The sequence below is a fragment of the Dielma fastidiosa genome, from assembly GCF_000313565.1.
Taxonomy (GTDB): Bacteria; Bacillota_I; Bacilli_A; order Erysipelotrichales; family Erysipelotrichaceae; genus Dielma; species Dielma fastidiosa.
Window position 1 is genome coordinate 1 of the sequence record NZ_HE578928.1, and the last position, 57,671, is coordinate 57,671.

At 39.6% G+C, this 57,671-nt stretch carries 56 protein-coding genes and 2 other annotated features (1 of these 58 running past the window's edge); of the genes, 3 read left to right on the top strand and 53 right to left on the bottom strand.

All coding sequences use genetic code 11. From position 1 onward, the window contains the following. Positions 1–253: 253 nt before the first annotated feature. The 32 genes from DAHG_RS11895 to gap all read right to left on the bottom strand — a co-directional run bounded on the left by DAHG_RS11895 (position 254) and on the right by gap (position 31,998). Complete coding sequence (locus tag DAHG_RS11895; RefSeq protein WP_022938581.1) at positions 254–478, bottom strand: catalase-related domain-containing protein; 225 nt, start codon at positions 476–478, stop codon at positions 254–256. Between the two features lie 45 nt (positions 479–523). After that, complete coding sequence (locus DAHG_RS11900) at positions 524–1,636, bottom strand: hypothetical protein (RefSeq protein WP_022938582.1); 1,113 nt, start codon at positions 1,634–1,636, stop codon at positions 524–526. A 126-nt stretch (positions 1,637–1,762) separates the two neighbouring features. Beyond that, positions 1,763–2,542, bottom strand: coding sequence for a hypothetical protein (locus DAHG_RS11905; RefSeq protein ID WP_022938583.1), 780 nt, complete (start codon positions 2,540–2,542; stop codon positions 1,763–1,765). Positions 2,543–2,557: 15 nt separating this feature from the next. Continuing rightward, positions 2,558–2,995: a hypothetical protein gene (locus DAHG_RS11910; protein WP_022938584.1), complete on the bottom strand. Its 438-nt coding sequence runs from the start codon at positions 2,993–2,995 to the stop codon at positions 2,558–2,560. Between the two features lie 24 nt (positions 2,996–3,019). Next, a complete protein-coding gene (locus tag DAHG_RS11915) occupies positions 3,020–4,252 on the bottom strand; it encodes a hypothetical protein (protein WP_022938585.1) in 1,233 nt (410 codons plus the stop codon). A gap of 23 nt (positions 4,253–4,275) precedes the next feature. After that, positions 4,276–4,722 carry a hypothetical protein gene (locus DAHG_RS11920; RefSeq protein ID WP_022938586.1) on the bottom strand — a complete coding sequence of 149 codons (447 nt, stop codon included), beginning with the start codon at positions 4,720–4,722 and terminating at the stop codon, positions 4,276–4,278. A 320-nt stretch (positions 4,723–5,042) separates the two neighbouring features. Next, positions 5,043–5,678 (bottom strand): ABC transporter ATP-binding protein, encoded by a 636-nt coding sequence (locus tag DAHG_RS11930; RefSeq protein WP_022938588.1) that lies wholly within the window; start codon positions 5,676–5,678, stop codon positions 5,043–5,045. After that, positions 5,671–6,354 (bottom strand): hypothetical protein, encoded by a 684-nt coding sequence (locus tag DAHG_RS11935; protein ID WP_022938589.1) that lies wholly within the window; start codon positions 6,352–6,354, stop codon positions 5,671–5,673. The genes DAHG_RS11930 and DAHG_RS11935 overlap by 8 nt, the downstream gene beginning before the upstream one ends. Before the next feature lie 617 nt (positions 6,355–6,971). Continuing rightward, positions 6,972–7,811: a hypothetical protein gene (locus DAHG_RS11945; protein ID WP_022938591.1), complete on the bottom strand. Its 840-nt coding sequence runs from the start codon at positions 7,809–7,811 to the stop codon at positions 6,972–6,974. 107 nt (positions 7,812–7,918) lie between these two features. Further along, positions 7,919–9,169: a helix-turn-helix domain-containing protein gene (locus tag DAHG_RS11950; protein ID WP_084744554.1), complete on the bottom strand. Its 1,251-nt coding sequence runs from the start codon at positions 9,167–9,169 to the stop codon at positions 7,919–7,921. 418 nt (positions 9,170–9,587) lie between these two features. After that, entirely contained in the window at positions 9,588–10,514 is a 927-nt protein-coding gene (locus tag DAHG_RS11955) for an aldo/keto reductase (RefSeq protein ID WP_022938593.1), read from the bottom strand. A gap of 630 nt (positions 10,515–11,144) precedes the next feature. Next, positions 11,145–11,879, bottom strand: coding sequence for a hypothetical protein (locus tag DAHG_RS11960; RefSeq protein WP_022938594.1), 735 nt, complete (start codon positions 11,877–11,879; stop codon positions 11,145–11,147). A 25-nt stretch (positions 11,880–11,904) separates the two neighbouring features. Beyond that, a complete protein-coding gene (locus DAHG_RS11965; RefSeq protein ID WP_022938595.1) occupies positions 11,905–12,339 on the bottom strand; it encodes a hypothetical protein in 435 nt (144 codons plus the stop codon). Between the two features lie 127 nt (positions 12,340–12,466). Beyond that, complete coding sequence (locus DAHG_RS11970; protein WP_084744555.1) at positions 12,467–13,699, bottom strand: helix-turn-helix domain-containing protein; 1,233 nt, start codon at positions 13,697–13,699, stop codon at positions 12,467–12,469. Positions 13,700–13,738: 39 nt separating this feature from the next. Next, the gene (locus DAHG_RS21155) at positions 13,739–13,903 is read right to left on the bottom strand and encodes a hypothetical protein (protein WP_022938597.1); all 165 of its coding nucleotides are present in this window, start codon (positions 13,901–13,903) and stop codon (positions 13,739–13,741) included. 154 nt (positions 13,904–14,057) lie between these two features. Then, entirely contained in the window at positions 14,058–17,903 is a 3,846-nt protein-coding gene (rpoC, locus tag DAHG_RS11980) for a DNA-directed RNA polymerase subunit beta' (protein ID WP_022938598.1), read from the bottom strand. Between the two features lie 16 nt (positions 17,904–17,919). After that, entirely contained in the window at positions 17,920–22,092 is a 4,173-nt protein-coding gene (gene rpoB / locus DAHG_RS11985; protein WP_022938599.1) for a DNA-directed RNA polymerase subunit beta, read from the bottom strand. Between the two features lie 111 nt (positions 22,093–22,203). Continuing rightward, the gene (locus DAHG_RS11990) at positions 22,204–22,797 is read right to left on the bottom strand and encodes a class I SAM-dependent methyltransferase (RefSeq protein WP_022938600.1); all 594 of its coding nucleotides are present in this window, start codon (positions 22,795–22,797) and stop codon (positions 22,204–22,206) included. 72 nt (positions 22,798–22,869) lie between these two features. Further along, complete coding sequence (gene rplL / locus DAHG_RS11995; RefSeq protein ID WP_022938601.1) at positions 22,870–23,241, bottom strand: 50S ribosomal protein L7/L12; 372 nt, start codon at positions 23,239–23,241, stop codon at positions 22,870–22,872. Between the two features lie 26 nt (positions 23,242–23,267). Further along, on the bottom strand, positions 23,268–23,777 hold the full coding sequence (gene rplJ / locus DAHG_RS12000) for a 50S ribosomal protein L10 (RefSeq protein WP_022938602.1): 510 nt from the start codon (positions 23,775–23,777) through the stop codon (positions 23,268–23,270). A 35-nt stretch (positions 23,778–23,812) separates the two neighbouring features. Continuing rightward, positions 23,813–23,936 (bottom strand) — a sequence feature (ribosomal protein L10 leader region). Positions 23,937–23,973: 37 nt separating this feature from the next. Beyond that, positions 23,974–24,651, bottom strand: coding sequence for a 50S ribosomal protein L1 (gene rplA / locus DAHG_RS12005; protein WP_022938603.1), 678 nt, complete (start codon positions 24,649–24,651; stop codon positions 23,974–23,976). A 20-nt stretch (positions 24,652–24,671) separates the two neighbouring features. Next, positions 24,672–25,088, bottom strand: a complete 417-nt coding sequence (rplK, locus tag DAHG_RS12010) for a 50S ribosomal protein L11 (RefSeq protein ID WP_022938604.1) — start codon at positions 25,086–25,088, stop codon at positions 24,672–24,674. Between the two features lie 146 nt (positions 25,089–25,234). After that, positions 25,235–26,038, bottom strand: a complete 804-nt coding sequence (proC, locus tag DAHG_RS12015) for a pyrroline-5-carboxylate reductase (RefSeq protein ID WP_022938605.1) — start codon at positions 26,036–26,038, stop codon at positions 25,235–25,237. Between the two features lie 65 nt (positions 26,039–26,103). After that, positions 26,104–26,652, bottom strand: a complete 549-nt coding sequence (gene nusG, locus DAHG_RS12020; RefSeq protein ID WP_022938606.1) for a transcription termination/antitermination protein NusG — start codon at positions 26,650–26,652, stop codon at positions 26,104–26,106. 7 nt (positions 26,653–26,659) lie between these two features. After that, complete coding sequence (secE, locus tag DAHG_RS12025) at positions 26,660–26,836, bottom strand: preprotein translocase subunit SecE (RefSeq protein WP_022938607.1); 177 nt, start codon at positions 26,834–26,836, stop codon at positions 26,660–26,662. An 11-nt stretch (positions 26,837–26,847) separates the two neighbouring features. Next, a complete protein-coding gene (gene rpmG / locus DAHG_RS12030) occupies positions 26,848–26,997 on the bottom strand; it encodes a 50S ribosomal protein L33 (RefSeq protein WP_022938608.1) in 150 nt (49 codons plus the stop codon). A 40-nt stretch (positions 26,998–27,037) separates the two neighbouring features. Next, the gene (locus DAHG_RS12035) at positions 27,038–27,661 is read right to left on the bottom strand and encodes a sigma-70 family RNA polymerase sigma factor (protein WP_022938609.1); all 624 of its coding nucleotides are present in this window, start codon (positions 27,659–27,661) and stop codon (positions 27,038–27,040) included. 25 nt (positions 27,662–27,686) lie between these two features. Continuing rightward, entirely contained in the window at positions 27,687–28,412 is a 726-nt protein-coding gene (gene rlmB / locus DAHG_RS12040; protein WP_022938610.1) for a 23S rRNA (guanosine(2251)-2'-O)-methyltransferase RlmB, read from the bottom strand. Between the two features lies 1 nt (position 28,413). Then, positions 28,414–28,797: a Mini-ribonuclease 3 gene (locus DAHG_RS12045; protein WP_022938611.1), complete on the bottom strand. Its 384-nt coding sequence runs from the start codon at positions 28,795–28,797 to the stop codon at positions 28,414–28,416. After that, the gene (gene cysS / locus DAHG_RS12050; protein ID WP_022938612.1) at positions 28,797–30,131 is read right to left on the bottom strand and encodes a cysteine--tRNA ligase; all 1,335 of its coding nucleotides are present in this window, start codon (positions 30,129–30,131) and stop codon (positions 28,797–28,799) included. The genes DAHG_RS12045 and cysS overlap by 1 nt, the downstream gene beginning before the upstream one ends. A 37-nt stretch (positions 30,132–30,168) precedes the next feature. Continuing rightward, positions 30,169–30,368 (bottom strand) — a binding site (T-box leader). 31 nt (positions 30,369–30,399) lie between these two features. Continuing rightward, positions 30,400–30,627, bottom strand: a complete 228-nt coding sequence (locus tag DAHG_RS12055; protein WP_022938613.1) for a heavy-metal-associated domain-containing protein — start codon at positions 30,625–30,627, stop codon at positions 30,400–30,402. A gap of 357 nt (positions 30,628–30,984) precedes the next feature. Next, on the bottom strand, positions 30,985–31,998 hold the full coding sequence (gap, locus tag DAHG_RS12060) for a type I glyceraldehyde-3-phosphate dehydrogenase (protein ID WP_022938614.1): 1,014 nt from the start codon (positions 31,996–31,998) through the stop codon (positions 30,985–30,987). A 135-nt stretch (positions 31,999–32,133) separates the two neighbouring features. Here gap and DAHG_RS12065 point away from each other — a divergent pair, with 135 nt between their 5' ends. Beyond that, on the top strand, positions 32,134–32,703 hold the full coding sequence (locus DAHG_RS12065; RefSeq protein WP_022938615.1) for an ATP-dependent Clp protease proteolytic subunit: 570 nt from the start codon (positions 32,134–32,136) through the stop codon (positions 32,701–32,703). A 92-nt stretch (positions 32,704–32,795) separates the two neighbouring features. Here the strand turns inward: DAHG_RS12065 and DAHG_RS12070 are convergent, their stop codons facing one another. Genes DAHG_RS12070 through agaB form a run of 3 tightly spaced genes read right to left on the bottom strand, consistent with a single transcriptional unit; the run spans position 32,796 to position 34,962 of the window. Beyond that, positions 32,796–33,662 (bottom strand): PTS system mannose/fructose/sorbose family transporter subunit IID, encoded by an 867-nt coding sequence (locus tag DAHG_RS12070; RefSeq protein ID WP_022938616.1) that lies wholly within the window; start codon positions 33,660–33,662, stop codon positions 32,796–32,798. Further along, complete coding sequence (locus DAHG_RS12075; RefSeq protein ID WP_022938617.1) at positions 33,652–34,455, bottom strand: PTS mannose/fructose/sorbose/N-acetylgalactosamine transporter subunit IIC; 804 nt, start codon at positions 34,453–34,455, stop codon at positions 33,652–33,654. Before DAHG_RS12075 ends, DAHG_RS12070 begins: the two co-directional genes overlap by 11 nt. A 30-nt stretch (positions 34,456–34,485) precedes the next feature. Further along, complete coding sequence (gene agaB / locus DAHG_RS12080; RefSeq protein ID WP_022938618.1) at positions 34,486–34,962, bottom strand: PTS galactosamine transporter subunit IIB; 477 nt, start codon at positions 34,960–34,962, stop codon at positions 34,486–34,488. Between the two features lie 541 nt (positions 34,963–35,503). On the opposite strand from agaB, the gene DAHG_RS12085 reads away from it, so the two are divergent. Beyond that, positions 35,504–36,679, top strand: a complete 1,176-nt coding sequence (locus DAHG_RS12085) for a helix-turn-helix transcriptional regulator (RefSeq protein ID WP_022938619.1) — start codon at positions 35,504–35,506, stop codon at positions 36,677–36,679. 55 nt (positions 36,680–36,734) lie between these two features. On the opposite strand, the gene DAHG_RS12090 is transcribed toward DAHG_RS12085, so the two are convergent. The 3 genes from DAHG_RS12090 to DAHG_RS12100 are packed head-to-tail and all read right to left on the bottom strand — an operon-like array spanning position 36,735 to position 38,631. Next, the gene (locus DAHG_RS12090) at positions 36,735–37,007 is read right to left on the bottom strand and encodes a preprotein translocase subunit YajC (RefSeq protein WP_022938620.1); all 273 of its coding nucleotides are present in this window, start codon (positions 37,005–37,007) and stop codon (positions 36,735–36,737) included. A 5-nt stretch (positions 37,008–37,012) separates the two neighbouring features. Further along, positions 37,013–37,441 carry a PTS galactosamine/N-acetylgalactosamine transporter subunit IIA gene (agaF, locus tag DAHG_RS12095; protein WP_022938621.1) on the bottom strand — a complete coding sequence of 143 codons (429 nt, stop codon included), beginning with the start codon at positions 37,439–37,441 and terminating at the stop codon, positions 37,013–37,015. Positions 37,442–37,455: 14 nt separating this feature from the next. Then, positions 37,456–38,631: an SIS domain-containing protein gene (locus DAHG_RS12100; RefSeq protein ID WP_022938622.1), complete on the bottom strand. Its 1,176-nt coding sequence runs from the start codon at positions 38,629–38,631 to the stop codon at positions 37,456–37,458. A gap of 180 nt (positions 38,632–38,811) precedes the next feature. Here DAHG_RS12100 and DAHG_RS12105 point away from each other — a divergent pair, with 180 nt between their 5' ends. After that, the gene (locus DAHG_RS12105) at positions 38,812–39,375 is read left to right on the top strand and encodes a hypothetical protein (protein ID WP_022938623.1); all 564 of its coding nucleotides are present in this window, start codon (positions 38,812–38,814) and stop codon (positions 39,373–39,375) included. Between the two features lie 54 nt (positions 39,376–39,429). Here DAHG_RS12105 and DAHG_RS12110 read toward each other — a convergent pair whose 3' ends face one another. The 15 genes from DAHG_RS12110 to DAHG_RS12180 form a co-directional block, all read right to left on the bottom strand. Then, positions 39,430–40,344, bottom strand: coding sequence for a GNAT family N-acetyltransferase (locus DAHG_RS12110; protein WP_022938624.1), 915 nt, complete (start codon positions 40,342–40,344; stop codon positions 39,430–39,432). An 11-nt stretch (positions 40,345–40,355) separates the two neighbouring features. Beyond that, positions 40,356–40,640, bottom strand: coding sequence for a hypothetical protein (locus tag DAHG_RS12115; protein WP_022938625.1), 285 nt, complete (start codon positions 40,638–40,640; stop codon positions 40,356–40,358). 91 nt (positions 40,641–40,731) lie between these two features. Then, positions 40,732–41,205, bottom strand: a complete 474-nt coding sequence (locus tag DAHG_RS12120) for a hypothetical protein (protein WP_022938626.1) — start codon at positions 41,203–41,205, stop codon at positions 40,732–40,734. A gap of 39 nt (positions 41,206–41,244) precedes the next feature. Next, the gene (whiA, locus tag DAHG_RS12125; protein ID WP_022938627.1) at positions 41,245–42,186 is read right to left on the bottom strand and encodes a DNA-binding protein WhiA; all 942 of its coding nucleotides are present in this window, start codon (positions 42,184–42,186) and stop codon (positions 41,245–41,247) included. Positions 42,187–42,192: 6 nt separating this feature from the next. After that, on the bottom strand, positions 42,193–43,134 hold the full coding sequence (locus DAHG_RS12130) for a gluconeogenesis factor YvcK family protein (RefSeq protein WP_022938628.1): 942 nt from the start codon (positions 43,132–43,134) through the stop codon (positions 42,193–42,195). Then, positions 43,131–43,994 (bottom strand): RNase adapter RapZ, encoded by an 864-nt coding sequence (gene rapZ, locus DAHG_RS12135; RefSeq protein WP_022938629.1) that lies wholly within the window; start codon positions 43,992–43,994, stop codon positions 43,131–43,133. Before rapZ ends, DAHG_RS12130 begins: the two co-directional genes overlap by 4 nt. A gap of 137 nt (positions 43,995–44,131) precedes the next feature. After that, complete coding sequence (locus DAHG_RS12140; RefSeq protein ID WP_022938630.1) at positions 44,132–45,046, bottom strand: NAD(P)/FAD-dependent oxidoreductase; 915 nt, start codon at positions 45,044–45,046, stop codon at positions 44,132–44,134. Further along, positions 45,022–46,494 (bottom strand): prolipoprotein diacylglyceryl transferase, encoded by a 1,473-nt coding sequence (gene lgt / locus DAHG_RS12145; protein ID WP_022938631.1) that lies wholly within the window; start codon positions 46,492–46,494, stop codon positions 45,022–45,024. Before lgt ends, DAHG_RS12140 begins: the two co-directional genes overlap by 25 nt. 15 nt (positions 46,495–46,509) lie before the next feature. Beyond that, positions 46,510–47,448 carry an HPr(Ser) kinase/phosphatase gene (gene hprK, locus DAHG_RS12150; RefSeq protein WP_022938632.1) on the bottom strand — a complete coding sequence of 313 codons (939 nt, stop codon included), beginning with the start codon at positions 47,446–47,448 and terminating at the stop codon, positions 46,510–46,512. Further along, positions 47,449–50,274 (bottom strand): excinuclease ABC subunit UvrA, encoded by a 2,826-nt coding sequence (gene uvrA / locus DAHG_RS12155; protein ID WP_022938633.1) that lies wholly within the window; start codon positions 50,272–50,274, stop codon positions 47,449–47,451. 253 nt (positions 50,275–50,527) lie between these two features. Next, positions 50,528–51,682 (bottom strand): AI-2E family transporter, encoded by a 1,155-nt coding sequence (locus DAHG_RS12160; protein ID WP_022938634.1) that lies wholly within the window; start codon positions 51,680–51,682, stop codon positions 50,528–50,530. A 1-nt stretch (position 51,683) separates the two neighbouring features. Further along, positions 51,684–53,663, bottom strand: a complete 1,980-nt coding sequence (uvrB, locus tag DAHG_RS12165; protein WP_022938635.1) for an excinuclease ABC subunit UvrB — start codon at positions 53,661–53,663, stop codon at positions 51,684–51,686. Next, entirely contained in the window at positions 53,653–55,155 is a 1,503-nt protein-coding gene (locus DAHG_RS12170) for a S41 family peptidase (RefSeq protein WP_022938636.1), read from the bottom strand. Before DAHG_RS12170 ends, uvrB begins: the two co-directional genes overlap by 11 nt. A gap of 73 nt (positions 55,156–55,228) precedes the next feature. Further along, entirely contained in the window at positions 55,229–56,485 is a 1,257-nt protein-coding gene (locus tag DAHG_RS12175; protein ID WP_022938637.1) for an aminoacyltransferase, read from the bottom strand. A gap of 178 nt (positions 56,486–56,663) precedes the next feature. After that, positions 56,664–57,671, bottom strand: the 3' portion of a protein-coding gene (locus DAHG_RS12180) for a murein hydrolase activator EnvC family protein (protein ID WP_022938638.1). It continues 378 nt past the right edge of the window; only the last 1,008 of its 1,386 coding nucleotides appear in the window; its start codon lies off the right edge, out of view; its stop codon occupies positions 56,664–56,666.

Below are 57,671 nucleotides of genomic sequence, written 5' to 3' on the forward strand. Positions count from 1 at the left end.
CCGTCCCCCCATGTCAACATTATTTTTTACTTTTTTTAAAACTTTTTTGCTTATTATTCATGCCTTTTTCATGTGAATATTTAATCATAAAATTGTAAGCGGTTCATGTCCTGATTTCATCATCTTATGCTTAAATGCTCCTTTGATTTGCATGATCTGTGCCCTTTCAAGTATCGCTTACACAATCATTTGCTTGGCAAAAGCAACTGATAAGAAAAGGCAGTCCTCAATATTGAAGCACTGCCCTTAATTATTACATATCAGGATTCATAGTTGCCTGATTCAATTCATTATTGGTTAATTGCGCTAATGTCTTCACTTTCTCAAAATCCAAATTTGCGGCCTCACTAAACCTCATGCCGTATTCTTGATCCGCTAAGTAGCAATGTACCGCATGACGATACTTAATATTCTTAGTAACCGGTTCAATATTACGGGCCGTATTATCAAGCAGTATCCGGCGCTTTTCTTCACTCATTAACCGATATAATTAAAAAAGATGAAACAGCATGATTTCATCTTTTTAGTAATAGATACAATTGTAATGCAGCGGCAGATGCAGTTCCGTATAAATTCTTGGTGCTTCATAAACCAATTCAGAATCAACTAGGATTGCCGGCACATCAGCTTTAACTCCCTGACCATGCATATCATACCCATATATATGATAGATTGGTATCGCATCATACTGATAATCCTGATAAGCATAGGTTAATTCAACGGCTCTGATATCCATTGGCAAATTTAATTCAGGATCTATAACCTGAAGCTGCACAACAGCTTCATATGGATCAAGCAGCAAACCATTGCCGACATATTCACCATTCAGACAACTGATCGTAAAGCCTGTCAATCCTTTCTCATCAAATTCAACATCGATACGCTGGAAAGCCTGCGCAAGTAACTGATCAGTCATAGAAGACATTCTTTCATTATATATATAGCCATGATATACATTTTGAAGCTTGCCATCAACAAGCTGGGTTTTCGTATCAACCTGGATGATTTGTTTTTCAAAATTCACAAGAACGTTTAGATATTGATTATAGAAAAACTCAGCTGCCGCCTTGATCCCCTGCTCACTATACTCATACACAAAGCCTTCATCATAAGGTACATTTAATTCCACCGCAATGCTGCCGTTTTGTTTAATCAAAAGATTTCCCTCTTTGAAAACAGCCAGCAATTCACTTTGGGTACTCATTAATTCAGTTTCATGAGCAATTATAAAATCTTCAGCATGATAATCAAGCGGTTCATAATAGTCATAACTGATTATTTCCACATTTAAAGCGGCTGCCATTAAATCTGCTTTTATCCGCATCTGATCTTCATTCAGCGCAGTCTTATGATATACTGGCAAACTTGTCAGTGAATTGAAGTTATTAAGATTAAATTTGCTGTTTAAGGCTCTTTCAATATCAGCTTGACTCAGCAGGCGATCATCACTCATGCCAGGCTCATCATACAACGTGTACCCTGCAGAAAAATAACTGTATTCTAAATTATCTTCAACACCCGGAATCGGGTTTACCAATGCATTCTTAGGTGCTTCCACTTCTAATTTCCATTCCGGCTCAGCCGCAGTACAAGCACTAAGCAGAAATGCCAGCAATACTACACAAATTCCTCTCATAAGAACTCCTTCTTTAATCATTATCTTATATTTTACCACAGATTTAAGAAGTTGAAACGGAAAGTTAGCATCATCATTTCATGTGTCACTCTGATTCATGTTTCAGTTGTATATAGAAAGCCTAGATTACTGATATTGATAAAATATATAAGGATACATATGCGGATAACCAAATCCGACATTTTCAAAAATTTTCTCGCTATAAAAACAAAGATTCTTATTTTCATCAATATAATAGACTAAATCAGCCGCTGACAGATCCTCTGCATAACAGTTTTCCTGCTTATCATCGCAGACACCTAACCCTTTAGCTTGCAGCTGATCAAACAGGCTCGTCTCGATACTCTTTTCATCAAGCATATATAAATCCAGCACTTCTTGATCATCAAGCAGCTTACCGCTGTACAGATCAATATTAAAGGTATTGAACTTTTTTTCAATTTCCCCATTCTCTTTATAATATGCGGAAAGCACAATTACAGAAAGGAAATCGCTGTTTTCTCGATATAGTGAGCGCGACACAAATATTGCCGGTTCACGATCACCAGCAAGATCATTGAGTGTACTTAATTGAATTTCAATACTCAATTCCGCTTCCATCCTCTGGTTTAAGTCACTTATTTCCTGAGTATCTATATTAATATAAGGTATGTCCACAAACGCGCAACCATTTTGACATAATTGATTAAATGTTTCGTTTTCCAACTCTGTTCCGCACATTTCCGATTGTAACGTAGTATCGGTGAAGGCATACGGCCGGCTTTCATAAACCTTAGCGATTTTCTCAGCTGGTTCATTTTCCTTTAGCGTATCATTTTCCTTAATATCCGGTTTTGCTTCCTTAGGCTGACTCGAACAGCCAGCAAAAAGCAGCAGTGCCGATAAACATAATAATAATTTTTGCATATTTTCTCCCCCCTCTTACTTATGCTTAATTAGCTCGCACATTGCGTAATATTTTTGCACAACATAAGCAGCGGCACATGCGAAACCAAAGACTGCCATCTGAAAAATGACAAGATCTAAAATCGATGTCCATTGATTCAAAGCCATGCCAACCATCACACACAAAAGCAATTCTCCCAAAATAATTTTCATGTGTTTAACGATAAAGTCACGCCATGTTATCTGCTTCGTATACAGCTTCTTGCACCAGATAGATTCATATAACAGATAGGCAATGGAGAAGCCATTGATATAAACCTGAAGCTGGCTTATACCCGCCTGCGCCTTAGCAACAACGTCATAGCTTTGAGCAGTCATAAAATCATTGACCGCAGCACTCCTGAAGAATGTTAAAACAGCACCAATTAAAATGATTATAAAAACATCGGCTTCCTTTCTTATGATCGTTTTCATTCCCTATCTCCCCCTGCAATTCACTTACTTTATGATCCAGAAACAATCAGCGGTATTAACCAGTATTTCATCATCATTCACTTTGATAATCCTGCTTCTAGTTTCAGGTAATTCATCAAATTCTATCTTTGCGCTCATAAGCAGCCCATCATTGACAGCCAGCATTGCATATGAAGCAGGAGTGCTTTTCGTAACATCAGACTGATCTGAATGGGCAAGCATTTTACCCTCAGCCCATGAATCAACAGTATCATATCCATAAAAATAATCATCGTTTTTTACTTGTTTAAATTCACCGGTTTCGGTATCAAACAGCATATTATCAACTATTTTGATGCTTGTATCGATGGCATAAAGCGTATTTTCATCAACAAAACAGCTGAATTCCACTTCCTTATCACTTTGAAATTGTTTTAACTCAGACGTAGTATCGTCATAAATATAAATAGCCTGACGATCGTCAGAGTATATATATTTTTCAGATTTCTTGTTGTCATCCTCATAAGTAACCAGCTGCATATCCGGGGTCTGCTTGATGATTACCGCCAGCTTACTGCCATAGCTAAAGATTTTTTCATAAGCATTATATACGCCCATGAAATCCTCTGTATCCGCATTTTCAGAGATCAAATCTACTCTTTTATCGCCATCAAGCATAACGAAACGGGCATTATATGCACTATCATTTTCATAATCTTTCGTATAATCCTCAGTAGCATAGAATACTTTCTCACCTGCTTTAATCAGCTGCGGAGAATGCATCTTTGCATTATATGAAATATAATCAGTCGTCAAGCCATGATCAATTTCACGGCTGCCTTCTTCTGTTTCCATCATAACAGTGAAACGATTGTAATTATCAATTTCCGAAACTGGCTCAATTTTACTGTAAATAAGCGCATCCTCTGTATAAACAAATGAATTGATAACATAATTTCCTTCCAATTGCTTTAATACTTCAACTGTATGATCAGTCAAATCATATCTGCATAAGAAATTAACAACATTCTCATTGTCTAAATGAACAGCACTGTAATACAATTCATTATTTTCAACATACTGTGCCATCAAATAATCATGCTCGCCCATATTCAGTATTTCAGTATCCAACAGTTTTTTGGCTGTATACACAGGCAGTTCAGTTTTAACTGATATCGGCTCTGCCTTAGCTGGCGGACTGTTTTCAAGCTTTTCTTTTGCACATGAGGTAAGCATTAGAAAACATAGGAAACATAATAACGATTTACCTATTTTCATCTTGATGCCCCCTTTCAATTTTATTAACCTTGATATCTTTTTAAATTTATACCGAGCAGCGTTATTCCCATGTTTGTCATTTCAATGCAAATAAACAACGCGATACTATTTCCAGTCTGAATAAATTGAAACTGATAAATAAGGAAAGCAGTAACAATCAGCATAACCACGGCTATTAAACTGATAATATATATCACAGCTTTGGGCAGCAGCAAACTCATTTCACTATATTTCTTCATCGGTTTAAACATAACCAGATAGAAGATACAGCAAAGCACATATATTATAATGATTGAATATCTGGAGATAAGTTTCCTATATTCAGGAAATAACGAGCTTAAAGCACTAAATTCCATGTCAAAAACTGGATAGCCATAGATACCCAATTGACCTAAAACTATATTTATTAAAGTAAGAACACCAAAAAGTATAAACGCATCATTCAATGCACCGACTAGTTTTATTTTCATGATTCTCCTCTTTAAAAATGAGTCTGATCAGACTTCTATTTTGACTTTTTTCTCAAAAATCGAATGATTTCATAAGCTGCTCTAAGCGCAACTACGCAGATAAGTAATAGTATTAATTCTCCCGTGCCAATACGTCCGTTAAACATAATTATTCCTCCCTTTGAGTTAGTACCCACATTTCTTTAGATAATTTTATTATACAGTAATAAAGTAAAATATTCTACTAAAAGGGCTGTACGAATGTATTACAGGTCTGTGGAGGAATTATCTCCTATATAAACCCTGTAAGACTAATTTTTAACTTTAATCCCATGTTATTCCTATTCACAAATATAGAGCTTCTGATCTTTAATTAACAAGATTACATCTGCCAGATCTTCCACATCATCAATATGATGACTAGTAAATATTAAAATTTTATTTGGCTGTCTGATGAATTTATTTAATATATCCTTAACAACTTTTACCGAATTTTCATCTAATGCATTAAATGGCTCATCCAAAATAAGGATATCCGGATTTTCCATTAAAGCCTGCGCAAGTCTAAGTTTCTGCTTCATGCCTAAAGAATAGGTTTTATATTTCTTATTCAAAGCTTGATCAATCCCAAGCTGTCGGCATAAATTATGTATATCTTCATCGGTACATATATTCTTTATTTCGGCCAATGCTTTTAAATTTTCATAACCTGTCATTGTTTTGACAAATTCAGGAGCATTGATCGATACACCCGCATTGGGTATAAAATCATATTTTACCCCCAGCTTTTCACCATTAATATGCACAGTCCCCTGATCAGGTAAACTAAACCCGCAGATTATCTTCAACAGCACACTTTTACCACAGCCATTGATACCGGTTATCGCATAACTGGTGTTTTCCTTGAAGTCAAAATTGATATTGTCAAATATGAGATTATCCTTATACTTCTTTTCAATATTACGAAGATTAATCATTTTGTTCACCTCTGAATTTTAATGTAATGATGCTGCTTATCACCAAAACAACGATTAAGATACCAATTTGAATACCGTTTCCAATCATCGACTGTGGAAAATGTATGATTAAATTAAAATCACCCATACACTCAATCAGCGCAATCGTTGATAGACCTATTAACAAATAATAAGAAATAAAATTAACTTTACATTTATATTGTATGATGACGATCAATTCCACAAACACCAATAAGAAATATACGAGACGGACTACGATCAGCAGCAGCATGACAGCATCACTAGCTGAAGGAAAGCTGCCAATAAAACACCAAGTCCAAAATAAGATGCTGACACATAAATCAATGGCAATTTGAATGCTGCTTCTTATTATTGATTTTTGTATATGAAGCATAAAGCTTTTCATTGATCCATAACGAATCATATGAAGCGATCCCAGCTCATTAAATACTAAGCTGAATTGTTCTAGGAACAAAATCACTGAAAGAATAATTACCAACAACAAACATGCGATCAAAACAACATTGATTGTACTGTAATGATACTCCTGCAACACCTTGGGAAAGAGGAAGAATAGTTTTAAGCTGTCCACATAAGGAAGATTTTTAAACTGCATACCAATATAACCAAAGGAAATCGCGGGCAGCATGAATAATAATAGATATTTTTTCCACATATCAATCGCCCATTTCCTTGAATCTAAGGGAAGAACACCAATAAACCAATAAATATACTAAAATAAGCACCGATGTCATTTGGAAGTCATTAAGTTCTCTCATATATAAGGGATAAGCCATAAAAAGATACGGCCGTAAAGTATCTGAATACATAGCAAACAACATTTGAAGAATGAATAGAATAATCAGCGTTATTTCATAAACCGTTCGCTTACCGATATAGGTGCTGTAAATATAGAAACAATTAAACAAAACAAACAACATACCACACCACCATAAATAATACAGCAGCAAATCAAAGTCTAATTTTACTGACAAGATTTCATGTAAGAAGTACATTGTAATAAACAAATATGCTAAGTAAATCACCGTCAGACCCAATTGTTCAATAAATCGTTTTTTGAAGTACTGCGTGAAATTTTTATATCTCACAATCTCTGTTTTATTAAATTCATATGTAGAAAACAATAAGGCAAAATAGAATGGCTGTATCACAAAATTCATCCACAAAGTCAGAAATAAATTCTCTGTATAATACAATGAATAGTAATAACAAAGGGCAAAATTTAAAACTAATGAGCCGCCTATAATCAGGCCCCATTTTGTGAGTGGAATCCTAAGTAAGACTTTTTTCTTTCCCATAACACAGTCTCGCTAGTATTAATATCATTGAAATAATAAATGGTATGATTAAAGCCAGAGGAAGCATTAACGTATTCAAATCATTAAATGATGACGCCGCCATAATAAAGCTTGGTGCAAAGTAATACCTTAAATCATAATCAGGCAGCAGCATCATAAGAGCGCTAAAACCTAAATAATAAAGTGTTGGTATAAAAATCACCATGAATTTTTTATTGGTCCATAATGAAATTCCTAAACTGAACAGTCCATATACAAAAGGTACTAGTATATATTTAGGTATACCTTCCATAAAATAAAACAAATACCGATGGTCTCGATACAGCCCATTCCCCAAAATATCTCTAAACATTTCTCGATAACCATTAACCTCAACGTTGAGTTCACTTGAAATTCTAAAAAACACAACACCCACAACGTAATAAATCATATACCCTGCAAAACAAGTAGCTGCCGCAATTAAAGCATATTTAAGTATAGTTTTAATATAGAATTTAAAAGATGATTTATATCTTATAGCAAGTTGATCGAAAAAGCCGCGTTTCTCATCTATAAAACGTAATACCGGAAGTGATGAGAAAATCGGTAATAAGAACTGCATCGGCAATGCTCCCCAAATCATCATATAATCATAGTTAAACTCAGAATTCATGTATTCCCATTTATCCGGCCATCCTTCAGTAGGAACAAAGAAAAATAAATTTTGGAAGTATCCGAATGTAGTGCCGTAGTAAAGAAACATTACCAAAAACATACTGACGGCAGTTATAACTGTAATTTTATTAAAAGCTCTTTTCTTAGTCAATAACTTCATTTTCAATCCCCCTTTTTTATTTCATAATAAAATTAATTACATATCAGCCTCATGATTTGCTTAGATAATAGTATGAATGAACACATTTATGTTTTGTTACGTCACAACTAGCTGTTTTGAAGTAAATTTACTTTCATTTTAAGATATTTTATAGCGCTGATTTCATCATTGTTACGATCTAATAAATCTAAAACAATATCAATATAAAAAATACAACGTTCATATTGATCTGAATCATATAATTGATCTACCACTTTCATCGCCAAATTTAAACAAGCTTTAGTAGGCTTTCCCTCACCAATTTTCAAAAGCATAACAAACAATCTAAAATAAATACCATATTTACTATTTTCTTTTAATTGTTGATTTTGATTTATTATTTCTTGAGCCGAATTATAATTATTAAGCTTAAGATTACACCATATGCCATATAAGACAGCAAGAGGATGTTTAGGCTCCTTCATTTTTGCTTCATCTAAATATTCTAAAGCTTCTTTATATCTTTTCGCAAGCATCATTGTCCAGCACATATTCCGATAATCCATAGCTATAATATCATTACCAAAGCCTAATTGTTCGCTGCCGCACAAACTTTTTTTAAACATTTCGATTGCTTCATCATATTGTCTAGTAGCTTTCAAAACTAATGCAAACTCAGAAAGGCAAAAACTAGCCCTTCGATAAGATGCATGCTTCGAAAAAAGAACATTCGCTTTTTCCAAGCTTGCCGCTGACTGTAATAGTTTTCTAACACTTGTATAAGAACTAGTTAAATGATAGTAAATCATGGCAATTATTTTTTCATCTGATGTCAAATTCAAAGCCTTTTCCTGCCAAACTATTGCCTTTTTATATTCTTTTTTTATTCTAAATTTCAAACCGATATAGTCATAAAGCATAGCATTACATTCAGAATCATTTTTAAAATATTCCAATAGACATTCTTCTAGTTTTTCGGCATTATCTAAATCGTTATTTATAATTTTTAATATATACTCCATTAATAAAATCTTAGCATTATTAAAGTCTAATTCAGAACCTATGACACCATTGACCTGCTTATATTTACTAATTTTTAACTCAAAGTAATCAAGATTTTGAGTATGGTAAAATAAAGAATCAGAAAAATCAGCAAATAATTCATTTATTTCCTCAAATACTTTTCCTAAATCATTAAAATTGATATTTAATGATTTTTCTATAATATTTACTGCATTTTCAGTTGGTATTTCTTCACCGCGCTCATACTTACCCAAACGCATATAACTGATACCAGTCATTTTTGATAAATCCCTTAGAGTTAAGTGATTGAACTTACGTATTAAACGTATTTCTTTTCCAATATTCTCTTTCCTCATTTACTTTAACAATGATAACTAACATATAATAATTTATACTCTGTAATACTTGCAGATGTAGTTCTCCCCAATCTCATACTGAATTACCAGTTTATCTATCTTAACCATACATCTGCAAAACAGAATATAAATTATTATATACCACTGTTATCCTCCCTCTTTGTTTGATATTATAACGATTATCAGAACATATGTCTACAATTCTGTTACGTCACAAAAGCTTATTTTATAAGAATAGTATGAATTAATTGTATCAATTAAATGTCCGTATTGTATAAAGTAATCCTATTATTAAATCTATAATAGCTTTCAGGTAATTGATCAATAATCTGAAAAGTTTCAACAAAAACAGCTTATGAAAGCCACTCACATGTTTGCTATCATAAGCTGTAATTTATCTAAAATATCCTTAATCTAACTATGGCAGCATTCTTCCGATAGCTTTAGTATAAATGTGATACCAATCTTCTCGGCTTAATTCGATTGAACAGCCAGCTGCCATTTCTTTAAGGTGCCTTGTTTTAGTTGTGCCAAATATGGGCTGCATATTGGCCGGATGACGTAAGATCCAAGCAATTACGATTGCTGATTTGCTGACGTTGAATTGATCAGCATATTCCTGAAGGCAATCATTAAATGCGGCATAATTAGGGTTATCCAAGAATGTTCCTTCTGCCCAAGATGCCTGCATGATCGACCATGCCTGAATCGTAATATCTTCCATCCGGCAATACTCAAGGATACTGCCATCATGATCAAGAGACTGCTCCTCTCTCATGTTCGCAAATATACCGTTGGTAACCATTCCACAATGAATAGGACTGAATTGCAGCTGATTAAATATCAGTTTTTGATCTAAATGCTTCTGCAGCATCTGAATCTGCATACTATTCATATTAGAAACACCAAAGTATTTTACTTTACCACTTTGCTGAAGCTCGTTGAAAGCCTCTGCCACTTCATCAAATTCCATCAAAGTATCAGGACGATGCAGCAGCAGCACATCCAGATATCCGCATTGCAATCTTTCAATGCTTTGATTTACTGAATAAATAATATGTTCCTTACTGAAATCATAATAACCAACTTTACCTTTACGAATCGCGCATTTACTTTGAATAATCATTTTTTCTCTGTATTCTGGGTGCAGCTTTAATACTTCACCAAACAGCGCTTCAGACTTGCCGCCGCCGTAAATATCTGCATGATCAAAGAAATTTATGCCTTCTTCTAATGCACATTGTATTAATTCATCAAGTTCACTCACACTCATTTCAGAGATACGCATACATCCGAAAACTAGTTGTGATACTTCTAAATCATTATTAAGTTTTAAATATTTCATAAGTTATTTACCTCGCTGAATTTATTGTATCACGAATTAATTGAGAAAGATGATTTATTACTTAACAATGATCAAAACATTTTGTTATTTCCTTAATCAATCATTTCAGACATAACTTCCTGTCTAAGCTGTGCATATTTCTCATTTAGCTTATCACCAATTCCCAGTTCTTCATCTTGTGAGTATATATCTATGTGATATTTGCAATTGTACTTTGTATGTGCTAATGTATCTTTGTTTATTTTGAACCCTCCTTTTGTTTTCCTTGTTCGGTCAGCAAACCTTTACAAGTATATCATTAGGAGGTCTTTTTTGTTCCTCCTCCCCTTGCTGAAGCTCTTTGGTACTACCGGCTAAGCCAGTAGTTTTCTATGATAGAAAAAAGGCCATCCATACTTCATGGACGACCTATTCCGAACCTTAAACTTATTCGAGGTGCAACACCCTCATAGTAACTTAAAACTTTTTTCATCGCACCCTGTTCAATTTTGAGTTCCCTTATTGTTAAATACATTTTAAGGTAATTCTACCTCACTTTGTAATCATGCATCTACTATTTCATAACATCACACTATTGGAGATATTTTTACAATATATTTTAAACTTCAAATTTATATGACTCAACTAACGCTAATACTTATACTCAGTACTTTTATAGAAATTATTTCCATTATCGGTACTGCTCAATATTTCAATTAAACGATTATTTTCATCATATACATATTGTAGCCTAATTAATTCTGACCCGTCACTCTTAAAAGTTATTTGTGTATTTAGGAGTTCATCTTTGTATGTTGAAATAATATTACTATCCACTATACCATTTAGATATGAAGTTTCTTGAATACATTTTTCGGAACTATCATACTCATAAGTTGTTTTATAATTATCAACCATAACTGTGACTAATTTACCAGTTTTGTCAAAAGTATAAAGTGAAACTATAGGTTCTTCACCAATCACTTCATAAGCACTTCTCACGACATTTCCATTGTCATCATATTCATGAGTACGTGTTTCAATTAATTCATTGTCTAGATTATAGGTATCTATCCTAGTCAATTGTTTCATATCATCGTATGTGTAATTACTATACCCAGTTGACCTTATCGACTTCACAACAACATCATCCTCATAGACATATGTTATTTCATCATTTTCACTTGTTTTCTTTATCAGTTGATTATTGTTGTTATACTCGAATTTATCTATAGAAATTATTTTTCCATCGTTACTATATTGGACTTCCTCAATTGGGTTTAGCGATAATTCATTACTAACAACATCATTGCTACTATTAGTATTGGAGCATCCAACACACATACTCAACAATACAACCAAAATACTTTTATCGATTTTCTTCAATAGTATCATCTCCTAATTTACAATTTTAAACAGTTACAGTTTGCATTGTGTAACTATACCCACCACCTATAGGACAATCAAAGTAAGGTTGTAAAAATTTATAAGAAATTTTTACCGTAACGCTATCCTTGTTTAATACATAAGTTACATCTGTTATCTCTAAATCCCATTCAGCAGTTAAAGAATCAATGGTTACATCTAAGCTTGCATCAGTTACAGTGTAACTTGATCCGTTATGAGTAATATCATAAGAGCCTTTAACTCTAAAAGTTACACTACCATTGCATCCAGCCTTTTGCAGATTATATTTAAATGTTTTGTTGACGTTAACTGTATTAACAGTAGCATATGGAATAATTTCATCATCAGATGCTTTAATCTCTACTGAATTAACTGCAAAAATAGAAAAGAATAGAGAAAATACTGTGAATAATGATAATAAGATTTTTTTCATTTTCATGTTAACCTCCTAATTTGCTTTATAAGTTAAAAATTTAAAATAATCAACAAAACAACTCTTGCAAGATTTGTTACCTAGATTAAATCACACAATTAAAATTTATTCAAATATCTTGTATCGATACAAATTAGAAATTTCTAGTTAAATTTACCTTCATTTCAAGATATTTTATTTTTTCTAGCTCATTCCCACTTCTATTTAATAAATCTAAAGCGATGTCAATATAAAAATTAACTCGTTCATATTCCTCGCCTTGCTTAAAATTTTCGATAATTTTAGTTACTAAATTTACTGATTTTGCAGAAGGCACTCCCTCTCTGCACTTCACTAACAGATCAAACAATTCATAAAAACTACCATATTCTACATTATTATGCAAATCAATATTAGCCTCAATCCATCGTTCTGCTTCTTGATAGTTCTGCAATTTATAGTTACACCAGATTGCATAAAGAACTGTAAAACCATGCTTCGGCTCAATCTCTATTGCTTCTTCAAGATATTCCAGTCCTCTTTTATAATCCCCCGCTAAAATCATTGTCCAACACATGTTACGATAAACCTTCGCATAGAGTGATTCTGAACAGTCAATCATTTCTAAGGCTTTTATTGCAATGTTAAAATAAGAAATCGATTCTTTATATTGAAAATTAGATTTTAGTAAAAGAGCCTGTTCTATAAAACAATATGCTACCCTTTTTAGAGAACCATACTCAGAAAAAATTCTGTGCGCTTCTTCAATACAAAACATCGCTTTTGCTATATTTCCAATATCTTTATAGGCAATACTTGAATGCAAACATAACATTGCTTTATTTTTTCTATTTATTGTCATTGACATAGCTTTTTCAAAATAGTATATCGCTTTATCATAATGCTTTTCTATTCTATGAGATAGCCCTATATATTGATAAATAATGGCTTTACATTCAAAATCACTGTTAAAATATTCTAAAAGACTAGATTCCATCAATCTAGCTTTTTCAAAATTCTCATCTAAAACTAATATTATATATTCAATTAATTGAGCTTTTCCAAATGAAAAATTTATAATTGAATTTATTTTACCATTTGTTATCCTTGTCTTAAATAAATCATTACTATCATCATGATAGAATAAAGAATCTAAAAATTCATTAAACATAATATCTATTTTTTTTGCCATTTCAAAATATTCATGAAAGTTCATATTCAAAACTTTCTCTATTTTTGAAATAGCTTCATCAGTTGGCATTTCTTTCCCACCTTCGAATTTTCCTAGGCGACTATATGGTATTCCCGTTTTTTGTCCTAATTCTCTAAGTGTGAAACCACGATATTTTCTAATTAATCTTAATACCTTCCCAATATTTTGATCCATATATTCTTTAAACAATGAAGTAGCCAATAAAACTATTGGCTAGTTAGGTGCATGTTCATCATTCAATAATGTTACATGATAACACTCATGTTTACAATTGATGCCATTCTCTCCACATTCTTCAGTATGCACATGAGTGCAGCTAAAGGTGCATAGACCAAACATCAATAGTGCAGACATTGCCATTGATATTATTTTTTTCATTGCTTTTCCTCCCCTCTATTCGCATTATAACTGATATTAAAAAATACGTCTACTACTGTTGTTTCGATACATATAAGTCAAAATATGCAATATTATCCCGAAACGTGAAAAAGAGCAGATTTCTCCACTCTTTTCATTATACCGTTAATTGTTTTTATTCCTCAGCATCAACGACGCTCAAGCTTTCATCAGCAAGCATTTCCTGAATGACATCTTCATTCACTTTTTCTGCTGCTGAGAAGTTCATAACTTCGCTTTCATCTTCGTTGCTGCTTCTTGAAATACGTTCAGCTCTTAATTCTGCCGCTAATTCTTCAATCTGGCGTGATGTTTCACGATCAGCGTTGCAGCCTGTTCCGGCAGGAATCAGCTTACCGATAATTACGTTTTCTTTCAGACCCATCAAGTAGTCTTTCTTACCCTTGATTGCAGCTTCCGTCAGAACCTTTGTAGTTTCCTGGAATGATGCTGCTGACAAGAATGAGTCAGTTTCTACTGATGCTTTTGAAATACCCAGCAATACTGGTGAGAATACTGCCGGCTGTTTGCCAGACAATAATGCGTTGCGGTTGATCTTTGTCATTTCCGGTAATGAGATTTGAACACCTGGGTTCAGGTTTGTACCATTGCCTTCTACAACAACAACTTTTCTCAGCATCTGACGAATCATAACCTCGATATGCTTATCAGAAATATCAATACCCTGACTTGCGTATACCTTTTTAACTTCCTTCAGGATGTATTTTTCTACTTCCTGAACACCGGCAATACGCAGCAGTTCTTTAGGATCAATTGGGCCTTCAGTGATCTTATCACCGGCTTCAATCATACTGCCCTCTTTCAGCCAAGAACGAATTGCCTGAGTTGGAGCCAGTTTGTGTTCCTTACTTTCCTTATCATTGGTAATAATTACTTCAACGCCATTGCTGTTTTCCAACTGATGGATTGATGTAATTTCACCGCTGATCTGAGCTAATACGGCTGCACCCTTTGGACAACGTGCTTCGAATAATTCCTCTACACGCGGCAAACCTTGAGTGATATCACCGCCGCCGGCAGATGCTACACCACCGGTATGGAAGGTTCTCATTGTCAGCTGTGTACCTGGTTCACCAATTGACTGCGCTGCCATGATACCGATTGACTCACCAACTTCAACAACCTTACCAGTTGCCATGTTGCGTCCATAGCACTTCTTGCAGACACCGTAAATTGATTTACATGTAAATGCGGAACGAATATACATACCTTCAACACCCGCATCAACGATACGCTGTGCAATAATTTCATCCATGTATTCATCAGAATCAATAATTACTTCGTTAGTTTTAGGATCGACAACCTGCTGTTTTGAATAACGGCCGATCAAACGATCACGCAGATCCAGAACCACAGTTCCTGTCTTACGGTCAATAATAGTTTCTACCCAGAATCCCTTATCCGTACCACAGTCTTCCTGTTTAACGACAACATCCTGAGCAACATCAACCAGACGACGGGTCAGATAACCAGATTCAGCTGTCTTCAAGGCTGTATCGGTAAGACCTTTACGCACACCGTGGGTTGAAATAAAGAATTCAGATACATTCAGACCTTCACGGAAGCAGCTATAAATAGGAACCTCGATGATTGAAGGCTGATAGCCTTTTGCTGATTTAGACTGAGAAGGTTTACTCATCAATCCACGCATACCGGCCAGCTGTGTAAAGTTTGATTTATTACCACGGGCACCAGAAGTCGCCATCATGTTGATTGTATTCTTACGATCCAGGTTATCCATCAGCTCATCACCGATTTGATTTTTAATGCTGTCCCACAATTTATTTAAGTGAGCTTCCCATTCCTGCATCGTCAGCTTACCTTTACGGCGCAGACGCATTAATTCTTCCGCTTTCTGCTTACCGTATTCAATCTTATCATCCTTGTTTTCTACAACCTGAATGTCAGATAAGGCTACGGTAATACCGGCAACGGTTGAATATTTGAATCCCATGTTCTTGATTTCATCAAGAATTTCAGAAGTTTTCTCAGTGCTGTAACGAGCAAATACCTGAGCGATAACTAATCCTAACTGTTTCTTCTTTACTTCCGGAATAATTGGCTGTGAAGCGATAATCGCTTTAATATCTGAACCTGGTTCGATAAAGAAACGATCTGGTGTAGCGATGAAGTTTTCATCTGATACTTCATTCAGATATGGGAAGTCAGCTGGGAACATGTTATTGAAAATAACTTTACCCACGGTTGTCATCAGATATTTTTTATTCTGTGCTTCTGTAAATGAAGATTTCTTTAGTGATTTAGCAGCAATCGCAATACGTGTATGCAGATGCACGATTTTGTTGTCATAAGCCATTAAGACTTCATTAACATCTTTAAATACATGTCCTTCATTTTCCGCATAACGATCCCACAGTTCAGCTTCCTTCGGGCAGCCGACGCTTCTGTAACGTTCAGCTTCCTGACGGAATTCCTCAGCAGTTTCTTCCATTGTTAAGTAGAAGTTACCGAGAACCATGTCCTGTGACGGCGTAACGATTGGCTTACCATCTTTAGGACCCAGGATATTGTTTGAACCCAGCATTAAGACTAATGCTTCAGCTCTTGCTTCTTCACTCAAAGGTACATGGACAGCCATTTGGTCACCGTCAAAGTCGGCGTTGAATGCTGTTGTAACCAATGGATGCAGACGGATTGCGCGTCCTTCAACAAGTTTTGGTTTAAATGATTGGATACCCAAACGGTGCAGTGTAGGCGCACGGTTTAATAATACCGGATAGCCGTCGATAACATCTTCTACGATATCCCAAACACGCGGATCAAGACGATCGATCAGCTTTTCAGCGGTCTTTGGATTGCTTGCGATTTCACGGTTTACGATTTCGTTGATTACGAATGGTTTAAATAATTGAATTGCCATTTCACGTGGAATACCGCACTGATACATTTTCAGATCCGGTCCTACCGCGATAACTGAACGGCCTGAGAAGTCAACACGTTTACCTAACAGGTTCTGACGGAAACGGCCTTGTTTACCTTTCAGCGAGTGGCTCAGTGATTTCAGCGCACGGCCGCCGGCACCGCTGATTGGCTTAGAACGGCGTCCATTATCGATCAGCGCGTCGACAGCTTCCTGAAGCATACGCTTTTCGTTTTGTACGATGATTGCCGGTGTGCCAAGTTCAAGCAGTTTCTTTAAACGATTATTTCTTGTGATAACACGGCGATATAAATCGTTCAAGTCGCTGGTTGCGAAACGGCCGCCATCCAATTGCAGCATTGGACGCAGATCAGGCGGAATAACTGGCAGCATTGTCAGTACCATCCACTCCGGCTTATTGTCTGAATTACGGAATGCTTCAATAGTATCCAAGCGCTTGATCAGTTTCTTACGTTTTTCACCTTGCGCATTCTTTAATTCAGCTTCTACATTATTGAATTCTTTTTCAAGATCAACTTCTTTTAATAATGTCTCAACAGCTTCAGCACCAGTCTGAGCAGTAAATGAACCTGGGCCGTAAATTGCCACATTTTCACGATATTCCTTCTCAGAAAGCACTTGCTTATACATCAGCTTTGTATCCTTAGGGTCAGTAACGATCCAAGATACGAAATAAACTACTTCTTCCAATTGCTTTGGCGTCACATCAAGTAATAAAGCCATACGAGATGGAATACCGCGCAAGTACCAGATATGAGCAACCGGCGCCGCCAGTTCAATGTGTCCCATACGTTCACGGCGTACTGATGATTTAGTGATTTCAACACCGCATCGATCGCAGACAACACCCTTATATCTTACCTTCTTGTACTTTCCGCAATAACATTCCCAGTCCTTGCTCGGACCGAAAATACGTTCGCAGAATAAGCCATCTCTTTCCGGTTTTTGTGAACGATAGTTAATCGTTTCCGGTTTCTTTACTTCACCATGAGACCATTCCAAAATTCGCTGCGGCGAGGCAAGCTGAATCTGGATTGAGGCAAAATTGTTTACACTCATCGTTTACGCCTCCTTCTTATTCCATGTCACTGTCGTCATCCAACAGTGCATCCACTTCATCTTCAATTTCTTCATCAGATTCTAATTCTTCATCTAACTCATCATCAACGATTTCATCAACAAGTTCTTCTTCCGGTTTAACTTCCTCAAACGGTGTAATCGGCGGAATTACCGCTGTTGCTTCCTCACCGTCAGTCTTAGAAATATCAACCTCATTGCCGAACTCATCAAGCATCTTCACATCAAGCGCTAATGCCTGCAGCTCATGTTTCAATACACGGAAGGATTCAGGAATACCCGGTTCAGGAATATCCTTGCCCTTAATGATTGCTTCATAAGTCTTTGTACGGCCGACGATATCATCAGATTTAACCGTTAAGATTTCTTGTAATGTGTGAGCGGCACCATAAGCTTCCAGTGCCCAAACTTCCATCTCACCAAAACGCTGACCACCATTTTGAGCTTTACCTCCCAATGGCTGCTGAGTAACTAAACTATATGGACCAGTAGCACGCGCATGCAGCTTATCGTCAACCATGTGCGCCAGCTTGATCATGTACATTACACCCACTGAGATACGTTCATCGAAGGCATCACCGGTACGTCCATCATAAAGTACCTGCTTACCATCCTTTGTCATTTCAGCCTCAGCCATGATGGAAGCTAATTCATCGTTATTGATACCATCGAATACCGGTGTCGCAAACTTAACGCCCAGCTTCTTAGCAGCGTAACCCAAGTGAATCTCCAATACTTGTCCGATGTTCATACGAGATGGTACACCGAATGGATTCAACATGATATCAACTGGTGTTCCATCAGGCATATACGGCATATCCTCCACTGGCAGGATCTTAGAAATAACACCCTTGTTACCGTGACGGCCAGCCATCTTATCACCTTCAGAAATCTTACGTTTCTGAACGATGTAAACTTTAATTGTTTCATTTACGCCAGGCGGCAGTTCATGACCTTCACTGCGCTTGAATACACGCACTGAATGAACGATACCGGCACCGCCATGCGGAACCTTTAATGAATTATCACGAACTTCACGTGATTTTTCACCGAAGATCGCCAGCAGCAGTTTTTCTTCAGGAGAGATTTCACTCTGTCCTTTAGGTGTAACCTTACCAACTAAGATATCGCCTTCCATAACTTCAGCACCGACCATGATGATACCTCTTGAGTCCAAGTTACGGCATGCGTTTTCGCTGACGTTTGGAATATCACGGGTAATTTCTTCAGGTCCCAGCTTTGTTTCACGGCAGTCAATATCATATTCCTCGATATGAATTGAAGTATAGACATCATCACGAACAAGACGTTCTGACATGATGATGGCATCCTCATAGTTATAACCATTCCATGACATGTAGGCAATTGTTACGTTTTGACCTAATGCCAATTCACCTTTTTCCATCGAAGGACCGTCAACAAGGATATCACCCTTTTCAACGCGTTCTCCCTTCTTCACGATAGGAATTTGGTTGATACTTGTTCCGGCATTGGAACGAGCAAATTTACGCAGCTTATATTCGCGGCGGTCACCATTGTCCTGAGCAACCACAACACGGGTAGAATCTACATATTCAACGATACCGTCACCTTTGCAGACAACGCCGCTGCCTGAATCCTTGGCTACACGGTATTCAATACCAGTACCAACAAATGGCGCGTGCGGAGAAATCAAAGGTACAGCCTGACGCTGCATGTTGGCACCCATCAGGGCACGGGAAGCATCGTCGTTTTCTAAGAATGGGATACAAGCGGTAGCTACTGAAATAATCTGTTTCGGAGAAACGTCGGCAAGCTCAACGCGTTCACGTTTAGCCAGAATTGTTTCACCGCGGTAACGGGCTACGACCTGTTCATTAATTAAGTGACCGCCGACAACCTCATTGGCCTGAGCGATAACATAATCGGCTTCTTCATCCGCTGATAAATAAACCGCATCCTCAAGAACTGAACCATCCGGCATAACTCTGCGGTATGGTGTCTGGATGAAGCCATATTCATTAATACGAGCATAAGAAGTTAAGTTCGTAATCAAACCGATGTTTGGTCCTTCTGGTGTCTCGATTGGACAGATACGGCCATAGTGTGAGGAGTGAACGTCACGAACCTCAAAGCCGGCACGGTCTCTTGTCAAACCGCCAGGACCTAACGCAGAAATACGGCGTTTATTGGTCAATTCAGCAAGCGGATTCTGCTGATCCATGAATTGTGACAGCTGAGAAGAAGAGAAGAACTCTTTAATAGCTGCCGTCAATGGACGGATATTAGTTAATTTTTTCGGTGTTAAGGTTTCAATTTCCGCAATAGACATACGTTCCTTAACCACTCTTTCCATACGGCTTAAACCAATACGGAACTGATTTTGAATCAATTCACCGACAGAACGGATACGGCGGTTACCCAGCATATCGATATCATCAGTTTCACCGACACCTTCCATAACATTCAACATATAGTCATAGAAAGCATACATATCGGAAATAGTAATTGTGTGTTTATTGGCAAATGGGTCATTACCGATGATCTTAATCACTGCATCATCTTCATCACGCACTAAGATTTCCTGTACGGCAGCACCAACCAGCCATACTGCAACCTGTTCGCCATTTCTTACACGGCCTTTTAATTCATCATTCTTATCGGCTGACATTGTCGTTGATTCCATGCGCGGCAGATAACCGTCAGCAAAGCTCAGACCATCTTCAGCAAATAATTCATTGCCGTTTTCATCAGTAACTCTTGCAAGCACATATAAACGCTGGCCATAGTTCAATACAGCATTCATATTTTCCTGTGTCAGCATTACTTTCTTCGCAATGACACCGCCCTGAATATTTACTTTTTCACAGCTTGCCATTAAGTCCTTTAATACGCATTCAGTAATGACATCACCTGTGTAATATGTAACATCATCAAGTTCAACATCCTTCGCAAGCACACGGCCTAACAAGCCTGTACCAACAGATGTCTCAATCGCAACCACATCATCATGAGAGAATAATGGGTTGAATGGGAAGGCGTTAACATAATAACCCTTTTTCAATTCAGCCTTTAATGCTTCACGCTCATCACGGTTAATCATCGTACCGCTTGGCATAAATACTGTACCGTCAGCACCAACGATATCCTGAGCCAGACGGTGATGCTCAATGCGGTTGATCGCATTCAGCTTTTTACCTAATTTATAACGGCCGGCTTTCGTTAAGTCATAACGGCGGCGGTCAAAGAATTTCGCATTCATTAAAGTGATTGATCCATCTAATGTAGGAATTTCGTCTGAACGCTGGTTTTCATAGATTGAAAGCAATGCTTCCTGAGTAGTTTTAACCTTATCAGCCAGCAATGTATTTTCAATATCTTCATATTTACCGAAGAATGCAGAATATAACGTTAAGTATAAATTCATGAATTCACGGTTTTCAGTATCCTGCGGAAGATCATCGACCAAAGTTCTGCCGATAGCTTTCAGGAAAGTTTCCATCTGTTTTGTATCATAAGGATCATCACTGCGGTCCATATCCAAAGCCATACCAATCGCTTTAAACAGAATCGTAGAAGTCATCTTACGCTTACGGTCAATACTAACCGTTAATGAACGGCCATTCACCGGTTTCTTCATTTCAGTGAAGAACTCCAGCCAAGTACCGCGGCTTGGAATTAATTCACTGCTGAATGTTTCCTTACCTGTCTTATCTTCAAATCCACTGGCAAAATACGCTCCAGGAGAACGCACAATTTGCGAAACGATAACACGTTCCGCGCCATTAATAATAAATGTTCCTGTTTCTGTCATTAATGGGAAATCACCAAGGAACACATCCTCCCATTTATTCAAGACTTCACCTGTTGAGTTATCAGTAATTTCCAGTTCCATCTTCGCCTTTAAAGGCGCGGCAAAATTGCATTCGCGGAACTGTGATTCCTCTGCGTTGTATTTCGGCGTTCCGAATTCGTAATCAATGAAGTTAAGCTTTATGTTTCCTCCATAGTTGGTTATCGGGTAAATCTCATTAAATACTTCAGCAATGCCCTCTTTTATAAACCAATTAAAAGAGTCAGTCTGGATTTCTACCAGATTTGGTAGTTCAAGATTTCCGCTAACCTTAGAATAGTTTCTGCGTTCAGCTTTTTTCCCTGAAGGTACGATTCGATAAGTCTTCTGTTCTTCCATGTACGCCATCCTTTCTCCGAGCAAAGTGTCAAAACAGGGCACTTTGACCCATTTTAAATTTTTAGTATTATGCAATTTAGTATAATATCAAATTATTGTCAAATTGTCAATCTATTTCGTTGATTTGAGGACAAAATATCCTCGTTCCTTATGAATGATGTCACAGTTACCAAATACGGATGCGATCTCTTTCTGAGCGCTTAAGGCGCCATGCTGCTTGCGGATCACCACATACAGATGCCCGCCGGCTGCCAGATGTTCGTATGCTTCATCAAATATTTTATAAATTACTGCCTTACCGGCACGTATCGGCGGATTTGTGATAATATCCGTAAAATTATCTTCCGATACTTTCTCATAGATATCACTCTGACGGATATCCACCTCGGTTTCATTCTTCTCGGCATTGATGGCAGCTAATTCAAGGGCCCGGGGATTAACATCAATCATCGTCACCTTTGATGCCGGATTCATTTTCTTCAGCACAACTCCCAAAGTCCCATAGCCGCAGCCAACGTCAAGCAGATTATTCCCTAATTTTTCCTTTTCAAGCGCTTCTAAGAAAATCATTGAGCCATAATCGACATATTCCTTAGAAAACACACCATTATCAGTTATAAATGAAAACTTAAAGCACGAAAACCGGAAAGTTATTTCCTTCCGGTTTTGAGCTAATTGACGATTATCTGTAAAATAATGATTCATAGTATCGCCGTCCTTTTTAGGTGACAAAAAGCCTTTACGGCTTTTTGTATTAAAAATTCTGAATGAAGACTACTATTTAATTTCTACAGTTGCGCCAGCTTCTACTAATTTAGCCTTGATAGCTTCAGCTTCTTCTGGTTTGATGTTTTCTTTGATTGCAGATGGAGTCTTATCAACTAAGCCCTTAGCTTCTACTAAGCCTAAGCCAGTGATTTCACGTACTGCTTTGATAACAGCAACTTTAGTAGCACCAACATCAGTTAATGTAACAGTAACTTCAGTAGGTCCTGTAGGAGCAGCAGTGTCAGCAGCAGCAGCAACAGCAACTGGAGCAGCAGCAGTAACACCGAATTCTTCTTCGATTGCTTTGATTAAGTCGTTTAATTCAAGAATTGTCATCTCTTTAAGAGAAGCAATAACATCTTCTGTATTTAATTTTGCCATGATTTATTTCCTCCTGTAATTTGAATTTATTCAGCTGATTCAGCTGTTTCACCTTTTTGATCTGCAACTGCTTTAACAGCGCATGCGAAGCTGCGTACTGGAGACTGTAAGCATCCAAGTAACATAGAGATCATACCTTCGCGGTTTGGCAGTTTTGATAATGCAGTGATCGTTTCCTGATCAACCACTTTACCTTCAACAGCACCAGCTTTAATCACTAACTTGTCGTGTTTTTTAGCAAATTTTGCAAGTACACGTGCCGGAGCAACAGCATCTTTACCAAATGCAATTGCGTTAGGTCCGGTCAGGGTTTCAGTTAATTCTGCATAACCAACTTCTTCAGCGGCGCGCTGTGCAAGTGAATTCTTGTAAACTTTGAATTCTACTTCTTCTGCACGCAGTTCGCGGCGAAGTTCAGTAACTTCTTTAACTGTCAACCCACGATATTCGACAACGACTGCAGATTGCGATTCGCGCATTTTCTCGGCGATCTCAGCAACGACTGCCTTCTTGCCATCGATAATCGTTTGGTTCATAGTTTTGCACCTCCTAATTTATCTATCACAATATATCCGCATAATAAAATGCTCACACCGAAAGACAGCATGAGCATGAAAGAGTAATGTTTCTTTCTACCTCGGCAACGTGATTAAGCCATAGGCCGTTGCTGTCTGTGGTATATATTGATAACAGTCTTATTCTAATCTATAACTTTTTGTTTGTCAACAAAAACTAGGCAACTTTGATGCCAGGACCCATTGTTGATGAAAGTGTAGCGCCTTTTAAGTAGATGCCTTTAACAGCAGCAGGACGGGCACGCATGATTACATCATTGATAGCCTGGAAGTTTTCAGCAAGCTTAGCTTCATCAAATGAAACTTTACCGATCAGAACATTGATATTTCCTTCTTTGTCTACACGGTATTCAATCTTACCTTTTTTAACATCTTCAACTGCTTTCGCAATATCCATTGTTACAGTGCCAGTTTTAGGATTTGGCATTAAGCCCTTAGGACCTAACACACGGCCTAATTTACCTAATTCACCCATCATTGCAGGGATAGCGATTAATACGTCAAATTCGAACCAGCCTTTGCCGATCTTTTCGATCAGTTCTTTGCCGCCTACAAAATCTGCGCCAGCATCGATAGCTTCCTGTTCCTTAGGTCCGTTAGCGATAACACAAACTTTTTGTGTACGGCCTGTACCATGAGGAAGTACCATTGCGCCACGAATCTGCTGATCAGCATGACGAGGGTCTACATTCAATCTGAATGATGCCTCTACTGATGCATCGAATTTTTCATAGCTAGTTTTCTTAACTAAAGCTACGGCTTCTTCGATTGTGTATACTTTGCTGCGGTCAACTAATTTAGCAGCTTCTGAATATTTCTTTCCTACTTTTGCCATTTTATGTTACCTCAGCCTTTCTATTCCATACCTTCAACTTTAATACCCATGTTACGAGCTGTACCAGCGATGATTTTCATAGCTGATTCTACGTCATTGGCATTAAGGTCTGGCATTTTGTATTCTGCGATTTCACGAACCTGATCAGCAGTAATCGTACCAACGATTTGTTTCTGATTAGTTCCGGCTTTTTTAACGCCAGCAGCTTTTTTGATCATGATAGCAGCTGGTGTAGTCTTTAATACGAAGTCAAAGCTCTTATCTTCGTATGCAGTGATTACGACTGGTACTAAGTCACCAGCACGTTCTCTTGTAGCATCATTGAATGCTGAACAGAACTGCGGCATGTTGATACCTGCTGATGCAAGCGCCGGTCCTGGTTTAGCTCCCCCTGCAGGGAATTGTAATTTGCAGATTTTTGCAACTTTCTTACTCACAAGACACACCTCCTATATTTTGTTTGTCTTATGCTGTGGTTTTATGAACGGTTGCTCGCTCTCCCACGCATGAATAAAAACGCACATTGCGTGCATTTAATAGTTTATCGTATAAAGCCGATAAAATCAATACTTTTTTGAAACTTTTAGGAATTCATTTCCTTTAAACGGTCAGTGCATGCCTTCATACCTGCCAAAACCGCATCCCGGAAGCCTTTTTCTTCTAATTTAGCAACCGCTTCAATCGTTGTGCCGCCTGGTGAGCAGACCATGTCTTTTAACTGTTCCGGATGAATGCCGCTTTCAAGCACCATCTTTGCCGAGCCTAAGACTGCCTGAGCAGCAAAGGTTAAGGCCATGGATCTTGACATACCGTCACGCACCGCGCCATCGCACAATGCGTTAATCAGCATAAAAATATAAGCCGGTGATGATCCGCTGACCGCCGGTACTGCATCCATTAGATGTTCAGGGATTATTTCCGCTTTGCCAAAGCTTGTGAAGATTGCCATCGTTTCTTCAATATCCTTTTGGGTACAGTTCTTATTCGGGGTAACCGCGCTCATTCCCTCGCCTACTGAAGCCGGGGTATTAGGCATCGTGCGGATGATCTTTGTTTCCGCGCTGCTCAGCTTCTCCATATTCGCCAGACTCTGACCGGCAGCCACAGAGATCAATACCTTATCCTCGCTAAGCACCTCCTTGATCTGCGCAAACACTTCATCAAACAGATAAGGCTTAACCGCCAAGATGATTAAATCTGCGTTTTCAACAACCTCGCGATTGCTGTTTACCGCGCAGACATGAAGCTTTGCCGCCAGTTCCTCCCGCTTAGCTGGGGTAGCCGTATGGATAAAAATGTGCTCTGGGGCCAGCAAGCCAGCCTTTAATATACCATTTAAAATAGCGCCGCCCATATTTCCGCAGCCAATAAAACCAATATTTCTCATATGTTCATCTCCTGATTTCTGCTTCCATCATATCACACCCAAAGAAAAAAGAGGACTAAGTCCTCTTAAAATTCGATTTTTTCAAGATCGCCGTAACTGATTTCCGTTGGTGTTTCACGGCCAAACAGAATAGTCAGCACAGTAGCTACCTGAGTTTCATCATTTAATGATTCAACACTACCCTCAACGCCCTGGAAAGCTCCTGTTAAGATCTTCACACGGTCGCCGACAGCAAAATCGATCTGTACTTTTGTCTCACGAATTCCTAAACGACGGAGAATAGACTCCATTTCATCCTCAGCAACCGGGAAAGGCTTCGCACCACCCCCAGATGATCCGATAAATCCAGTTACACCTGGTGTATTACGCACAACATACCAAGCTTCATCTGTCATTTCCATTTCAACGAATAAGTAACCAGGGAATAGATTATAAGTCTTTTCTACCTTTTTACCATTCTTGAATTCAATTTCTTTTTCTTCAGCTACAATGATCTGAAACAGATAATCCTGCAGATTCATTGTATCAATACGTCTTTGAAGATTTTCTTTTACTTTATTTTCATGTCCGGCATATGTATTAACTACATACCATTCGCGCTTAATATCTTCCATGATACACCTACATTCCAATAAATCTTATAAAAGACACTGCGATGAATTCACAAAGAACAAAGAACAATGCGAATGAAGCTGTGAACAACAGTACGATTCCTGACTTCTTCGCAAGCTCACCGAGCTTCGGCCAGCGCACGCGCTGCAATTCCTGTATAATTCCTGAGATACTAAACCACTTCATAAATTGCCCTCCTATTTTGTTTCCTTGTGAATCGTATGCTGTCCGCATTTAGGACAGTATTTCTTCAATTCGATTCGTTCCGTATGCGTTTTTTTATTTTTAGTCGTCGTATAATTACGAGAAAGACAAACAGTACATGTCAAGATAACCTTATCTTTCATGTGTTTCACCTCTTTCGTATGCCTATTAACTTTATCACAATCACTTTTGATAGTCAATTATTCCAGCTAAAATCTTTTTTATCTTATGCAGAATATAACCGACATGTTTAACCGTATGACCGCTTTTTTCAGCAATTTCACGATAAGTACAGCCAGCCTTGCGCAGCAGCCAGATCTGCCGTTCATCTTCACTGAGCTGCGCTTCTACTTCTTTTACCTTATTCTGTGCTTCTTTTAATTCAAAACTCCATTTAGGATCAAACTCAGCCTGATTATTTTGTACCAGGGAAATCAGGTAACAGCCCTCATCCTCGCTTAAATCTAAATCTAAGGAAGTACATGTCGCAAACATATAGTTAGCCTGCGAACGCGTCTTCCGCAAGTATGAACGCACACAGGTAGTAATGCATAAGGACGCGTAATAAGAAAAAGGCACTCCGGTTTCATCATGATACTGATTTACCGCTTCAATCAGCGACAGCATACATTTTGATTTAAGATCATGAAATTCATCACTGCGCAGATGCTTACCGCCGCCGCTGGATACCGTTTTGCGTATAATTCTCTCAATCCGCTGTTCATAAAGCTTAATCAGCAGCTTCTGTGCTTCCTCATCCTGTTCACTCATCAAATACAAAAGCTCATAATCATTCATTGTTTCCATTCCCTGCCCACCTCTTTTTTAATTACTAAAGCGGATGGCGATGACTGTAAATCTCATAAAGCAGGATTGAGCAGGCAACTGACGCATTCAGCGATGTAACACTGCCTGCCATCGGCAAAGCGATGCAGTAATCACAATTTTTCCGCACCAGATTGGAGATGCCAAAGCCCTCTGAGCCAATGACTAACAGCAGCGGCACATCATACTGCCCTTCGCGATAATCTTTAGCGTCATGCGCATCAGCGCCAACTGCCCAAAACCCCTTCTCTTTTAAATCCTTGATTGTCTGAACCAGATTCGTTACTACAGCAACCTTCACCGTATCGATAGCACCAGTAGATACCTTAGCAACCGTCGGCGTAAGCTGTACACTGCGATGCTTGCCGATAATCACGCCGTCAGCGCCGACACAGTCACACGTTCTAAGAATGGCTCCCAGATTGTGCGGATCTTCCAGACCGTCCAGCATGACTAATAACGGGGTTTTGCCTGCTGGTACAGCCTTTAAAATCTCATCGACTGAATAAGTTTTATATTCATCAATGCTTGCCGCGATTCCCTGATGATGATCAGTTTTAAGCAATGCTTCAAGCTTCTTCTTATTCAGCACGCGCACCGGAATCTTTTTCTGTTTCAGTAAGTCTTCAAAAGAACGATCCTTCATCCCTTCCTGAATCAATACCTCATAAATCTTTTTATCGTCATTCAGCAGCTGCTTCACGACATTCTTCCCGTATACATATTGTGCCATATTATTGCGCTCCTAACATAACAATTTCGTTCCAAAGCTGTTCCATTCTCAACAATTCACCGCTTAGCTGATAATAACCCCAGATAGCCTCAAGCCCGGTAGCCAGCCGATACGTAGCAACATCGGCATTTTTGGCAATGGAAGCGGTCTGCGCGTTGCGGCCCCGGCGGATGATTGCCAATTCTTCTTCGGTAAAGAAGCCTTTATCAATCAGCGTCATCAGATAATAAGCCTGTGCCTTGGCACTGACCCATTTCGCTGTCATACGCTGCAGTTCATTAGGTTTCTGCAGACCTCTTGATACAAGCAGCTCACGCACCTTCAGCGTCATTACCGCATCGCCGATAAATGCCAGGGTCGTACCATTGTAAGGAACGATTTCCATTACAGCAGACCTCTTTCCATTAAGACAGCACGGTATTGATCAGCAGCTTCGAAATTCTTTTCCGCCTTAGCTTGGTTCCAGTTTGCGAAAACATTCTTATCATCATCACTTAAAACAATGCGGTCAAGCTTAATACCTAACACATAAAGCATCTTTTCAATCGTAATCACCAAAGCAGCTACACGGCCATAATCAATCTCTCGTGTACGCACCGCCGCATTCAGCTGCTTATTTGTATCAAACAAAGCTTTAAAGGCATTAGGCGTATTCAAATCATCACTCATCGCGTCAAGAAATGCCTGCCAGAGTGTTTCATCTGGATTACCTGCCAGCTCAATACCCGCAAGCCCTAACTTAACATAAGCCTGTTTCAGTGATGTCTTAATTTTCTCTAATTCTGTCTGCGCTGTTTCAACCGCCTGATCATTAAGATTTAACGGTGCACGGTAATGCGCTGACAGCATCAGCCATCTTACGACATTGCCGCCCAGCTTTTCCACAATATCTTTTACCCAAATCACATTACCCAAGGATTTAGACATTTTTTCACCATCGATGTTGACCATGCCATTATGCAGCCAGTAATTCGCGATATGCGTACCATAAGCCGCTTCAGACTGAGCAATCTCATTTTCATGATGCGGGAATTTGAGATCCATGCCGCCGCCGTGTATATCGATTTGATGCTGATGGAATTCATTGTTAATCATAACCACACATTCACTGTGCCAGCCCGGACGTCCCTTAGACCAAGGTGAATCCCATTTAATTCCCTCCTCTGTCTTTTTCCACAAGGTAAAATCAAGCGGGTTTTCCTTTAACGCATTTTCATCGATACGCGCGCCTACCATCAAATCCTCGATCTGCTGATTGCTGAGCTGGCCATAATCATCAATTTTATTAACTCTGAAATAAACATCGCCATCAATCTCATACGCAAAGCCTTTATCTACCAGCAGTTTTATGAAATCAATGATTTCATCCATTGTCTCCGTAACCTTTGGTGTCACATCCGGCAGATCCGCATTCAAAGACTGACGATCCGCGTTATAAGCATTGATGAAATGCTCAGTGATCGTTTTCTCATCAACATTCATTTCAATTGCCTTTTTAATGATTTTATCATCAACATCGGTGAAATTAGAAACAAATTTAACCTTGTAACCCAATGCTTCAAAAGTCTTTTTTAATGTATCAAATACAATGATTGGCCGGGCATTGCCAATATGCGGATAGTTATAAACTGTTGGTCCGCAGACATACATGCTCACTTCATTTTCATTCATCGGTTTAAATGCTTCTACTTTATTATGCAGACTATTAAATAATTTCATGTTTCTCTCTCCTTTAACAAATAAAAAAGCGCCCCTGTATAGAGACGCTTCAACACGCGGTTCCACTCTAATTGAAATAAATTCCACTCTGACCGTTAACGCCGGCAACGTTTCCTTCTACATATCGAAAGAACCCTAAGAGGTGCATTCAGCAAGTCGCTCATTCAGCGTTTCCACCCTTCCGCTGTCTCTGTAAATCAGCTCTACTGCTTACTATTCCCCTATTACTGGTTTGTTTAATATAGTATAACAACTATCATCAGAATTTTCAAATCATTTCTCTTGATAAGAAGTAATACTCAACATTCAGTTTTTCAATAGCCGTAACAATATCAACCAGCTCTACATGATTCTTGTACGTAATTGAGCATTTCTTGCGCTGCAGATCCGTATCGATTGCCACAACGCCATCAATTTCCTTCAAGCTCTGACATAACTCATCAGAATTTTTCTGATTATTCAGCAGCGGTATATAGTATTTAATAACTTTTGTCATAAATTTTCCTCCAAACCTTATATGGACAAAACATGTCCATAGTAGTCTACCCAACTTTTAGGGTAGGTGTTCATTTTATTATATGAATTTAAAAAAATAAAGGAAAATTTTAACATTTTTAGTAATTAATTAATGTTTTTAGAGCAATTTACATAAAAAAGCCCTTACTTAGCCATTATTTTGTGAAGTTCACCCGATGTTTTGACTAAATATTACGGGTGCTGAACAGTTAACATAATTAAATAAAAGCGGGTAGGTGCTTCCTTGTATGTATTTTATTTGTGATTGAATTAATAAAGCAAAAATTTTACATAAAAAAGGATGACCGTTTCCAGTCACCCTTGAATATTCAGTGAATTAAGCTAATTCAGAGAAGTATTTGATAGTTCTAACCATTTGGCTAGTGTATGAATTTTCATTATCGTACCAAGAAACAACCTGAACCTGAGTAGTTCCGTTTTCCATCTTGTGTACCATTGTTTGAGTTGCATCGAATAATGAACCGTATTTGATACCGATAACATCAGAAGAAACGATTTCGTCTTCATTGTAACCGAATGATTCATTAGCAGCAGCCTTCATAGCAGCATTTACTTGATCAACAGTTACTTCACCGTCAACAACAGCTACTAAGATAGTAGTTGAACCTGTAGGAACAGGAACACGCTGTGCAGAACCGATCAGTTTACCGTTCAATTCAGGAATTACTAAACCGATAGCTTTAGCAGCACCTGTTGAGTTAGGAACGATGTTAACTGCAGCAGCACGAGAACGTCTTAAATCACCTTTTCTTTGAGGTCCGTCTAATGTCATTTGGTCACCAGTGTATGCGTGAACAGTAGTCATGATACCACTCTGAATAGGTGCTAAGTCATTTAATGCTTTAGCCATAGGAGCTAAGCAGTTAGTAGTACAAGAAGCTGCAGAAATTACTGTATCTTCTGGTTTTAAGATGTTGTGGTTTACATTGTAAACAACTGTAGGCAGATCGTTTCCTGCTGGAGCAGAGATAACAACTTTACGAGCACCTGCAGCGATATGAGCAGAAGCTTTTTCTTTTGAAGTATAGAAACCAGTACATTCAAGTACAACGTCTACACCTAGTTTACCCCAAGGTAAGTTCTTAGCATCAGCTTCCTTGTAGATTTCGATAGTTTTTCCGTCAACTGTGATTGATGATTCACCAGCTGTAACTTTGTCAGCTAAACCATATGTGCCTTGTGCTGAATCATATTTTAATAAGTGAGCAAGCATCTTAGGGCTAGTCAAATCGTTGATAGCTACAACTTCGTAACCTTCAGCACCGAACATTTGTCTGAATGCTAAACGACCGATACGTCCAAATCCATTAATAGCAACTTTTACTGTCATTTTAAAAGTCCTCCTTTTATAACAATATTATTATACGATATTTTATAGAAATGTCAATTGTGAACTCTTTCACTTTAGCCTTTTTGTATTAAACATGCACCTATGTGCATACTCTATAAAGATTGGAGGGATTTAATGAGTTTTATACCCACAGTTATTGAGCGTTCAGCGAATGTTGAACGGGTCTATGACTTATACTCCTGTTTATTAAAGGAACGCATTATTTTATGTGTCGGTGAAGTAAATGATGAGATGGCAGCCTCAATCACTGCCCAGCTTTTATATCTGTCATCACTGAATAATGATGATATTTTAATGTATATCAATTCACCCGGCGGCAGCATTTCCAGCGGCTTGGCAATCTATGATGTCATGAACCACATCAGCTGCGATGTGTCGACGATCGGCATGGGCTGCTGCGCGAGCATGGCTTCAATCTTACTGGCTGCCGGCACAAAAGGCAAACGGCTGATCCTGAGCAACTGCGAAGTAATGATCCACCAGCCTATTGGCAACTCACAGGGACAAGCCAGTGATATGGAGATTGCGACCCGTCATATCCTAAAGGTACAGCGTAATATCTATAATATCTTAGCCCAGCGCTGCGGCAAGCCCTATGACATGATTAAACATGACTGCGACCGTGATTGTTACTTAAGCGCCGAAGATGCTTTAGCCTATGGTATTGTGGATAAAATCGTATAGTAATATAGAAAGAAAAAGGACATCTGTGCGACCAGATGCCTTTTTCTTATGTTTAGATAGAAATTAATAATTTATGAGAGTTTTATTTACTCTTATGCGTGCCAAGGAACTGAAATCAACGCTGTGTAATCGCCAGACCAGATACCAACAGCACATCCAACGATACCGATAACCAGTAACAGAAGGATACATTGGATAGGTTTCCAGCCTTTTTTAGATAACAGATACCAGCACATGCAAGTTAATGCAAATGGCAGCATGCAAGGCAGAATTGTATCTAATTTTTCTTGCAGACTAATTACAGATTCACCATTAGGGATATCGATACCGAATTGAGTACCGCCGCCGAAGTTAGCAATTAAAGCACCAACAACGAATACACCAAGAATAGAAGCTGAACGAGTCAGTTCTTTAGCATTCTTAGTCATGATACCAATAGCACTAGTACCTAAATCATATGCCCAATACATCAACCAGAAACGGATAGCCATTTCTACGCCGAATGCGATAATGAAGAATAAGATTGGTCCAAAGATATTGCCATCCATAGCCATAGGAGCTGTGATACCGGCAACGATAGGAATTAATGTAAACCAGAATAATGAGTCACCAATACCGCCTAAAGGTCCCATTGCAGCAACACGTACTGAACGGATTGTAGCGATATCAGCTTTTTGTTGTTCTAATGAAAGAACGATACCCATAACAAATGTTACGAAGAATGGGTGAGTATTGAAGAATTCCATATTATGAGTCATTGAAGCTGCTAAATCTTCTTTGTTTGTATGGATCTTCTGAAGACCTGGTAACATTGACCATAACCATCCGCAAGCCTGCATTCTTTCATAGTTGAATGAAGCCTGTAATTGGCAAGACAACCAAACCATTTTATTTAAAGTTGCTTTGTCCAGCTTAGCAGCCGGAGTCAAATCCTTATATTGAGTTGCATTAGATGCCATCACTGAATCCTCCATTTCCGCTGCCTGCATTTTCTTTGATGCGAACATTAGTTGTGTAGTCAAAGATTGCAATAGCCACACCGATGAATGCTAATAATACTAAAGTTGCAGAAGATACGCTTGTAGTTCCAAGTACGATTGCACCTGCGAAACCAGCAAGCAGGAAGCCCCAAAGTTCGCCAGAAAGCATGATTTTCATCAGAATAGCGAAACCGACGAAACGCATCATACCACCAGCAACACTTAAGCCGCCCATGAACCAGCTGAACTGTGTACTGAATGCTTCAAGAGCTGGAGCAACAGCTGTACCACCAACGTAAGCAACTACTGAAATGATTGCGAATAATGCGCCTAACAGACCCATTGAGATAAAGTTAACTTGAACGATACCTGCAGGATTTGCTTCTTCAGCTGCTTTATCAGCTTTAGCCATAAGACCAGACATAACAGTAAATGTTAATGTAACTGCATAACCACCGAATACTGAGAATACGATTGCAGCTCCAAGAGCAGCATTGATATCCATGTTAGCACGAACAGCAAAGATCATACCAACGATACCACCGATGATTGCGTTAGGTGGCTGAGCGCCGCCTACTGGCATGTTACCAACCATCATTAATTCATAAGTTCCGCCTAAAACTAAGCCAGTGTTCAAGTCGCCTAAGATTGCACCGATTAAAGTACAGTTGATAATAGGTCTTGAAATGATCTCAGTTAAAGAGAACTGGTCAATAGCCATAATGAATGTCAATACAGCTAAAAGGATGACCTGAATAATATTAATCTCCATGTATTATTTCTCCCTTTCACTTTTTCAAGTTTATTTAAATAACTTATTGAGGTCTTCAGGTGCTGTATCTGGAACACGTCTGATTTCCAGTTCAACGCCTAAATCCTGCAATTTTTTGAATGCAGCAACGTCAGCATCATCAACAGCAACAGATGTAGCAACTTGGCGTTTGCCATCTGCCATATGCATGTTTCCGATGTTAACCTTCTTGATTGGCACACCGCCTTCAACAAGTCTTAATACATCCTGTGGATTTTCACAGATAATGAAAATTTTCTGAGCAGGGCTGGCCTTGTCAATGATCGCGCAAGTTTTTTCAATAGTGAAATATCTTGTTTGAGCATAACTAGGAGCAGCCATGTTCATCAGGCTTTGTCTCAGTTCGTCTTTAGCAACGTTATCATTAGCAACTAATAATAAGTTAACGCCGAGAACACCTGACCACATAGTAGCGACTTGCCCGTGAATTAAACGGTTGTCAATTCTAGTGAGTACGATATTTGGCATTCTACTCTCTCCTTTCTATCTTAAACATGAAGTTGATATGCTTAGACCTTGATGAGGGGGCTAAGCAAGTAAACCCTTTCACTTCGCTTCAATTCTATGTCAGTTCAAGCATTTTTTCTTTACACTTTTTATTGAATCCTTTGTACTTTTTAACAATTTAAAAACTTATTTTTACATTTTTTTATACTCATTTTAATTTTTTTATAAAAATTGCTGTATCACACAAATTTCACACAATTAAACAAGCAAGCGTTGAAAAGTTCACATTTTCTTACAGAAAACGGCGATGTAAGCGCTTTAAACGTCTGATTCTGCGAAGCCAATAATTTTGTTTTATTTATGGCCGGCAAAATTTACATGATTTTTTTATCATTTTATTGATTTTTAAGATCGCATTATATTCAAAAAAACACCAAAATATTCCAAAATTATTACTTTTGCCAATTTCTACAAATTTATTACTAAAATGTGCAAATTATTGAGTCTTCGTATTCCTTTCGTTTTTCAAATTTGCTATACTAATCATAAGGGGGATTCTCACATGTTTAATAAAACTACCAGTTATATTTTCAATCGCTACGGCGAGATCATCAATGATCTGTCAAGACGTCAGACGATTAAGATGCAGCATCAGAATTTTAAATTAAAAAACAAGTCAATTACGAACTTCAACGTTTACAATGATGATGTGATTTTGAAAGTAACCTCCGGTATTGTAATGCTGGTCGTAACGCTTGATCCTGATTCAGCTGAAATGGAGAAATTCGTCATTCACCGAATGATTAAAATCAAACGCGGTGTCTTTTTCAATCTGATCAGCATCACGGCTTCTGCGAAAGTTGAAATGGTCTGTGAATTCGGCACCAAGAAACGAACAGTTGATTATACCTTCTCAACAGCGCCGATCGAATATGAAAGAGTGATTCCAACTGTTGAAATACCAGAAATTTACGCTTACTATTATCAGGTCCGCAATGCCAACTATCTGTTCCCCGGTGAAAGCCACACGTTCTGGGAGCTGACATTCATTGATAACGGCACCTTAAATACAACTATCGACAATGAGGATTATCAGCTGCGCAACTTTGATTTAATCTTATACGCGCCCAATCAGTTTCATACTCAGTCCACCGGTATGCATGAATCATGCTCCTATTTAACGATTCTGTTCGAGATGAATATCAGCGATCCATCACTGATCAGCAACCGCATCTTCAGTTCCCACCGCGATATACACAATGCCCTCAATAATTTCATTAAAGTCAGCGGCAATGAGTTATACTTTGATAATGATTTAATGATCTGTTATCTGAAAGAACTGATTATTAAACTGCTTCAATATGATTTCCTGCAGACCACGCCGATTGCTTCAACGCCGATGCAGCAGCGGTTTGAAAATGAGATACTGAATGAAATTATCATTTATATCAACGAAAATATCTATCAGTCTTTAACCATTGAGGAGATCTGCCACAAATTCTCAATCAGCCGTTCTTCTCTGCAGACCTTGTTTAAAAATAATCTTAATGTAGCTCCGAAGCAATATATCAGTGATCTGAAGCTGAATAAGAGCAAGCTGCTGATTAAGGAGTCAATGTATACGATATCAGAAATAAGCAGTATGCTTGGCTTTGCAAGTATTCACTATTTCTCAAGAAAATTCAAACAGCAATTCGGACTTACTCCGACTGACTACGCGAAAACTATCTATAACTAAAAACACCTCAGCCGAGGTGTTTCTATTTATTATTTACCTTTTTCTCTCTATTACCTTAAACTATCGGTGTGATCATGAACCTTGAAACAGTAATTACCACATCTTTGGCAATCTCTATTTTACATGTTTCCTGACCGGCAGATATGATTTTAGCCTGAATGCCGTTGAATGAACAAGGCTTACCCGGCTTAATCAAAGCATCCATCTGAATTAATGCCTCGCGTCTTTTCTTCATCATATTGCGGCTGTATAGGAAATAAGCCAGTATCAGAACCGCAGTCAAGACGATGAAGGTCAGGGCTGACCACCCAATCACTTCCCAATTCATGCTGATTAAATACCTTCTTCTGCTTCGTTTTGTTCAACTGGTTTGAATTCATATTTAACAACTTGATCCTTACCAGTATTTACTGCCATATCAGCTAATGATTCTAATTCATTAACAAATTGACGAGCCATTGAAATTTCCACAAGCATCGGCAGATTTGTACCGCCAATTACTTTTACGTTGCCGCGTGCAGCACCGCATACAACCGCTGTCTTGAACGGAGAACCGCCAGCCAGATCAGAAAGAACTAAAATGCCTTCACAATCCTTCAATTCATCCATTGCCTTATTCAATTCTCTTTCCAAATCATCTACAGAGAATTCCTGAACAAAGTCAACATATTTATAATTCTGCTGTTCGCCGCCGATTAAGTTCAATGAGCTTGTTAATCCTGAACCAAAATGTCCGTGTCCTGTTACAATAATTCCGATCATAGTATTTTCCTCTCCTACTTTCTAGTATATGGATACAATGTTACACCCTTAACAACACGATTTACTTCACCGCTTGGGCATGGGTTGTCCGGTGTGATACCGAATGAAAGTGATTTGTATAATGCAATTAACTGAGCTGCCAGAATGTATTCAAATGCAAGATACATATTGTCAGCATCTGTTTCATTATCAAATGAATAGAAATAGTCAACCAGAGCCGCAACCTCATCATCTTTTCTTGAAGAAACAGCCATGATTTTATTGCCTTTGCGCTGTCCGCTCATTTCTTTGATTAAGTCAACTTCATACTGACGAGTATAAGCATTATCACTCAAATAAACAACAGTTAATGTCGTATCATCAACAATTGATTTAGGTCCATGTCTGAAGCCCATCGGCGTATCATACATTGTAACAACTTTACCGGCAGTCAGTTCAAGCATCTTTAATGCTGATTCCTGTGCTGTGCCTTTTAATACGTTGCTGCCAAGATAAACGATACGTTTGAAATCAAATGCATCAACAACCTTCAACATTTCATCATATCTAGTATCTAATAAAACTCTTGAAGCTGCAAGAATCATTTTAACATTTTTAACAGTTTCTTCTAAATCATCCAGTGAGAAGGCTAATAAAGTAGCCAGCATCATGTTTGAATATGAACTTGTCATCGCAAATGACTGGTCATGTGTCTCATCAGTAAGATTGATAGCATAGCAGTTCTTGTTTTCATTTGCCTTTAATGACAAGGCGCCATTCTTATTGCAAGTAACAAAAATATGCTGTAAATTATTGCATACGGCTTCCGCGCAGTCTACGGCACCTACAGATTCAGGAGAATTACCGCTGCGGCCAAAGCTTACTAACAAAGTTGGCTTATCCTGTGACAAATAATTTTCAGGAGTCGCTGTAATATCTGTTGTACCATATGATTTAACCTTGTAGTTTAATTTCTTCTGTAAGTAAGAATACAGGGCGTTGCCGACGAATTCACTAGTACCGGCACCAGTCAGGATAATGTCATAATCAGGCTGAGAAGTTGTCTTAGCGATAAATTCCTTCAGGCTTTCTTTGTTTGCTTCAATCTGAGCAATCGTCTTTTCCCATGTATCAGGCTGCTGATGAATTTCTGTGGCTGTGAAAATTCCAGAGAGCTCTTTCCATGCTTGTTCAGTTTTTCCAAAAATCATTGTAATGTCACCCTTTCTAACCAAATTTTCTTGGTTCGTTGTTTGCGTTTACATTATAACGAGGTTTTGCATAAATTACAACATAGCGGCTGACGCATTGTTAAAAAGTGCAAAACATTTATTAATTTATAGACTTCATCTTTAAATCACGATATAATTGTTGCTAGAGGTGGATAAAATATGGCTAATAAAAAACAAGTGAACAACAGTAATAAGAAGAACACACCTGCGCTGAGTGGACATAATATCTATAAGGATAAACATGGTCAGACGATCTATTTTAACAAAAGAACCCGCGTTGGTTATGTCGTTCCTGAGAAGGATTTCAGTAAATTTCAGATTCTGCAGATGCGTTACATTTTAGCATTGGTAATCGCTGTTCTGCTTTACAGCATGACAAATATCAGCTACTGGCTGACTGGTATCGTTTTAGTTGCTGTAGCGATCGGTATGGAAGTTACCCTGCGGGTAAAGGTACTGCCCAGCTATACTCAGTATCAGAATTTTGAACCTGAAAAAGGTGAATCACAATTAGATTTGATGGTTAAAGAAGGCCGCAATAAATTATTGCTGCGTACATGCCTGCTGCTATTACTTTCAATTCTATTAATTGTCAATCTATTTACGATGGATGAAGAACCGACAATTATATTGATTATTCTCAGTGTTATTCTTTCAATCGCCTCATTGGTTTACGCCGGTGTGCAGATCAGAGGTATCATTTACATTCAAAAGCATAAGTAATTCCCAACAGCCTAAGGGCTGTTTTTTTAAAAGAAAAAGACCGGCGAGGGTCTTTTAATATTTCTCATTCAGATACAAGGGTTTAAAACCAATGGCATAAGCATCCTTGCTTGTTCTAACATTGGCGTTATACAGCTTATTAAACAACGGCAGATTACCGCAGCGCACCATTGTAAAGATGCGTTTTCTTGACATTGCCAGCGGAAATACCTTCTCCAAATGCTCAGCTTCACTGACCTCAAGGCGCAGCTCCGTATGATTGCCGACTGCCGCCTTCAGTAGCTTTGTCAGAACCGTACTGCCGGAGTAGATACATTCACTGACTTTGACATGATCCTTTCGTGATCTAAAGCGCACATAGCCTCTGATTCGGCCCTGTGAGTCACGATATGCAAGCAGCTGTTCACCGCAGTGCAGGCATTCATTGATCATCCGCTCAAACATCATTACATTACGGATTTTATAACCGTCAAAATGGGTCATAAATTCTTCATAAACAGCCAATAACTCCGCCGCCGTATAGGTATCGGTAATACCGATGGTTGTCGCCTTGTCAAAATACTTAGCAGGCAGATCATAGGTGCGGTGAATCGATGCCTGTTGGAAACCGAAACGCTCCAACAGCTTGGGATTACTCGCTTCCGCAAATGTAAGCAGCACCTTTTTATCACATTCATCAAGCACACTCGCCATGCATTCCTGCATATAACCGCTGCGCCGATAATCAAGATGCGTACTCAGCTGAGATAAAAAGATCGACTTCACTGCCATGCCGTTGAGCTGAACATTCATCTCCTGCATATGCACACATGATACGATTCGGTCATCAACCTCACAGACAACGCTGCGGCCATAATCATAAACAGACGAAAAGAAGCAGTCCATAAAATCGCTGCTTTTGATTGGAAAGCACATTTTCAATAAATTCTGAATGGCCTGTTTATCTTTTTCCACTGCGTCCCTAATCATAATTTACCCCGCTATTCCTCTTCTTTTTCTGTATATTCTACATCAATTACATCAGGATTTACTCTGCCGTATGTATCAAAATGAATATTTTCATTTTCAATATTAGGTTCTTCATAATAATGCTGATTCGATGAATAATGCGTATTACGGCGCTTTCTGCCAGTAATTGAACCAATCAGATTAGCAGCAAGTGAAATTACCAAGAATATAATGGCGATTCCGCCCAGGTAAGGAAGCAGACTGATAAAGAGAAAAACCAGCGCAACTCCAATGATGATTCTAACTAAATCCGTCATTCAAATACCTCTCTTTCATTGTCTATTATAAACTATTTACTATGTTTTCTCAAAGTTTTTAATCGATTTGATAACTTCACATAATTTTACGTTAAATCTTCTTAAAACCTTTCCGTAAAACACAAATTAACAGCAGCAGACACGGCAGATAGAATAAATCAACCTCACGATGGTCAACAAAAACCTGCGCATCAGCGACTACGGCTGTTGTTTCAGCTACGCCTTCTTCCATTTCAGCTTCATGAATATATTCAGGGTTGCGGATATTAATCAAGGCCAGCCCCTTTTCCAACAGCGTTTTCTGAAGCAAGGTGCCATCGGTAAACACGTAAACATCAACGGGCTGATCACGGCTGCTTTGAGGATCAATTTCTACCTCTACTCGGCGGGCTTTCGTCAGCATTTCACATGCCTGCCGGCGGGCTTCTTCATTCACGAAGCGAATATTAAAAAAGGATGCCTGAAAACTATGTTCATCCTTTGAGAACACCAGTTCATCTTCATCACATTTTTCTACATCCACAGTCTCTTTTTGATCATAAAGCTCAGAATCAGCAGGCATCATTGTCATCACCACTCTTATTCTGAGCTATTTGTTATATCCCTATGCGTGTTTATAATTGGCAGCTATTTCTTTAATTTTACTCAGGCGGTGCTTCATTCCCGATTTAGAAATCACTTCATTAAAGCCCTCTTCATAATAGTCGCATAATTCAACTAACGATGCCTCTGGATGCTCCTTGCGCAGCAGCGCCACATTGCGCAGCTTCTCCGGTAAGGATTCCAATCCAGCATAATTTTCAATCCATTCAATATCATCGCATTGACTTTTCCCCGCCGCCAGACTTTTCATTTCATTAGCCAGCTCACAGTTATCCAAACGCGTCAGATTATTCATGAAATCACGCTGAATCCGACTGTCTTCAAATTCAAATACTGATTGATGAGCACCGACACAGGCAAGAAAATCAGAGATTTTATCACTGGCTTTCAGATAGACAACTGACTGATTGCGGCGCTGAATCACCTTCGCCGGCAGATAGAACTTTTCCATCTGCTTCTGGATAAATTTTGCCAAGCCTTCATCATTAGTAGCAATCTCTAAATGATAATTTGCTTTATTCGGTGAATTCACACTGCCGCCGGCTAAAAAAGCGCCGGCAAGAAAGGCTTTGGCACAGCATTCCTTACTGACCATCTTAGCGCTTGGATGCGCTCTTAAGCCGCCGGCATCCATGATTTCAAGATCTTTTAATATCTCTGAAGTACGGCTGCGGATACGCAGAACATAGATATTATTCTTCTTCAGATTCATTTTCTTTAATACTGATAACTCACTGGTAACATTATAAAGCTCCTTCATCAGCTTTAAAATCCGCTTTGCTGTCGGGGCGCTTTCGGTGGAAATCGTCAGATGCATCCCCGAGCTTGTGAAATTCAGCGTTGAGCACATTTTAATCAATGCCGCGCATTCAGCCCTCATACAGCATGGCTTTAGTTCACCATTCTGTGCTATTTCAGTTTTTACTTCACTTGTAAATGACATGCTTCATCAATCCTTTTTTAAATATTTACTTAACAGATCCCTGATCTTATCCGGATCATGACGAATCAGTTTACCATTAAAATTCAATAATTCTTCTTCAATCACATCATAATCATGTTCATTTTCACGGATAATTACCGGGGTTGAACCTTCAAGATTATAACGTGACAGCACTTCCTCACTGATATCATCCTCATAGGCAAATACAGTTTGAATGATTCCCTTGTAGGAATGCGCTTCAATCGCCTCTACATGATCCTCCAGTGAATAATTATCGGTTTCGCCGGGCTGGGTCATCGCGTTACAGAAATAAACGCAGTTCGCTTTTGACTGCCTGATTGCATCCGTAATGCCTTCGATAATCAAATTAGGAATGACGCTGGTATATAAAGAACCAATTCCGATAACGATCAGATCCGCATTAGCCAATGCCTCAATCGCCTGCGGTGTCGCCGTAACTTCTTCTTCATAGTAAACCTTTTGAATGCGGTTGTCGAAATTAGGGATGTTGCTTTCACCGCGGACAATCGTTCCGTCGATCATCTTAGCAAACAGCGTGATGACCTGAGTAGTTGCCGGTATGATATCACCCTTAACATTTAAAACTTTAGAAATAGTCGCAATCGCATCCATGAAATTGCCGCTTTCCTCACTCAGCGCGGTTAAAATCAGATTTCCCAGATTGTGGCCGCCGATATCATGATCCTCACCATCAAAGCGGTAGTTCATCAAGTGTGAAAATAAGGTTTCTTCTTCTGCCAGCGCGACCATGACGTTGCGGATATCACCCATTGCCGGAATATGAAACTGGCGCCGCAGCCGGCCAGTGCTGCCGCCGTCATCAGCAACCGTTACAATTGCCGAAATATGCACATCCTCAATTTGCTTTAAGCCTCTTAAAATCACCGATAAGCCAGTACCGCCGCCAATTACGGTTATATTTTTCATCGGTGTTTCCCCGCTTTATCACGATGCGACTTATAGCATGTATATTCCTTTGAGTAATGTTCATAAAGCCAATTGGTGATGGATACTGAACGATGCTGACCGCCGGTGCAGCCAATGCTGACCGTTAAATGATTCTTGCCTTCTTTTTGATACTGAACAAACGCATAATCAAGAAATGACTGTAAATGCTTCAGACAATCCTGTGTCTCATCAAAGCTCATTACATAATCATAAACCGGGGCATCATCCCCCGTTAGCGTTTTTAATTCATCGATATAATAGGGATTTGGTAAAAAGCGCACATCAAACAGCAGATCGCTGTCCATCGGAATCCCATGCTTATAACCAAAGGATACAAAGGAGATGGAAAAGACCGGCTTCTCGCCAAGCTTGAGCTGTTCCTCAATCTTATCCTTTAATTCATGCTGAGACAGCTTCGTTGTGTCGATATGAAGTATCGCACCGCGTTCCTGAAGGCCGTTAAAAAGCTCACGTTCCGCTTCGATCGCATCCTCAAGGGTATTCGCCATTTTAAAAATTAAAAATGGGTGGTGGCGTCTTGTGAATTTATAGCGCTGAAGCAGCTTTTCATTGCTGGCATCTAAGAAAACAACGCGTACATTGACATTGATATTTTCAAAATAAGTCAGAAAGGTTGGATAATCCAGAGCTGATGTTGCCAAAGCGATATTCTGATACCGCGGATCTGGATCATTTTTGATAATTTTACCAAGGGAACTGACAAGCTGTACCGGAAATTGATCAATGCAGTGATAGCCCATATCTTCAAGAATCGACATGGCAGTTGACTTACCGGCACCGGACATACCAGTGACTAGGACAATATTCTGTTCACTCATACTGTTCACCTCTTCTTTTATTTAGTTTACCATATTCTTTATTTTATGCACAGAAAAAGTTAGACAGAAGCTTCCGGCACAGATAATGGTAATTATTTATATGACTGAAAACCAGATGCGTGAGCATCTGGCAGTGTTTAATCTCTTAATAAATGAAAAATATTCTGAGCCGCGATAGCACCATCGCTGGCCGCTGTGATTACCTGACGGATTTGTTTGCGTCTCACATCACCTGCCGCAAAGATGCCGGGCAGTGAAGTTTCCATTCGCTCATCGGTCAATACATAACCCGCCTCATCAAGAATCGGCAGTTCACGGCAGTAATCCGTCATTGGGTCCAAACCGATGTATGGGAAAATGCCGCTGGTTTCCAATACTTCTTCACTATCGTCTGCCAGCTTTTTAACTTTAATACCGCAGACCTTGGCGCCATCATCAAGTATTTCCACAGGTATATAACCCATCTTGATATGTATTTTTTCATTCTTTTCTGCTTTTTCAATCAGCATCGCGTCAGCTCTGAGCTTTGAGCGCACAAGAACATTGATGCATGATGCAAACTGGCTCAGATAAAGACTTTCTTCAATGGCTGAATTACCGCCGCCGACAATCGTAACAATCTTGTCTTTATAAAAGGCACCGTCACAGATCGCGCAGAAAGATACGCCATGACCGATATTCTTTTCTTCACCGGGGATATTCAGCTTGCGCTCAACCGTACCGCTGGCCAGCAGCAGTGTTCGGCCATGCAGTGTCGTGCCATCAGAACAAGTAACCGTTTTTGTTTCACCGTCACTGACTTTTACTACATTGCTGCTGATCAATTCAGCTCCGAGATTCATTGCATGATTCATCATATCCATGGCCAAGGTCGTACCTTCTGCCGATTCAAGACCTGGATAATTCTCAATAATTGATGTTCTTACCAGCTTGCCGCCAGGTGCATAATTTTCAATTAATACAACCTCTAAGCCGGCTCTTGCCGCATAGATAGCCGCGCTTAAGCCAGCCGGGCCGCTGCCGATAATTATAGTGTCGTAAAGTCGCTCCATTCGTGATCCTCCTTTAGGATATCTAATAACTGAGGCATTGATGTAATTAGAACGCATGGCTTAGCCGCCTGTAATTCTTCACGGCGTGTCTTGTCAAAAGAGGCTGCCACGGAGAAGGCTGACATATTCTTACAGGTTTTGATATCACCCACTGAATCACCGACATAAACAACATTGTCAATGGAGCGGTATAATTCAGCACATGCTTTGATTAAACCTTCCGGATCAGGTTTTACCTTATTCAGCTGTTCACAGCCGACAATTACCGGAAAATAATCCTTTAAGCCGCAGTATTCCAGACCGTGAGTCACTGTCTGTACTGTTTTATTGGAAACTACACCAATATCATAATCCTCTTCTTTTAACGTTCTCAATACTTCTTCCACACCATAAAAAGGCTTTACATACTCATCATGATGGGCGAGATTGAATTTGCGGTATTCCGCGATCAATTCGTCACTGTTTACTTCAGGTATATATTTCTCAAAGCTTTCCTTCAGCGTCGGCCCTAAAAAGCCTTTGAGATCTGCAGTTGTTAATACATAATCAGGACGGTAAATCGCAAATACATGACGGAAGCTGTCAGCAATCAAAGCCTCTGTATCTAATAGTGTACCATCAAGATCAAATAACACAACTGGTTTGACCTTCTTAAACGGCCAGATATTCGCGAATAGCTTATCATATACACCAAGCAGACCTAATACGCCTAAAATAATACCGCAGATTGAAATCAGCTGGGCAACCCGAATTGGTCCCATCATCAATGAATCAGTACGCAGACCTTCCACGAAGAAACGTACTACACCATACCAGACAATGTAAGCATAAGCCATGTCACCGCGTTTTTTACGGCCATATTTCTTAAAGCCAAAATAGATCAGAATAAAACCAATCAGATTGCCGACACCCTCAAATAGATAGGTTGGCATCCGATAAGCACCATCGATAAACATGCCCTCTTTGATAAAGGCCGGAAAATGATTAAAGAAAGATTCTGAAACCACACCGCCAAAGGCCTCCTGATTCACAAAATTACCCCAGCGTCCGATGGCTTGCCCAATCAGCAGATTCGGCGCGCAGGCATCCGCAAACCGCCTCGCGTCAACATTTCTTTTCTTCAGGAAGAACCAGCCGAAAATAACAGCTGCGATAACACCGCCATGGAATGCCAGACCGCCCTCCCATACATAAAAGATAGAAATCGGATCGGCAATGTACTGCTTCCATTCAAACAGGCAGTACCAAATACGCGCGCCGATATAAGCAATCGGCAGCATCATGATGAAATAATCTTCGCCAAGACTTTCTTTATAACCCATTTTTTTCAAGGTACGCTGACTCAGATAATAAGTAACCAGCGCACCGGTAAGACTAAAGATTGCATACCAAGTGATATGCAGTGAACCAAAAGACAGAAAAATCTTTGAAGTTGGAAAAAACTGCATCAGTAAAGCTCCTCTCTAATTATTTTTAGCGATAAAGTCCAGCACCCGCTGTTCAAACTCCTTCGCTGAATCCATTCCCATTTCTGATAAGGTGAAATTTGTGACCGCGGATTCAATAATAACCGCCATTGAACGGCCTTCCTTAACCGGCAGTATAATTTTTGGTATATCCACACCAAGAATCGTTTCAAATTTCTTATCCTCAATACCCACACGATCATAATCATTATCCGGATGCCATTGCTCCAGCTGTACCACTAAGGATACTTCTACCTTATCCAGTACCGAGCTGGCCCCGAACATTCTTGAAACATTGATAATACCGATACCGCGGATTTCCAGCATCTCACGCAAAATCGTCGGCGCCCGGCCAACAATCTTATTATGAATGCGGGAACAATCCACCCGGTCATCAGCAACCAGTAAATGACCGCGCTTAATTAATTCGAGCGCGATTTCACTCTTGCCCATGCCGCTTTCACCGCTGATCATGACGCCCTTGCCATAGATTGACAATAAACCGCCGTGACGGCTTGCGGTAGGCGCTAATTTCTCATCAAGAAAAGTTACGACATCAATAATTAACCGATAGGTTTCTGACATTGAACGCAAAAGCGGAAAATCCTTTTCTTTCGCGATTTCCTTAAGAATCGGCGGACACATATGGCTCTTCGAAATAATAATCGCCGGTGTCACCTCATTAGTGATGAAATCAAAGCTGATTCGCTGAGAACGTTCATCCATCGTTTCAATATAGGCAATTTCTTTATCACCGAGAATCACGACCCGTTTAGACTGTGAAAAATCAAAGAAGCCAGCCAGCTCAAGGCCCGGACGATTCGTGTCCGCAATTACGATTGGTCTTTCTAATGACTGTTCGCTGCCTTCAATGATTTCAAAATCAAAATAATTAACCAGATCCTTTACTTTAAGATTCGCTTCTACATTTTCCATTTATCGTTTACCCTCCAGCACGCGTTTCAGATAGATACCTGTATAGCTGTGCTCACAAGCCGCAACCTGTTCAGGTGTACCGCTAACCATAATCTGACCGCCTTCATCGCCGCCTTCCGGTCCAATATCAATAATCCAGTCAGCGCATTTAATGATATCGAGATTATGCTCAATAACCAACACGGTATCGCCATTATCCACAATACGCTGTAAAACCTCAAGCAGCTTCGCGACATCGCTTGTATGCAGACCGGTTGTCGGTTCATCTAAAACAAACAGCGTCTTGCCGGTTGCCTTGCGCTGCAGCTCACTGGCTAATTTAACACGCTGTGCCTCACCGCCGGAAAGCGTGGTCGCGCTTTGTCCTAATTTCACATAGCCAAGCCCCACATCCTTCAGCGTCTGCAAGCGATGACGAATCTTATGTACGTTATGGAAGAAATCAATCGCCTCCTCCACACTCATTTCTAAAACATCATAGATGCTCTTGCCCTTATAGGTGCAAGCCAATGTTTCTTCATTATAACGGCGTCCCTCACACTGATCACAAGGCACGTAGACATCCGGTAAGAAATGCATTGAAATACGCAGAATGCCATCACCCTGACACGCTTCACAGCGGCCGCCCTTTACGTTAAAGGAGAAACGTCCCTTGTCAAAGCCGCGGATTTTAGCTTCGGCAGTCTGTGCGAATAAATCACGGATATCATCAAAAACACCTGTATAGGTAGCTGGATTTGACCGCGGTGTACGGCCGATTGGGTCCTGTGAAATATCAATGATCTTATCAATATGCTGGAGACCTTTAATTTTCTTACATTTCCCCGGCAGCACCTTCATACGTCCTAAGGAATGCTGAATTCCTTTAGATAATACTTCATTAACCAATGAGCTCTTACCGCTGCCTGAAACACCGGTTACCACAATCAATTTACCCAACGGAAATTTAACTGTCACGTCTTTTAAATTATTTTCACAAGCGCCGACAACTTCAAGGCATAAACCATTGCCCTTTTTTCGCGTTTCAGGAATCGCGATTTGCTTTCTTCCTGATAGATAGGCACCCGTAATTGAATCTGGATTTTCCATTACCTCAGCCGGGGTACCAGCAGCAACAACCTCACCGCCGTGAATGCCGGCACCTGGCCCGATATCAATCAGATAATCACTGGCCCGCATTGTATCTTCATCATGCTCGACAACAATCAATGAATTACCTAAATCACGCATCGCTTTTAACGAAGCAATCAGCCGGTCATTATCACGCTGATGCAGACCGATACTCGGCTCATCGAGCACATACAGCACACCTGATAAATGCGAACCAATCTGGGTAGCCAGACGAATACGCTGGGCTTCACCGCCGGAAAGCGTACCAGCCAGACGATCCAAGGTCAGATAATCGAGACCTACATCACTCAAAAACTGCAGACGCTCACGGATCTCTTTCAAAATCAAGCGGGCAATCTCCTGCTGCTGTTTATTCAGCTGCATCTGCCCCAAGAAAACCAATGACTGTTTCACCGACATCTGCGTCCATTCAAAAATATTCAAGCCGCAGACACGCACTGACAACGCCTGCTCATTCAGACGCTTACCGCCGCAGACAGGACATGGTGCTTCTGATAAGAAAGTCGCATACCATTCACGGCTCATCTGTGAAGTAGTTTCCATGAAACGGCGCTCAATCAATGTGCAGACACCTTCAATAAATTCAACCTTTCTAAAGCTCGTTCCCGACTTAGATTCCAGCTGATAATCAATCGGTTCCGTAGAACCAAAACAAATGATATCCATTTCCTTCTTCGTCAGCTTCTCAATCGGTTTATCAATATCAATCTTATAATGATCACATAACGCTTTAAATTTCAGCCATTCCAGATTTTCCTTAGCAATAATATTCTTATAATAAACAATACCGCCCTGACGAATCGACTTCTTACGATCCGGAATCAAAAAATCAAGATTTACTTTTTGGGTGATACCAAGTCCCTTACATGAAGGACATGCCCCCAAAGGCGCGTTAAATGAGAAAAGCCGCGGTTCAAGTGTCGGTACACTAAAACCACAGTATTTACAGCTATAATTCTGGGAAAACAATATTTCTTCATCATTATAGGCTACTAATGCCATACCCTTGCCAAGCTTCAGCGCTGCTTCTAATGAATCCGCGATACGGGCACGGTCACTGCCCTTCACAATACGGTCAACCACGACATCAATCGTATGCTTTTTATTCTTATCAAAGCCTTCAGTTTCCTCAAGCAGCACCATGTCGCCATTATGACGGATACGCACATAACCCTCTTTCTTTAATTTATCAAGCAGATCCTTGTGTGTTCCCTTCTTATCTTTTAAAATCGGCGCTAAAATCATTAAACGTGTCTTATCCTCAAGCTCCATGACACGATCCACCATCTGTTTGATTGTCTGGCTTTCAATCGGTTCATTATGTGTCGGACAATAAGGCACTCCGATACGAGCATATAAAAGACGCAGATAATCATAGATTTCAGTAACCGTTCCTACGGTTGAACGCGGGTTGTTGCTGGTTGTTTTCTGATCGATGGAAATCGCCGGTGACAAGCCCTCAATGGAATCAACATCCGGTTTTTCACTATTCCCTAAAAATTGTCGGGCATAGGCGCTTAAGCTTTCCATATAACGGCGCTGGCCTTCCGCATAAATCGTGTCAAAAGCCAAGGATGTTTTACCGCTTCCGGATACCCCCGTCATAATTACAAATTGATTGCGGGGGATTTCAATATCTATATTCTTCAGGTTGTTCTCACGAGCACCCTTAATCACTATTTTATCATTCTCCATAATTTCACCTCGAACGTACCTATTATACCTTAGGTTGGTGTTTTTTGCACATTTTAAACAATGTTTTTTCTTATCTCACAATCATAATGGCAGATTTATACCGTCATCGATACTAAGTCTTTAAACAAAGTGTTAAAAACTTCAACAGCCGCACAATTGATCGTTCTGCTGCCTTTTTATAGTACAAAAGGAGTGCCAGTTTCATACATGTCACTCCCTTCTGTGTTATTTCATAGATTCATTCAAACGTTCTTTATTCTGTTTGCTCGATCATAGCACTCGCGTCAGCCTTTTTGGCTTTTTTCAACGCAATCCGGCGCGCCACCTCATCCCCGCAGAGACGATACAGCACCGCAAATGTCGGCAGTCCCAAAAGCATTCCCATTAAGCCAAACAAACCGCCGCCTAAGGTAATCGCAAATAAAACCCATAAACCGCTCAAACCAACTGAAGTTCCAACAACCTTATGATAGATTAAGTTGGATTCAAACTGTTGGAGACAGATGCCAAATACAATGAAGATCACTGCCTTAATCGGTGAAACGAACACAATCAAGACCGCACAGACAAAGGTTCCGATGATTGGGCCGAAAATCGGTATGATATTCGTACAGCCAATCACAACCGCCAAAATCGGCGCATAAGGAATCTTCAAAACCAGACAGCCGATATAACACAGCACACCAATGATGACCGCTTCCACCAGCTGACCGCTGATAAAGCTTGAAAATGTACTATTAGCCATTGTTGCCGCATGATTCACATAACTATTTACTGGTTCAGGCAAAAATGCATATAAAACATTTTTCAGCTGATTCAGCAATTTTTCCTTACTGACCGTCATATAAACAGCGATAATTAATGCCAGAAATAAATTCATAATGCCATTCGTAACACCCTTGCCAATTGCCAAAAGCCGCGGCAATAAATCAGTGGCAAAGCTCATCAGCCATTTGCTTGCTTCCCCAATCAGATTATTGATCTGTGTCAGCATTTCCTCACTGAATTCAAATTCCGCAGTCAGCTTATTGATAAATTCATTACTTTTCTCAATATAACCCGGAACATTATCGATTAACATCCCGATACTTTCCTGAAGCTGCGGCGCAATGATTCTGATAATCACAAAGAAAATCAAAAGAATTGTTACCAAAGCCAGTACCGCTGCCAATGCTTTGCGGTATTTCATCTGTTCCGGCAGTTTATTCAAATAAAATTTCAAAGGTATATTAAAGACATAAGCAATTCCAACCGCAATGAAAAAGGGTGAAATCAAATCAAGAATCTTGCCGATAAATGCCAATATTGGCTGATAATTAATCAGCGCAAAAATAAGCAGGACTGAATATGTAATAATTAAGAGTACATTCTTTACCGTCAGCTGTTTAACTTTTGTACTTCCCAGCATTCTATTCACCCCTCAGTTCGATAATCATATCACGCAGTTCGGCAGCACGCTCGAAATCCAATGCCTTTGCCGCTTCCTTCATTTCTTTTTCCAGTGATTCAAGCAGTTTAACCTTGTCCTTCTTGCCCAGCTTATTTTTCTTCTTCATGTAAGCAGTCGCCATTTCCTGCGTTTCTTTGCTGTGCATTACTTCATGCACTGGCTTAATAATTGTTTTTGGAATGATATTATGCGCCTTATTGTATTCAATCTGTATTCCGCGGCGTCGATTTGTCTCATTGATGGCTTTACTCATACTGTCAGTCATCTTATCCGCATACATGATGACTCTGCCATCTGCATTACGAGCAGCTCGGCCGATAATCTGAATCAAAGAACGCTCACTTCGCAAGAAGCCTTCCTTATCTGCATCTAAGATGGCAATTAAGGATACTTCAGGAATATCCAGACCTTCACGCAGCAGGTTGATACCGATCAGCACATCAATTTTACCTAGACGCAGATCGCGGATAATTTCACTGCGTTCAATGGTTTTAACTTCATGATGCAGCCAGCCAACCTTCAGATCCAGCTGTTTCAGATAATTTGTCAGCTCCTCAGCCATGCGTACAGTGAGAGCTGTAACTAAGACACGCTCATTGCGCTCAATGCGGGTGCGGATCTCATCAACAAGATCATCAATCTGTCCGGCAGTCGGCCGTACTTCCACCTGTGGATCAAGCAGACCCGTAGGACGAATAATCTGTTCGACAATTTCACCATGCGTCTGTTCCAGCTCATAATCGCCGGGTGTCGCTGATACATAGATTGCCTGATTGATCATCGACGTAAATTCTTCAAAGCGCATCGGTCGGTTATCCAAAGCACTTGGCAGACGGAAGCCATAATTAACCAGTGTTTCTTTACGGGCGCGGTCGCCGTTGTACATACCGCGGATCTGCGGCAGTGAAACATGGCTTTCATCGACAATCAGCAGAAAATCCTTTGGGAAATAATCAAGTAAAGTATACGGTCTTTCACCAGGCTTGCGGCCGTCAATATGCCTTGAATAGTTTTCAATACCCGGACAGACGCCAAATTCACGAAGTGCTTCTATATCATAGGAAGCGCGCTGTTCAAGCCGTTGTTTCTCAAGCAGCTTACCTTCTCTTTCAAGCTCAGCACTCCGCTCTTTCAGCTCCTCGCCAATCGTATCACATGCCCGCAGCAATATATCTTTACGGGTTGCATAACCGCTGGCAGGATACATGACATAGACGCTATACGCATTTAAAAGCTTGCCGGTCAGCGGCTCAACCTCACAAATACGTTCAATTTCATCATCAAATAATTCAATTCTCAGCATATAGCTGTCCGTATGGCCCGGTGCTACTTCGATTACATCGCCGCGCACACGGAAACAGCCGCGCGTCAAATCAATATCATTGCGTTTGTACTGACGGTCTACCAATTGTTTCAGCAAGACATTGCGGTCAATAACTTCACCAACCCGCAGTGTAAAAAACATCTCCCGGTATTGTTCCGGATTGCTGGCGCCATAGATACAGGCTACCGACGCAACAATAATCGTATCCCGGCGTTCAAGCACTGAATTGACCGCCGCCATCCGCAGCATATCCAGCTCCTGATTTGTTGTCGCTGTTTTATCAATATAAGTATCAGAGCTTGGCAGATAAGCCTCCGGCTGATAATAATCAAAGTTGGAAACAAAATATTCCACACGGTTCTTTGGAAAGAATTCCTTTAACTCCGCATACAGCTGTCCGGCCAGTGTTTTATTATGTGCAAACACCAGCGTCGGCCGATTCATCGCCTGAATGACATTGGAAACGGTAAATGTTTTACCAGTACCTGTCGCGCCGAGCAATACCTGGCACTTTTTCCCTTCCTTCAGACCATTCACTAACTCTTCAATCGCTTTAGGCTGATCACCCTGAGGCTGGTAGGATGAAACCAGTTCAAATAATTGTTTATCTTCCATTCACGACCTCCATAGCTTTTACAAGCTGTGTATCCAGCTCAGTCTTATTTTCAAACCACGTATAAGTAGTTGCCGAAAATAAACGAACCAGCAATTCCGTATCAATAACCCCCGTTTCTGTCAAATCATTATCCCTTTGAAAGGCCAAGATTGCCTGCCTTGTAGCTTCTGAAAAATAACCGTCTGTACGATCGACAGAATAGCCGTTAAACTGCAGATAATATTGAGCGGACTGCACGTTTTGAGCCACTGAATCAACCTCATAAACCGTATCATCTTCATAATAACTGATACTTAACGCTTTCGGCAGATCTACATCATAATCCGGCGTGATACCTACACCATTAATCTTATTATCCTTCGGTGTCAGCCATTGAGCTACCGTATATTTAATAGCACTGCCGTCGCGGAATGGAATTGACTGCTGAACCGTTCCCTTACCATAAGTCAGCTTACCAATCACATCCACATCTTTTTGTTCCTTTAAAGCAGCTGTCAGCACTTCAGCCGCTGATGCGGTATTTTCATTCACCAGCAACGCGATAGAATCAAAATCATAATTATGAATATTACTCTTTGTTTTATATTCCGTAATCTCTCCCGCGCGGTCTTCCTGTTTTAATATAACCGTATCATCAGGCAGGAAATAAGACGCTGTATCCACAACACTTACCAGATAGCCGCCGGTATTATCACGCAGATCGATAATCAGCTTGTTAATGCCCTGCGCCGCAAATTCTTCAAGATACAGGCCTACTTCGTGAGCGGTAGTTTCCGCAAAGGAGCTGATTTCTAAGATACCGACTTGATCCAGCACATAACCATAGGCAGAATTTTCAATCTCCGCCCGTGTCAAAGTAACATCCATTTCTTCACCGCTGCGATCAAGCACTAAGACAACATCCTTGCTTTCACTCTCGGTAATCATACTTTTTATTTCTGTACTTGTTTTCCCTTCAACACTCTGATTATTGATTTTTAAAATTGCGTCACCAGCCAGCAGACCGGCTGCCTCAGCGGGTGAATTTTTGATGATTCGGGTAATGACAGCCCGATCACTGGTCGGAAAATACTGAATGCCGACACCCTCAAAGCTGCCTTCCAGATTGCTGATAAAACGATTCATTAATTCCGCATCCATATACATCGTATGCGGATCACCGCCGCTGTCGACAAGTCCATTAATAGCACCGTCAAGCAATGTATTTTCTAAATCATCCATATCCTTGCCAAAATACCATAGTTCCTTCATTACTTCATAAACCGTATTCATTTTATTTGAACTGGCTGACATACCGGAATTTCCCGGCTGAACAAATGAAGATAATGCGAAACCAGCGGTAAAGAATAGCGCACAGGCCAAAATTGTACCCATGATCTGACGCTGTTTCTTTCTTCTTGCCGCAATTTCATCCGGCCAGCGATGCCGAACCAGTTTTACCCGAACCACTTTATTTTCATCAGAGAAATTTTCTGTATTTTTTTCTTCCATAGAGACACCTTCTTTTATCATGTTGATATTTTACCACAAACTCAATAAAACTAAAACGAGAGAGCATTTGCTCTCAGACTATTTTTTTCAAACGATTATAGATTGCAAACATCATCGCATCGATCGGCAGAATAAAGTCACCCACCAATTCCTCCACATGACCGCCAAATCCTTTTTTAAATAGATAAACGCCATAATCGTCAGCCTCTTTATTAAAATCACCGCTTGTACCATAAAAATTATAACGCTTAAAGCCATGGTTCAAGGCATATTGAATCATCGTCCACTGAATCGCATACGGTCCGTTAAAACGCATATATTCATCATAAGCCCCACTAGACAGATAAATCATTTCATTACCGTTCAGCGTGATAAAAAAGGCAGTTGCCAAAGGTAATTCATTACCTTCTTTAGCTTTCAGCTCCTGGGCCTCTTTTAATCGGCGCTGCGCAATCTCAATCGCCTCATCGACAACCTTTAAACGTTTATTAAACTTTTTAGAATTTGGCTGTTTAACCAGCATCTCTTCAACTTCCGCTTTCTCTTTCAGCTGATTATCAAGATCTGCCTGCATGTTTGCTTCATATTTATCCAAATCTAAAACTGCATACGGCACTTTGACGTTTTCTTCACCGTAACAGCGCATCTGCCGCTGATAAAATTCCAATTCACGGTCTTTAAACCCCCGGCGTTCACTGGTATGATCCATCATTTTCTTAAAAATCGGCAATTCATCATAAGAAAGAAAACGCACATCAATTCCCATCTTAACCGTCTTATTGATTGACCAACGTGTTTGCTGATCCATTTCTTTCAAGATTGTATCCGCATCCTTACCTTCTAAATCAAGGACAAACATCCATCTTACCTGCTGATCATCCCTAAAGCCTTTTGTTTCTCCGCAGTAATGACAGCCCATATCGATTAGATTTTGAACAATGTCATGATTATCAAAACCGCCTTCAACAAGATCCCCATTGATATCACGCTCCTGCAAACAGACATAAGGATCAATCCTTAAATAAAGGCCCTTACGCGCATGACAGTAATCTTTTATATTTCCCAGGAAATATTTTAATAATTCTTTATTCTTATAGTCAAGAAGGAAACCGCGCTGAGCATAAAAGTAACGGAATTTCTTCATCACCGGCATTGACACCAATAGAGTTGCCGCAATAATTTCATCCTTCTCTTTCACGCCTAAATAAGCACCTTCCCAGCCGCCTTCTGCTTTTATATCATAAGCTTCCTTACTTTGCATGAAGCTGCCATATTGATGGTGCTTTGCGAAAGCCGTATATTCCTGTTCATTTAATTCACAAAATTGCATGTCTATTCCTCATTTCGTCTAAGCTATTATACCACAAAGAAGCTGTTTTCACTCATGAATCAAGGCCAGAACAAGTAAATATAAGAAAAGCGTAAGAATCCTTGATAAATTAAGCCAGCCTAATTACCGCAAGCTTAACACAATAAAAAAACCTGGCATATTTACCAGGTTTGCTGCATTATAAGCCTAACATATCTTCCGGACGTTCACGGCAAGGCACTGCCCAGCCGCGGGCAGAACAAGCTGAGCTTGTATTCCAGCCGCTGCCGCCTGAGAAGTCAGCTGTTGATTGGAACCAGTTATATACATCAGCTACACTTTGTGATCCCATATTAACAATTTCAAAATGTAAATGGGGTCCCGTTGAGTTGCCGGAATGTCCAACCGCACCAATTACCTGTCCGGCATTCACCTGATCACCCGCTTTAACCGGGAACGGCTGCTGTGACATATGGAAGAATGAGAACATATAGGTTGTACCATTTACTTCTCCAATTAATGAAATCGTATTGCCGCCGCCATAAGGCCAGCCAATCCAGTTTCCTAAATAACCGCCGTTAGAAGGCGCCGGATTATTAGCATAGGCCACAATACAGTTTGCCGGTGCCACGATCGGCGTACCGATTGATGCCGCAAAATCAAGACCAAGGTGAGCTGTATTAGTACCATAATAAGCCCAAGTACCCGCGGAAATCGTATAACCTGAAACAGGTACGATAAAGCCGTTGCTGCCTTCATAATTGCCAATAACGGTTTCACTTAAATTAGGAATAATACTTAAGATATCTGAACCTGCCTGAGCATTTGTACGCTTTTCTTCTTCTAAAATAGCCTGCTGCGCATGCAGTTCATCAATAACTCGCTGCAGCTCATCTTTAGCGGCCTGCAAGCTTTCCTTCTGATCCTCAAGCAATGCCTGCTGGTCAATAGCTTCCTGCTTCAGACGATCTAATTCACTCTTATCAAAGTTAAGCTGTTCAATCTGTTTATTCAATTCTTCAATATTACCCTGTTCATAGGCGGTAATATCCTGCAATACAGAAATGCGCCGAATCATATCAATCAGATCACTGGCACCCATGATAATATCAATATACGCATTGACGCCAACATAAGACTGCATGCTGACCATGCCATCCTTGATTTGACGGTCACGTTCCTCAATATCCGCTTCCTTTTCGGCAAT

Coding starts and splice junctions, on each gene's coding strand:
- DAHG_RS11895 (WP_022938581.1), bottom strand. CDS start 478: ATGAGTGAAGAAAAGCGCCGGATACTGCTTGATAATACGGCCCGTAAT.
- DAHG_RS11900 (WP_022938582.1), bottom strand. CDS start 1,636: ATGAGAGGAATTTGTGTAGTATTGCTGGCATTTCTGCTTAGTGCTTGT.
- DAHG_RS11905 (WP_022938583.1), bottom strand. CDS start 2,542: ATGCAAAAATTATTATTATGTTTATCGGCACTGCTGCTTTTTGCTGGC.
- DAHG_RS11910 (WP_022938584.1), bottom strand. CDS start 2,995: ATGAAAACGATCATAAGAAAGGAAGCCGATGTTTTTATAATCATTTTA.
- DAHG_RS11915 (WP_022938585.1), bottom strand. CDS start 4,252: ATGAAAATAGGTAAATCGTTATTATGTTTCCTATGTTTTCTAATGCTT.
- DAHG_RS11920 (WP_022938586.1), bottom strand. CDS start 4,722: ATGAAAATAAAACTAGTCGGTGCATTGAATGATGCGTTTATACTTTTT.
- DAHG_RS11930 (WP_022938588.1), bottom strand. CDS start 5,678: ATGATTAATCTTCGTAATATTGAAAAGAAGTATAAGGATAATCTCATA.
- DAHG_RS11935 (WP_022938589.1), bottom strand. CDS start 6,354: ATGTGGAAAAAATATCTATTATTATTCATGCTGCCCGCGATTTCCTTT.
- DAHG_RS11945 (WP_022938591.1), bottom strand. CDS start 7,811: ATGAAGTTATTGACTAAGAAAAGAGCTTTTAATAAAATTACAGTTATA.
- DAHG_RS11950 (WP_084744554.1), bottom strand. CDS start 9,169: ATGAGGAAAGAGAATATTGGAAAAGAAATACGTTTAATACGTAAGTTC.
- DAHG_RS11955 (WP_022938593.1), bottom strand. CDS start 10,514: ATGAAATATTTAAAACTTAATAATGATTTAGAAGTATCACAACTAGTT.
- DAHG_RS11965 (WP_022938595.1), bottom strand. CDS start 12,339: ATGAAAATGAAAAAAATCTTATTATCATTATTCACAGTATTTTCTCTA.
- DAHG_RS11970 (WP_084744555.1), bottom strand. CDS start 13,699: ATGGATCAAAATATTGGGAAGGTATTAAGATTAATTAGAAAATATCGT.
- DAHG_RS21155 (WP_022938597.1), bottom strand. CDS start 13,903: ATGAAAAAAATAATATCAATGGCAATGTCTGCACTATTGATGTTTGGT.
- rpoC (WP_022938598.1), bottom strand. CDS start 17,903: ATGAGTGTAAACAATTTTGCCTCAATCCAGATTCAGCTTGCCTCGCCG.
- rpoB (WP_022938599.1), bottom strand. CDS start 22,092: ATGGAAGAACAGAAGACTTATCGAATCGTACCTTCAGGGAAAAAAGCT.
- DAHG_RS11990 (WP_022938600.1), bottom strand. CDS start 22,797: ATGAATCATTATTTTACAGATAATCGTCAATTAGCTCAAAACCGGAAG.
- rplL (WP_022938601.1), bottom strand. CDS start 23,241: ATGGCAAAATTAAATACAGAAGATGTTATTGCTTCTCTTAAAGAGATG.
- rplJ (WP_022938602.1), bottom strand. CDS start 23,777: ATGAACCAAACGATTATCGATGGCAAGAAGGCAGTCGTTGCTGAGATC.
- rplA (WP_022938603.1), bottom strand. CDS start 24,651: ATGGCAAAAGTAGGAAAGAAATATTCAGAAGCTGCTAAATTAGTTGAC.
- proC (WP_022938605.1), bottom strand. CDS start 26,038: ATGAGAAATATTGGTTTTATTGGCTGCGGAAATATGGGCGGCGCTATT.
- nusG (WP_022938606.1), bottom strand. CDS start 26,652: ATGGAAGATATTAAGCGCGAATGGTATGTAGTTAATACATATGCCGGA.
- secE (WP_022938607.1), bottom strand. CDS start 26,836: ATGAAGTGGTTTAGTATCTCAGGAATTATACAGGAATTGCAGCGCGTG.
- rpmG (WP_022938608.1), bottom strand. CDS start 26,997: ATGAAAGATAAGGTTATCTTGACATGTACTGTTTGTCTTTCTCGTAAT.
- DAHG_RS12035 (WP_022938609.1), bottom strand. CDS start 27,661: ATGGAAACAATGAATGATTATGAGCTTTTGTATTTGATGAGTGAACAG.
- rlmB (WP_022938610.1), bottom strand. CDS start 28,412: ATGGCACAATATGTATACGGGAAGAATGTCGTGAAGCAGCTGCTGAAT.
- DAHG_RS12045 (WP_022938611.1), bottom strand. CDS start 28,797: ATGGAAATCGTTCCTTACAATGGTACGACCCTGGCATTTATCGGCGAT.
- cysS (WP_022938612.1), bottom strand. CDS start 30,131: ATGAAATTATTTAATAGTCTGCATAATAAAGTAGAAGCATTTAAACCG.
- DAHG_RS12055 (WP_022938613.1), bottom strand. CDS start 30,627: ATGACAAAAGTTATTAAATACTATATACCGCTGCTGAATAATCAGAAA.
- gap (WP_022938614.1), bottom strand. CDS start 31,998: ATGACAGTAAAAGTTGCTATTAATGGATTTGGACGTATCGGTCGTTTA.
- DAHG_RS12065 (WP_022938615.1), top strand. CDS start 32,134: ATGAGTTTTATACCCACAGTTATTGAGCGTTCAGCGAATGTTGAACGG.
- DAHG_RS12070 (WP_022938616.1), bottom strand. CDS start 33,662: ATGGCATCTAATGCAACTCAATATAAGGATTTGACTCCGGCTGCTAAG.
- DAHG_RS12075 (WP_022938617.1), bottom strand. CDS start 34,455: ATGGAGATTAATATTATTCAGGTCATCCTTTTAGCTGTATTGACATTC.
- agaB (WP_022938618.1), bottom strand. CDS start 34,962: ATGCCAAATATCGTACTCACTAGAATTGACAACCGTTTAATTCACGGG.
- DAHG_RS12085 (WP_022938619.1), top strand. CDS start 35,504: ATGTTTAATAAAACTACCAGTTATATTTTCAATCGCTACGGCGAGATC.
- DAHG_RS12090 (WP_022938620.1), bottom strand. CDS start 37,007: ATGAATTGGGAAGTGATTGGGTGGTCAGCCCTGACCTTCATCGTCTTG.
- agaF (WP_022938621.1), bottom strand. CDS start 37,441: ATGATCGGAATTATTGTAACAGGACACGGACATTTTGGTTCAGGATTA.
- DAHG_RS12100 (WP_022938622.1), bottom strand. CDS start 38,631: ATGATTTTTGGAAAAACTGAACAAGCATGGAAAGAGCTCTCTGGAATT.
- DAHG_RS12105 (WP_022938623.1), top strand. CDS start 38,812: ATGGCTAATAAAAAACAAGTGAACAACAGTAATAAGAAGAACACACCT.
- DAHG_RS12110 (WP_022938624.1), bottom strand. CDS start 40,344: ATGATTAGGGACGCAGTGGAAAAAGATAAACAGGCCATTCAGAATTTA.
- DAHG_RS12115 (WP_022938625.1), bottom strand. CDS start 40,640: ATGACGGATTTAGTTAGAATCATCATTGGAGTTGCGCTGGTTTTTCTC.
- DAHG_RS12120 (WP_022938626.1), bottom strand. CDS start 41,205: ATGATGCCTGCTGATTCTGAGCTTTATGATCAAAAAGAGACTGTGGAT.
- whiA (WP_022938627.1), bottom strand. CDS start 42,186: ATGTCATTTACAAGTGAAGTAAAAACTGAAATAGCACAGAATGGTGAA.
- DAHG_RS12130 (WP_022938628.1), bottom strand. CDS start 43,134: ATGAAAAATATAACCGTAATTGGCGGCGGTACTGGCTTATCGGTGATT.
- rapZ (WP_022938629.1), bottom strand. CDS start 43,994: ATGAGTGAACAGAATATTGTCCTAGTCACTGGTATGTCCGGTGCCGGT.
- DAHG_RS12140 (WP_022938630.1), bottom strand. CDS start 45,046: ATGGAGCGACTTTACGACACTATAATTATCGGCAGCGGCCCGGCTGGC.
- lgt (WP_022938631.1), bottom strand. CDS start 46,494: ATGCAGTTTTTTCCAACTTCAAAGATTTTTCTGTCTTTTGGTTCACTG.
- hprK (WP_022938632.1), bottom strand. CDS start 47,448: ATGGAAAATGTAGAAGCGAATCTTAAAGTAAAGGATCTGGTTAATTAT.
- uvrA (WP_022938633.1), bottom strand. CDS start 50,274: ATGGAGAATGATAAAATAGTGATTAAGGGTGCTCGTGAGAACAACCTG.
- DAHG_RS12160 (WP_022938634.1), bottom strand. CDS start 51,682: ATGCTGGGAAGTACAAAAGTTAAACAGCTGACGGTAAAGAATGTACTC.
- uvrB (WP_022938635.1), bottom strand. CDS start 53,663: ATGGAAGATAAACAATTATTTGAACTGGTTTCATCCTACCAGCCTCAG.
- DAHG_RS12170 (WP_022938636.1), bottom strand. CDS start 55,155: ATGGAAGAAAAAAATACAGAAAATTTCTCTGATGAAAATAAAGTGGTT.
- DAHG_RS12175 (WP_022938637.1), bottom strand. CDS start 56,485: ATGCAATTTTGTGAATTAAATGAACAGGAATATACGGCTTTCGCAAAG.